We start from the raw sequence: 56414 nt of genomic DNA, 5'->3' as shown, positions 1-56414 counted from the left end.
CGCGCTCCTGCTGCAGATGGCGACGAACCTCCTGCACAACGCGATCGTCCACAACCTGCCCGACCACGGCGTCGTGTGGGTGACGACCAGCGCACACGCTGAGCGGGTGGTGCTCACGGTCGAGAACACCGGCGAGCGGCTCGCCCCGCAGCTGGTCGCCACGCTCGCCGAGCCGTTCCAGCGTGGCAGCAGCCGCGTGCGCAACGACCACGTCGGCCTCGGACTGGGCCTGGCCATCGTCAGGAGCATCGTCCAAGCCCACGACGGCACGCTCACCTTGAGCCCGCGGACCGGCGGCGGGCTCTCCGTCACGGTGCAGCTCCCCGCCTCGGCGGCACCGGGGCCAGATGGTCCGTCCCGGGCCGATGTCGCACCCGGGGCCGCCTGACCGGAGTCCCGCGAGCATCAGCGCTGCAGTGGACCCCATCGCCGGGTCCTCGAGGCTGGTGGTTCGACCGGTGGGGTTCACGGATGTGACGCGGGCGCGGTGAGCGCACGATGGCGGCATGCACATCGCAGTCATCGGCGGCCGAGGACGGCTCGGCGCCGCGGTCGTCACGGAGCTGGAGCGGCGGGGGCACACGCCTCGCGTCCTGAGCCGGTCCGCGTCCGAGCACCCGGTCGACCTGACGACCGGCGCGGGGCTCGACGGCGCGCTTGCGGGCGTCGAGGTCGTGGTGGACGCCGTCAACGAGACCTCGTCCAAGCACGGGCGCGCGGTGCTCGTCGCAGGGACGCGTCGCCTGCTCGCGGCGGAGGCGCGGGCGGGCGTGCGCCACCACGTCGAGCTGGGGATCGTCGGCGCGGAGCAGGTCCCCCTCGCGTACTACGCCGCGAAGGTCGAGCAGCTGGACGTGGTCCGCGGCGGCCCGGTGCCGTGGACGATCGTCCGCGCCACGCAGTTCCACGAGCTCCTCGCGTGGGGCTTCGCGTCAGCCGCGCGGTGGCGGGTGCTGCCAGGCGGCGCCGTCCCCGTGCAGCCTGTCGCCGCGGCCGACGTCGCTCAGGCCGTCGCCGAGGCCGCGCTGACCGAGCCGCGCCACGGCGTGGTGACCGTCGCGGGTCCGGCGATCGAGCCGCTCGGCGCGCTCGCGTCCGCGTGGAGCGCGGCGACGGGCACGCGTGCGGTGCGGATCCCGGTGCCGCCCGTCACGCGGGCGACCCGCGCGCTCCGCGCCGGTGCGCTCACCACCGACACGCCCGACCTGCGGGGCACGACCACGTTCTCGGCGTGGCTGAAGACGCACGTGTGACCGCCCGCTCACGGCGCCGTGCGCTTGCCAGGCGCGACCACACCGCACTCGTAGGCGAGGATCACGGCATGGATCCGGTCGCGTGCGCCGAGCTTGGTCAGCACGTTGCGCACGTGGCTCTTGACCGTCGTCTCCTCGACGGTCAGCGCGGCGGCGATCTCGCGGTTGGAGCGCCCTTGGGCGATGAGCAGGAAGACCTCGAGCTCGCGCGGCGTGAGGTCGGCGAGCCGGGGATCCGGGGACGAGCTCACGACCGGTTGCTCGACCACGCGCTCGATCACGCGTCGTGTCACCGCGGGTGAGAGCAGCGCGTCGCCGGAGGCGACGACGTGGATCGCGCGCAGCAGGTCCTCAGGGGTGCTGCGCTTGAGCAGGAAGCCGCTGGCGCCGGCGCGCAGCGCCCCGACGACGTACTCGTCCTCGCCGAACGTCGTGAGGATGACCACGCGCGCGTCGGGCACCCGAGCGATCAGCTCGCGGGTCGCGGTGATGCCGTCCATCTGCGGCATCCGCACGTCCATCAGCACGACGTCGGGGCGGTGGTGGGGCGCGCGGCGCAGCGCGATGTCGCCGTCCTCGGCCTCGGCGACGACCTCGAGCGCCGGGTCGCTGGAGAGGATCAGGCGCAGGCCGCGGCGGACGAGGTCGTCGTCGTCCACGAGCATCACGCGGATCGCGTCGCTCGCGTCGGTCACGGCGCCTGTCGGCCTCGGGGCAGCGTCGCGCGGACCTCGAAGCGGTCGCCGATCCGGCGGCCGTCCAGCGTGCCGCCGAGCAGCGCGGCGCGCTCGCGCATCCCGGTCAGGCCGTGGCCGCCCGTGGTCCGCGCGGTCGCGCCCTCGGCGACGGGGTTGGTCACCGTGAGCACCAGCGCACCGTCGCGGCACTCGAGCGTCAGCTCGGCGGCGCCGGTCCCGTGGCGCGCGGCGTTGGTCATCGCCTCCTGCGCGATGCGATAGGCGGCGCGATCGATCGGTGGCGGCAGGCGCAGCTCAGGGCCCGTGCGGTCGCGCAGCGAGAAGTCCAGGCCGGCGGCCCGGTGGCGCTCGACGAGCGCGCCGATGCCGTCGATGCCGGGCAGCGGCTCCAGGTCGGCCGGCGCGCCATCGCGCAGTCCGCCCAGGATCGCGTCGATGTCCTGCATGCTCTCGCGCGCGATCGCCTCGATGGTCGCGATCGCCTCGCGGCTGCGCTCCGGCTGGCTGTCCTGGACGAGCCGCGCCGCGCCGGCCTGGATGAGGATCGAGTTGATCGCATGGCCGACCGAGTCGTGCAGCTCGCGGGCGATCCGCGATCGCTCCTCGGCGACCGCGAGGCGCTGCTCGCCCACGGTGCGCTCCCGCTCCTGCGCCGCCCGCTGCCGTGCCAGGCGGCGGCGATCGCTGACGAGCCAGCCGCCCGCCCACAGCAGCGCGGTGATCGTGGACTCGCCCGGCTCGGGTTCGAAGCGCGACCAGGCCACGGCCACGTACGCCGCGAAGGCGGCGAGGCAGGCGATCAGGATGAAGAACGCGTCCTCTCTCCGGCGGTCGCGCTCGGCGAGCGCGGCGAGGACGATCGCCGGAGCGGGCGCGGTCAGGACGGCGTAGTCGAGCGCGACGGGCGCCACGGCGCCGGCGAGGACCACCACCAGCGCCGCTCGCGGCGCTCGGTGACGCGCCAGCAGCGGGAGCGCGGCGAGCAGGCAGACGGCCACGCCGACCAGGTCGGCTTCGCGCGCCTGGCCGGCCTCCGCGCCGAACGCCTGGCTGGCCATCTGCACGACCGAGAACCCGAACACCGCGGCCGTGAGCGCGACGTCGAGCGCGAGTTGGCGCGAGCCCGGCGCGGACCTGATCCTCGACACGAGGCCGAGCGTAACGGCACGCCCCCTGCCCGGGAACCTCCCGCGGCAGGAGGCGTCTCCTCCCGTGGGAGGAGGCGCAGGATCCGCCGAGCGGACGTTTCGCGCGGGCCGCGGCAGACCTAGCGTCGCCGGGCATGTCAACGACATCGATCTCCCCTCCGCCGATCGACCGCACCGGGCGCTGGCTCAAGAGCCTCACCCAGTGGGTGCTCGCCCACAAGCGCCTCGTCGCCGTGGCCTGGCTCGCGCTCACCCTGGTCGGGTTCTACGGCTCCGCGAAGGTCACCGACGCGCTCAACGAGAACTTCACCATGCCCGACAGCGCGAGCACCATCGCGAACGAGGAGATCGTCAGCCGCTTCGACACGGGCGGCGCGACCCCGCCGCTCGTCGCCGTCGTCACGCTGCCACCCGGGACGACGGCCCGCGCGCCGGCGGTCCGCGCCGACCTGCGGGCGCTCGAGCAGGACCTCGCGCGCGCCGTCCCCGGCGCGCGCATCGCGTCCTTCGGCTCCACCCCCGAGCCGGCGTACGTCTCAGACGACGGCCGCACCACGTTCGCGATCGTGCATCCACCGTCGGCCGTGGTCGAGGACGCCGGGCCGAGCGGGAACGAGATCAGCGACGTGACGCTGGCGCGCGCCGAGCAGGCCGCCGCGGACGCGCGCGTGGGCGGCGCCGAGGTCCGGCTCACCGGGAACGCGCTGCTGGCCCGCGAGGCGCCAGGCGAGGGCGGCGGTCCCGGCTTCCTGAACGAGACGCTCATCGCCGGCGTCGGGGCGCTGATCGTGCTGGTGTTCGTCTTCGCGTCCGCACTCGCCGTCGTGCCGGTGCTGATGTCGATCGTCGCGATCCCGGTCACGCTGCTGGCGGTCTGGGGGCTCACCGCGCTGACCGAGGTCAACCTGGTCGTCGTCTTCCTCGTCTCGCTGATCGGCCTCGGCGTCGCGATCGACTACGCGCTCCTGATCGTCATGCGCTGGCGTGAGGAACGAGACCGCGGTCAAGGCAACGAGCAGGCGATCGTGCACGCCGCCGGCACCGCCGGGCGCGCCGTGCTGTTCAGCGGCAGCACCGTGGCGATCGGACTGCTCTCGGCGCTCGTGCTGCCGGTGCCGTTCCTGCGCTCGATGGGCTACGGCGGCCTGCTCATCCCGCTGGTGTCCGTCGCCGTCGCGCTGACGCTGCTGCCGGTCGTGCTCGCGACGGTCGGCCCGCTCGCCGACGCGCGCCGGCTGCGCCGCACCGACCGCGCCGACCGGCACTGGGCCGGCTGGGCGCGCCTGGTCATCCGCCACCGCGTCGCCGCCGCAGTCGGCGGCACGGCCGTGCTCGTCGCGCTCTGCATCGTCGCCCAGGGCATGCTGCTCGGCAGCCCGGAAGCGAAGTCGCTCAACGGCACCGGCGACCCGAAGGCCGCGCTCGCGCAGCTCGATCGCTCCGGCATCGGCGCCGCGCCGCTCGCGCCCATCGAGGTCCTGACCCCGGCCGACCGCGCGGACGACACCGCCGCCCGCATGGCAGCCGTCGACGGCGTCCGCGCCGCCAGCGCCCCGCGCGACGCGTGGCGCGCCGACGACCGAGCCGTCGTCGAGGTCCTCCCGCGCAGCGACTCAAGCTCGCAGGCCGGACGGGACACGGTCGACGCCGTGCGCGATGCCGCCGCGGAGCTTCCGGCCACGACGGTCGGCGGGGGCACCGCGGAGACGATGGACTTCATCGACGGCGTCTACGGCTCCTTCCCGCTGATGCTCCTGCTGATCTCGGTCGTCACGTTCGTGCTGCTGGCACGCGCGTTCCGCTCGATCGTGCTGCCCGCGAAGGCGATCGCGATGAACCTGCTGTCGGTCTTCGCGACCTGGGGCGTGATGACGCTCGTCTGGCAGCACGGGGTCGGCACCGAGCTGCTGTTCGGCGTCGGACCCTCCGGAGCGGTCTTGTCGTGGGCGCCGGTGATCGTGTTCGCGTTCATCTACGGGCTCTCGATGGACTACGAGGTGTTCATCCTCGCCAGGATGCGCGAGGAGTACGACCGCACCGGCTCGACCGACGAGGCGGTCGTCCGCGGGATGGCCGGCACCGGGCGGCTCGTGACCAGCGCGGCGCTGATCGTCTTCCTCGCGTTCGCCTCGATGGCGACCGCCGGCGACGCGGACCTGCAGGTGCTCGCCACCGGACTCGCCGCGGGCGTCCTCATCGACGCGCTCGTCGTGCGCTCGCTGCTCGTCCCCGCCACCGTCTCGTGGCTCGGCCGCTGGAACTGGTGGATGCCCGAGCTCGGCCGGCGCCTGCTGCGTCTGCCCGCGCTCGTGCCTGCCGCCGAGGCGACGAGCACCGGCTCAGCGTCTCGGGGTGCTTGACTTCAAGCGCGCTTGAGGTGGTAGACCGGGGGTCGCCATGAACACGACACCCCTGATCGTCGGGCTCGGCGGGACCATGCGGTTCGGCTCGTCGAGCTCGCGCGCGCTGGAGATCGCGCTGGAGCACGCACGTGCGCTCGGTGCGCGCACCACCGCGATCGTCGGTCCCCAGCTGGATCTGCCGTCGTACGACGTCGGCGGGCCGCGCAGCGCGGCCGCCGAGCACCTGGTCGACGCGGTGCGCGAGGCGGACGGGCTGATCATCGCGTCGCCCAGCTACCACGGCGGCACGTCCGGGCTGATCAAGAACGCGCTCGACCACCTCGAGGAGCTCCGCGACGAGCGATGCCCGTACCTGGAAGGCCGCGCGGTCGGGCTCATCGCGACCGGCGACGGCTGGCAGGGCGCGAACGCGACGCTGCAGTCGCTGCGGCAGGTCGTGCACGCGCTGCGCGGCTGGCCGACGCCGCTCGGCGTCGCGCACAACGTCGCCGAGGAGGGCGTCGAGGCTGCGCGCGAGCGGCTGGAGGTCGTGGCCGCGCAGGTGGTCGAGCTCGCGGCGACGGTCAGCTGCCGGGAACGCGCGCGTGCTGGCGCGGGAGCCGCAGGCGCTTGAGGGCCACGGCGTTGAGCGCCACGATGATGCTCGAGCCCGCCATCGAGATCGCGCCGACCTCGGGGCGCAGCACGAACCCGAGGGGTTCGAAGACGCCCGCGGCGACCGGCAGGGCCAGGCTGTTGTAGCCGACGGCCCAGGCCAGGTTCTGGTGCATCTTGCGCTTCGTCCCGCGGCTGATCGTGATGGCGGTCGCGACGTCGAGCGGGTCGGAGCGCATCAGCACCACGTCCGCGGTCTCGACCGCGACGTCGGTGCCCGCGCCGATCGCGATGCCGACGTCGGCCTGCGCGAGCGCCGGTGCGTCGTTGACGCCGTCGCCGACCATCGCGACCTTGCGCCCCTCGGCCTGCAGCTCCTTGACCTTGGCGGCCTTGTCGGCCGGCAGGACCTCCGCGATGACCTCGTCGATGCCCAGCTCGGCGGCCACGCGCTCGGCGGTCGCCCGGCTGTCGCCGGAGAGCATGACCGTCCGGACGCCGAGGGCCTCGAGCGCGGCGATCGCCTCGCCGGCCGTCTCGCGTGGGGCGTCCGCGACGGCGATGACCGCGGCCGCACGGCCGTCGATCGCCACCTGCACGCTCGTGCGGCCCTCGCCGGCGAGCTCGTCGGAGCGGGCGGCCAGCCCGTCGCGCGAGATGCCCTCGCGCTCGAGCAGCCGCGGGTTGCCGACCGCCAGCCGGTGGCCGTCCACCGTGGCGAGCAGCCCGTGGCCCGGCACGGCCTCGAAGCCCTCCGCGCGCGGCACGGTCAGCCCACGCGATGACGCGGCGCTGACGATGGCCTGCGCGAGCGGGTGCTCCGAGTCGCCCTCGGCGGCGGCGACCAGGCGCAGGACCTCGTCCTCGTCGACGCCGTCGGCGGTCGCGACCGCCACGACCTCGGGCTCGCCGCGCGTGAGGGTGCCGGTCTTGTCGAGCACGACCGTGTCCAGCGTGGCCGCCTGCTCCAGCCCCATCGCGTGCTTGAACAGGATGCCGCGCTGGGCGCCCAGGCCGGTGCCGACCATCACGGCCGTCGGCGTCGCGAGGCCGAGCGCGTCCGGGCAGGTGATGACCACGACGGTGATGGCGAACAGCAGCGCCTCCTGGGCGTCGCGGCCGACGACGAAGTACCAGACCGCGAAGGTCAGGGCGCCGCCGATGAGCGCGACGAGCACCAGCCAGAACGCCGCGCGGTCGGCGAGCCGCTGGCCGGGCGCCTTGGAGCTCTGGGCCTCCTGGACGAGCTTGACGATCTGGGCGAGCGCGGTGTCGGCGCCGACCTTCGTCGCCCGGGCGCGCAGCGTCCCGTTCTTGTTGATCGTCGCGCCGATCAGCTCGTCGCCCGGCCCCTTCTTCACCGGCAGGCTCTCGCCGGTGACGGTCGACTCGTCGACCTGGCTCTCGCCCTCCTCGACGCGAGCGTCCACGGGCACCTTCGAACCGGGCCGGACGAGGAGGAGGTCGCCGACGACCACCTCGGCGGTCGGCACCTCGACCGGCTGGCCGTCGCGCAGGACGACCGCCATCGGAGGAGCGAGGTCGAGCAGCGCGCGGATGGCGTCGTTGGCGCCGCCGCGGGCGCGCATCTCGAACCAGTGCCCGAGCAGCACGAACGTCGCGAGCATGCCGGCGGCCTCGTAGAAGACCTCGCCCTCGATGAAGAACGTGGCCGCGACCGAGTACGCCCAGCCGACGCCGATCGCGACGGCGACCAGCACCATCATGTCCAGCGTCCTGCTGCGCAGCGCCGCGACGGCGCCGGTGAAGAAGATCGACGAGGCGTAGAGGACGACGGGCAGGCTCAGCAGCAGCTGCCACACCTCGCGGTCGATCCCGAACGGGGTCGCCAGCTCGGTGCCGAGCAGCTCGGTGCCGACCATCGACCACAGGACGATGGGGATCGTGAACGCGAGCGCGGCCAGGAAGCGGTTGCGCATGTCGCGTTCCATCTGCTCCATCGACATGCCGGCGTGGCCGCCGTGCCCGTGCCCGTGCGCCGCGTGGTCGTGCGCGGCGTGCTCGTGGGCGGCGTGCTCGTGCCCGGGCTCCGCCATCGGGTCGCAGATGTGCCCGGGGACGGACTGCCCGGCGCAGTGGTAGCCGCACTCCGTGACCCAGCGCGTGAGGTCCGCGACGGACGTCTCGGTCGCGTCGAAGGTCACGGTGGCGGTCTGCGCCACCGGGTTGGCCTCGACGGCGATCACCCCGGGGCGCGCCCCGAGCGCGTGCTCGACGCGGCCCTTCTCGCTGGCGTAGTGCAGCCCGCCGACGTGCAGGACCGCGGTCTCGTGCGTGGGGGCGGTGACCGTGCTCATGTCTTCCAGTATAATACCCCCGGGGGGTATGACAAGACCACATGAGGAAGAGCCGACGATGACGACCGAGAACCGCACGTACCTGACCTGGGCGGTGGCTGCAGGGGCCGCCGGATGCGGGCGATGTGCCATCGCGGCCTGACGGTCGTCCGACCGGCAGCGCGGCACCGCCCCGACACATCCCTCACGTTGAGCCGCGTGGTGCGGCTCGGAAAGGCAGTCCCTCATGCAGTCCGCAGATCCGCGGCGCTGGTCGGCCCTGGCCGTCATCGCGCTCGCGCAGTTCATGGTCATCATGGACACGTCGATCATCGGCGTGGCCCTGCCCGAGATCCAGGCGGATCTCGGCTTCACCCCCGAGACCCTGTCCTGGGTCTTCAACGCCTACGTCGTCGCGCTCGGCGGGCTGCTCCTGCTCGGCGGGCGGCTCTCGGACCTCTTCGGCGCAAAGCCGCTGTTCATGGCCGGCTGGGTCGTCCTGCTCGCCGGGTCGCTGGGCGCCGGCCTCGCCGACTCGGTCGGTGTGGAGATCGCGTCCCGGGCGGTCCAGGGGGCGGGTGCGGCGCTCATCGCGCCGTCCGCGCTCACGCTCCTGATGATGCTGTTCGCCGCCGACCCGAAGGAGCTGGTGAAGGCGTTCGCCATCTACGGCGCCGCCGCTCCGGCGGGCGGCACCGCGGGCGTGTTCCTCGGCGGCGTGATCACGGAGTGGATCAGCTGGCCGTGGGTCTTCTACGTCAACGTGCCGATCGCGCTCCTCGTCCTCGCCGTCACGCCGTCGCTCATGCCGAGCGCGCCGGCGCGACGGGGCTCGATCGACGTCGCGGGCGCTCTGGCCGCCACCGCCGGGCTCGCGCTGACGGTGTTCGCGATCGTCCGCGCGCCCGAGGTGGGCTGGGGCGCGACCGAGACGCTGCTCGGGCTCGCGGGAGGCGCCGCGCTCGTCGTCGCGTTCCTCGCGATCCAGGCTGCGCGACGCGCGCCCCTGATGCGCCTGAGCATCTTCCGCACGCCGAACCTCGCGGCCGCGAACCTGGCGCAGCTCCTGCTCGGCGCGGCCTGGATCCCGATGTGGTTCTTCCTGAACCTGTACCTGCAGCAGGTGCTCGGCTACGGCGCGTTCGAAGGCGGGGCCGCCCTGCTGCCGATGACGCTCGCGATCATGGCCCTCATGGTCGTCGTCGCGCCGCGCGTCATCGCGCGGTACGGGCCGAAGACCCCGGTCGTGGCCGGGATGCTGCTCCTGGCGGCCGGGATGGTCGCGCTGTCGTTCGTGCGGCCTGACGGCAGCTTCGCCACGGACGTCCTCCCGGCGTCGTTGATCGCGGCGGCCGGCATGTCGCTCGCGTTCATCCCGTCGCTCGGGACGGCGATCTCGTCGGCCAAGCCCGAAGAGGGCGGGCTGGCGTCCGGCATCGTCAACACGGCCTACCAGGTCGGCTCCGCGCTCGGCCTGGCAGCGATGACCGCGGTGGCGACGTCGCAGGGCGCCGACCGGCTCGGCGACGCCGCGGCGCTCACCGACGGCTACTCGGCGGCGTTCATCGGCGCGGCGGGGATCGCGCTGGTCGGCGCGGTCCTGGCCTCGGCGCTCCTCCGGGCGCCCGCGGCCGCGGACGCCGAAGCACGGGAGCCCGTCGCAGCCTGAGTGATGCGGGGCGCCGCGCTCGGCGCGGCGCCCCGCTGCTCGGTTCGAGGGGCGCGCCGGTGGGAGGACCGGGGTGTCCCCGGGCGCGACCTCTGCAGCGGGGCGGCATCGTCGCGGTTCTCGTGCCCACCATCGCGGAACCCGACTCCACCGCCCGGCCGGCGGCCGCCTGAGCCATGCACGCTGGGTGCGTCGCGGTGGTGACCGGAGCGCATCGGGGCTCGGCCCGTCCCTCGTCGCCGAGCTGCTGCGCCGGGGTGCACGGGTGCACGCGATGTCGCGGGCGCCGCAGCCCACGGCGCATCCCGGCGTGTGGATCTCCCGCCTCGACGTGACGGATCCGGAGTCCATCGCGCAGGCCGCCGCCCGCGCGAGCGACGCGACCCTGGTCGTCAACAACGAGCTGCTGTCGACGGGCGCGCGGCTCGTCGACGGCGACCTGCGGGAGGTCGACCTGGAGATGGAGACCACCTTCTTAGTCGGCGCGCGCCTCGTCCGACACGACGCCGTCGATCGTGTCGATGGCCGCGTCGACGATCGCGCGGGCGTCCATCGCCCGGAAGCGGTCGAGGTCCTCCGCGAGCGCCCAGTCGCGCAGCGGCTCGCCGAGCGCGAGCGGCACCGCGGCTCCGCCGCTGCCCACCACGACGCTCGGGAACAGGTCGGGGCGGGCCGCCGCGGCGAACAGCGCGGCCGACGTCCCGACGTCCGGGCCGACGACGTGCGGGCGGATGCCGAGCGCCTCGGCGAAGCGGACGAGGAACCCGCCCATCGCCTCGGACGCGAGGAGCTCGTCGCGGCCCTCGGAGCGGCCGAAGCCGGGCAGGTCGACGGCGACCACGCGGAAGCGCGCGCTGAGGGCCGGCCAGATCGGGGTGAAGGCGAGGATGCTCTCCGGCCAGGGGCTCGTGAGGAGCAGCGTCGGCCGGACCGTGCCGCCGGTGTCGGCGTACCGGATGCGGAGGTCGCCGATGCGGGCGATGCGGGTCTGCGCCGCGGGTGTCGGGGCGCTCGTGGTGATGTCCACCGAGGTCATTGCCGCATCCTCCGGCGGAGGGTGCGGCGGCGCGCCCGTGCGCACCCTGGGCTCGTTCACGGGTGCGATCGGTACGAGCCGGGGTGCTCGTCGATACCGTCGCGCGTCGTCAGATGCGGATGAGCGAGGACACGACGCGCGGCGACCTGGTCGGCCGCGGGCCGGAGCTGGACGCGGTGCGGCGGGCGCTGGCGCGCGGGCGCGAGCGCGGCGGTGCGCTGCTGGTGACGGGCGAGCCGGGCATCGGGAAGACCGCGGTCCTCGCGGAGGCGGTGCGCCTGGCGGACGAGGACGGCGCGCGCGTGCTCCGCGCGGCCGGCGTGCAGTCGGAGGCCCACGTCCCGTACGCCGGCCTGCACCTGCTGCTGGCCCCGGTCCTGCGCCGCAGCCCCGAGGCCAGGGCGACGCTCGTGACCGCGTTCGGCGCAGGCGACGCGCGCGAGCCGGGGCTCTTCCGCGTGGCGCTCGCGACGCTCGACCTGCTCGCCGACGTCGCAGAGGACGGGCCGGTGCTGCTCGTGGTCGACGACGCCCAGTGGCTCGACAGCGCCACGCTGGACGTGCTCGCGTTCGTCGCCCGGCGGCTGGAGGCCGACCCGATCGTGCTCGTGGCCGCCGCGCGCGACGGCGCCGCGGGGCCGCTGCACGAGGCGGGGCTCCCGGTGCTGGAGCTCGACCGGCTCGCTCCCGAGGCGGCGCAGCGCCTGCTCGACGCGCACGCCCCGGCGCTCCCCGAGGCGCGCCGCGCGGCGCTGCTGCAGGCGGCGGCGGGCAACCCGCTCGCGCTCGTCGAGCTCCCGCGCGCGGCGCCGGCCTCCGCGCCGTCGCCGCTGCCGCTCACCGACCGGCTGGAGCGCGCGTTCGCCGGGCGCGTCGGCGAGCTGCCCGAGCCCGTCCGCCGGCTGCTGCTCGTCGCGGCGGCGGACGACCGCGACGACGCGGCGGAGATCCTCGCGGCGGCAGGTCTCCTGGCGGGCGCGACGCTGACCGCCGACGACCTGGCGGCGGCGGTCGACGCGCACGTCGTCGACGTCGCCGGCGGGCGCGTCAGGTTCCGCCATCCGCTCGTGCGCTCCGCGCTCGTCCGGACGGCGCGACCCCGCGACCTGCGCGCGGCGCACGCGGCGCTCGTGGAGGTGCTGGCGGACCGGCCCGAGCGGCGCGTCTGGCACCGCGCCGCGGCCGCCGCCGGCGCCGACGAGGCCGTCGCGGAGGAGCTCGAGGCGGTGGCGCTCGACGCGGAGACGACGGGCGCCGTGGAGGTCGCGGTGACCGCCTACGAGCGTGCGGCTGCGCTGAGCGCCACGGACGCCGGACGCGGGCGCCGGCTCCTGCGCGCCGCGGAGCTCGCGCACGACCTGGGCCGGCAGGAGGAGGCGCAGCGGCTGGCCGCGGCGGCCGAGGAGCTGACCCTCGACCCGCTCGAGTCCGCGCGGCTGGCCTGGCTCGCGCAGCACCTCGCCGCCCACTACGCCGACGCGCGGCGCCTGCCGGCCTACCTCGACATCGTGCGGCGCCTGCAGGAGGGCGGGGACGTCGACCTCGCGCTGCACGGGCTGCACGCGGTCGGCACGCAGCTGTGGTGGGCGCCGGTGCCCGACGCGCTGCGCGCCCAGGTGATCGACGCCGCCGAGCGGCTGCCGCTCCCGCCCGATCACCCGCTCGTCCTGTCCGTCCTGGCGGCGGCCGCGCCGCACGACCGCGGCGGGGTGGTGGTCGACCGGCTCGCCCGGGCGGGGCACGAGCACGACACGGACCCGGTGAACGCCCAGCACCGCGCGGCTGCCGCGATGGCGGCCGGCGCGCTCGACGTCGCCGACGCCCAGCACCGGCGCGCGATCGACGGGCACCGCGCGAGCGGCCGGCTGAGCCGCCTCGCGCAGGTGCTGCTGGAGAACGGCTGGTGCGCGATCCACCTCGGGCGCGTGAAGGACGGGACGATCGCCGTCGCCGAAGGCGGCCGGCTGGCCGCGGAGACCGCCCAGCCGGTGTGGGTCGTGTCCGCGCAGCTGCAGGAGGCGACGCTCGCGGCCCAGGGCGGTGACGCGTCGCTGCTCGGCGGGATCGACGCGGCGGCCACGGCGGCGCCGCCGCCGCTCGTGGCCCTGTGCCGCGGGCTGGCGGCGCTGTCGCTCGGGCGGCCGGACGAGGCGTTCGAGCACCTGGCGGGCGTCTTCGCCGGCGACGGGCCGGCGGCGCACGCGGCGATGCGGACGTTCCTCGTGGCGGAGCTCGCGGAGGCGGCGGTCCGCGCGGGCCGCCACGCCGAGGCGCGTGGTCATCTCGAGCGGCTCGCGTCCGTGGCCGAGCGAACCAGGTCGCCGATCCTCGGCCACGGCCTCGCGTACGCGCGCGCGACGCTCGCTCCGTCGGCCGGCGCCGAGCCGGCCTTCCAGGCGATGCTCGACCGCGACCTCGCCGCCTGGCCGTCGCTGCACGCCCGGACGCTGCTGGCCTACGGCGCGTGGCTGCGGCGCGCCCGCCGGGTGGCCGAGTCGCGGGTGCCGCTGCGCACCGCGCACGCGATGTTCGCCGCGCTGGGCGACCGGCCGCGCGCCGAGCGGGCGGCGCAGGAGCTGCGCGCGTCGGGCGAGCGCGCGCGCAGCCGGGAGCCCGGCGCCTGGGACGAGCTGACGGCCCAGGAGCTGCAGATCGCCGAGCTGGCGGCGGCCGGCCTGACCAACCGCGAGATCGGGCAGCGGCTCTACATCTCCGCGCGGACGGTGAGCACGCACCTGTACCGCGCGTTCCCCAAGCTCGGCGTCACGGCGCGGAGCGAGCTGGCGGGCGCGCTGCGCCGCGACCGGTGACGTACGCCGCCCGAACGGGTGACGTACTCGAACCTGAACGTCCGCGCCTACGGTCGCGGACATGACCGACGCAGCGACGAGCCCGAGCACCATCGTCCTCATCCACGGGCTGTGGATGACACCCCGCAGCTGGGAGCACTGGAAGGCCCGCTACGAGAGCCGCGGCTACACCGTCCTCGCCCCGGCCTGGCCGGGGATGGAGGCCGAGGTGGAGGCGCTCAACGCCGACCCCGACCCGATCGCGCGGCTCGACGTGGAGACGATCGTCGCCCACTACGAGGAGATCATCCGCGGCCTCGACGCCCCGCCGATCATCATGGGCCACTCGTTCGGCGGGACGTTCACGCAGATCCTGCTCGACCGCGGCCTCGGCGCGGCCGGCGTCGGCGTCTCCTCCTCGACCGTGAAGGGCATCCTCGACCTGCCCCTGACGACGCTGCGCGCGGTCTCGCCGGTGCTCGCCAACCCGCTCAACCGCAACAACGCGGTGCCGCTGACGGCGAAGGAGTTCCACTACGCGTTCGCCAACACGCTCAGCCGCGAGGAGTCCGACGCGATCCACGCGCGCTACCACGTGCCGGGCGCGAGCCACGTGCTGCGGGAGGGGGCGTTCGCCAACCTGCACCGCCACGCGGCGACGGAGGTCGACTTCCACCGCGAGGGCCGCGCGCCGCTGCTGTTGATCGGGTTCGGCGAGGACCACGTCATCCCGGCGAAGGTCGCCCGCCACAACGCCGAGAAGTACGACGGCGAGGTCGAGTTCGTGGAGTTCCCCGGCCGGCCGCACTTCCCGGGCGCGCCCGGGTGGGAGGAGGTCGCCGACCACGCGCTCAGCTGGGCGACCGCGCACGCCGCGCCGGCGGCGGCGTGACCGCCGCGCACCACCATGGGTCGGCGCTGCCGACCGAGGGGCGGGCGCTCGACGCGCTCGCGCTGAACGCGACGCTCCACTGCCTCACCGGCTGCGCGATCGGCGAGGTCCTGGGCATGGTGATCGGCACGGCCCTCGGCTTCTCGGAGCTCGGGACCGTCGTGCTCGCCGTGGCGCTCGCGTTCCTGTTCGGCTACACGATCACGAGCCTGCCGCTGCTGCGCGGCGGGCTGCCGCTGAAGGTCGTCGTGCCGATCGCCCTCACCGCCGACACGCTGAGCATCACGGTGATGGAGATCGTCGACAACGCGGTGATGCTCCTCGTCCCCGGCGCGATGGACGGCGGCGTCGACACCGTGCTCTTCTGGGGCTCGCTGTCGTTCGCCTTCGCCGTCGCCGGGCTCGTCACGCTCCCGGTCAACCGCTGGCTGCTGCGCCGGGGGAAGGGCCACGCGGCGGTGCACGCCACCGGCATCCACGGAGGGCCGGACGTGCGCGTGGTCGGCGCCGTGTTCGTGGTCGCCGCGGTGTTCGGCAGCGCCGTGCTCCTCGCCGAGGCGCTCGGGTGAACGAGCGGGCGGCGCGCCCCGGGGGCGGCGCAGGCGTATAGCTTGCCCGCATGGACGCGGGCGTCGCCTACTTCCCCACCCACGACGGCCTGGGGCCGGCCGAGCTCGCGCGGCTCGTCGAGGAGCGCGGGCACCGGTGGCTGCTCTGGGCCGAGCACACGCACATCCCGGCGGCGCGCGAGACGCCGTGGGGCGGCACCGAGGGCGCGCCGCCGCTGCCGCGCAAGTACGCGCGCACGTACGACCCGTTCGTGGCGTCGGCGTACGCGCTCGCGGCGACGACGCGCCTGCGGGTCGGGACGGGCATCGCGCTGGTGGCGCAGCGCGATCCGATCGTCACCGCCAAGGAGGTCGCGTCGCTCGACCACCTCAGCGGCGGGCGGTTCGAGCTGGGCGTCGGGGCCGGGTGGAACCGCGAGGAGATGCGCAACCACGGCGTCGACCCCCGCACGCGGATGCGGCGGATGCGCGAGCACGTCCTGGCGATGAAGGCGATCTGGACGCAGCACGAGGCGTCGTTCGACGGCGAGTTCGTCTCGTTCGACCGCATCTGGAGCGACCCCAAGCCGCTGCAGAGGCCGCACCCGCCGATCCTCGTCGGCGGCGACGGCCCGACGGTGCTCGACCGCGTGCTCGAGTACGGCGACGCGTGGATGCCGAACCACGGGCGCGGGATCGCCGGGCGGATCGCGGAGCTGCGCGAGCGCGCCGACCGCCCGATCGAGGCCGTCGTGATGAACGTCCGGCCGGATGTGTCGCTGCTGGAGAAGTACGAGAAGGCCGGCGCCGACCGGGTCTTCTTCTGGCTGCCGTCCGGCAGGCGCGCGGTCGTGGAGGCGGAGCTCGAGCGGATCGAGCGCGCGATGTTCGAGCTGCACGACGCCGGCCTGGGATGAACGAGGCGGCGGCGTGGGACCGGCTCGCGGCCGCCCGCGTCGGGCGGCTCGCGACGACCGCGCCGCGCGTCGTCCCGGTCACGTTCGCGGTGGTCGGGACGACGATCGTCCACGCCGTCGACCACAAGCCGAAGGCGACCCGCGCGCTCGCGCGCCTGCGCGACGTCGAGCGCGACCCGCGCGTGTGCCTGCTCGTCGACCACTACGACGACGACTGGACGCAGCTGTGGTGGGTGCGCGCCGACGGGGCGGCCCGGGTGGTCGACGCGGCCGATGGCGCGGACGCGCTGGACGCGCTCGCCGCGAAGTACCCGCAGTACGCGGCGCGGCGTCCGGAGGGCCCGATCGTCGCCGTCGACGTCGAGCGCATCTCGGGCTGGGCGGCCCGATGACGCGGCACCGGGCATGGCTGGCGCTGATCGTCCTGGCCGTGACCGGCGCGCTCGGCGGCGGCGCCCACGCGGTCGCGGCGCGCCCGGCCGCCGGCCCGGCGAGCGGCGATCCGGCCGACGCGGCGATCCAGCGGTTCCTCGACGCGGCGCTGCCGCCCGGCGCGAGCGGCACGGTGGTCGCCGCCCGCCGCGGCGAGCTCGTGCACTGCCGCGGCTTCGGGCCGGCCGACCGCGAGGCCGGGATCGCGGCGACGTGCGACACGGTCTACGACGTCGGGTCGATCACCAAGCAGTTCACCGCCGCGGCGATCCTGAAGCTGGAGATGCAGGGCAGGCTCAGCGTGCGCGACCGGATCGGCGAGCACCTCGGCCGCGTGCCGGCCGGCAAGCGCGCGATCACCGTGCACCACCTGCTCACGCACACGTCGGGCCTGGTGGAGGGGCTCGGCGACGACTACGAGCCCGTGAGCCGCCGCGCGCTCGTCGACCGCGCGCTGCGGTCGCGCCTGCGGTCGCGGCCGGGCGCCGCGTACCGCTACTCGAACACCGGCTACAGCCTGCTGGCCGCGATCGTCGAGGAGGCGTCGGGCATGGGGTACGAGGCGTACCTCGCCCGGCACCTCTTCGCGCCGGCGGGCATGACGCAGACCGGCTACGTGCTGCCGCGGTGGGCGCGCGAGCAGGTCGCGGTCGAGTACGACCCGCGCGGCCGGCCGCAGGGCCGGCCGTTCGAGCACCCGTGGGCCGCGGACGGCCCGTACTGGAACCTGCGCGGCAACGGCGGGATGCTCTCGACCGCGCGCGACATGTTCCGCTGGCTCGGCGCCCTGCGCGGGACGAAGGTGCTCGACCGGCGCGCGAAGGCCAAGCTCTTCCGCGCCCACGTGCGCGAGGAGCCGGGCGGCGACACCTCCTACGGCTACGGGTGGGTGATCCAGCGCGGGGGCGCCGGCCGGGTCGCGTGGCACAACGGCGGCAACGGCTGGTCCTACGCCGAGGTGGTGCGCCTGCCCGGCCGCGGCGCGAGCGCGTTCTGGGTCACCAACCGCTACCGCGACCGCGCCGCGGGCTGGAACCTCGAGGAGCTCGGCCCGCGGCTGACGGAGGGCATCGTCGGCAGGGTGCTCGACGGCGGCTGACGCGGGACGGGCTACGTCCCGCGCGGCGCCGTGCCGGCGCGGACGGTGACGCTCCGCTCGCGCCCGTCGCGACGGACCACGACCTCGACGCGGTCGCCCGGCCGCAGCGCCGCGACCGCGCTCGCCACGGCGCCCTCGGACGTCGCGGCCCGCCGGCCCACGCGCACGAGCACGTCGCCCGCGCGGATGCCGGCGTCGCCCGCCGGCCCGTCCTCGGTCACCGACGTCACGCGCGTGCCGCGCTCGGTCACCTCGCCGAGGCCGACGCCGAGGAACGCCGCGCTGGCGCGGCCCTCGCGGATCAGCTGGGGGACGACGCGGCGGATCGTCGCGGCGCCGACCGCGAACGAGACGCCCGCGGCGCGGCCCTGCGTGTTGACGCCGAGCACCCGGCCCTCGGCGTCCACGAGCGGGCCGCCCGAGTTGCCGGGGTTGATCGCGGCGTCCGTCTGCACCGCGTCGGGGATCGTGCGGCCCGTCAGGCCGGTGATCTCCCGCCCGGTGGCCGAGACGATCCCGGCCGACGCGCTGCTCTGGAGCCGGTACGGGGTGCCGACCGCGAGCACGGGCTCGCCGACCTCGATCGAGCCCGGCTCCGCGACCGCGAGCGGCTGCACGCGATCGAGGTCCGCCGGGTCGACGCGCAGGACGGCGAGGTCCGTCGCGGCGTCGCGCCCGACGATCCGCGCGCTCACGCGGCGCGACGACCGCCCGAACCGGACGGTCGCCGACGACGCGCGCTCCACCACGTGGGCGTTCGTGACGAGGTGGCCGTCGTCGTCGATCAGGAACGCGGCGCCGGTGGCGACGCGGCGGCCGTTGTCGAACGGCGGCTGGTCGGGCGAGCGGCGCGCGTCCACGCGGGCGACGGCGCCGCCGACGCGGTCGTAGAGGTCGGCGAACGACGGCGGCGCGGCGGCGCGCTCGGCGGTCGTGGTGGTCGGCGCCGGGTCGTCGTCGTCCTCGGCGGGGCGGGCGACCGCGAAGGCCGCCAGGGCGAGCGCGACGATCCCGGGCGCCGCGATCGCGGCGGGGTGGCGCAGCGGGGACATGGCCCCACGGTGCACCACGCGCCTTTCGGCTCGATGAGCCGCGGCTAAGCGTGCTCCAACGCGCCGATCTCGAGCAGCGCCGGCGCCTCGCGGTGGTCGACCTGGAGTGTCGTGTGCTCGATGTGGAAGCGCTCGGCGAGCATCGCCTCGACCTGGCGGCGCCGGGCGTGGCAGTCGTCGTCGCGCTCGACGAGCATGTGCGCGCTGAGCGACGGGAAGCCGGATGTCACCTCCCACACGTGCAGGTCGTGCACCTCGACGATGCCCGGCTCGCGGCAGATCGCGGCGCCGATCTCGTCGGCGTTCATCCCCCGCGGCGTGCCCTCGAGCAGGATGCGGCCGGAGTCGCGGACGAGCCGCCACCCGGAGCGGAGCATCAGCAGCACGACGACGCTCGCCGCGATCGGGTCGGCCAGCCCCCAGCCGAACAGCACGACGACCACGCCGCTCACCACCGCGGCGACCGAGCCGAAGAGGTCCGCGAGGACGTGCTGCATCGCGCCCTCGACGTTGAGCGACTGGCGCTCGGCGCGGGCGAGCGCCCACGCGGCGCCGACGTTGGCCAGGCCGCCGATCACGCCGACGGCGATCACCAGGCCGCCCGAGACGTCGGGCGGATCGGCGAAGCGCTGGACGGCCTCGAAGCCGAGCACGGCGGCGAGCACCAGCAGGCTGGCGCCGTTGATCTGCGCGGAGAGGATCTCCGCGCGGCGCAGCCCGAACGTGAAACGGCCGGTGATCGGGCGCGCGGCGAGCCGGGCGGCGACCAGCGCGAGGGCGATCGCGCCGGCGTCGGTGAGCATGTGCGCCGCGTCGGTGAGCAGCGCGAGCGAGTTGGCGAGCAGGCCCGCCGCCACCTCGACGAACATGAAGCCGGCGATGATCGCCAGCGCGAGGGTGAGCTTCGCGCGATCCGCGTCGGGTGACGGCGCGTGCGAGTGCCCGTGACCGCCGTGGCCGTGGTCGTGCGCGTTCCCGTGATCGTGGTCAGGCATCGCAGCACTCACGCGTCGTCTCCGTCAGCTGGCAGCTCTCCATCTGCGGCGCGACGCGCGTGAGGAGCCCGTCGAGCGCGTCGAGCACCTCGGGCAGCCCGTCGACCAGCGCGTAGAAGACCTCGCGCCCGCGCTTCTCGCCCTCGACGAGCCCGCACCCGCGCAGGCACCGCAGGTGCTTGGACGCGTTCGGCTGCGACAGCCCGGTCAGCTCCACGATGTCGGCGACCCGCTGCTCACCCTCGCGGAGCGTGTCGAGGATGCGCTGGCGCGACGCGTCGGAGAGCCCGTGGATGAGCTCGGCGCGCAGCTCGGGCGTGAGGGCGACGGCGGTCGGCATGGGCGGAACCATAACCGGGACCGCATACGTTCCACCAGCCGGCCGTGACCAGACGCACAACACGTGTAACCAAAAGGTTGCACGTCTCGCGAAGATGTGTAACTGTTGGGTGACACGTTCAACGTCATCGCGAGGTGCGTCCCGATGGACACCGTCAGCCCGAACCCGCGCCGCTGGTGGGCGCTCGCGCTCCTGTGCGGAGCGTTCTTCATGGTCATCCTCGACGCGAACATCGTCATGGTCGCCCTGCCCTCGATCGAGGAGGAGCTGGGCTTCACCGAGCAGGGCTTGCAGTGGGTGGTGAGCGCCTACGCGGTCACGTTCGCCGGCCTGCTGCTGCTCGGCGGGCGGGCGGCCGACCTGCTCGGCCGAAGGCGCCTGTTCATGCTCGGGGTCGCGCTCTTCACGCTTGCCTCGCTCGTCTGCGGCCTGGCGTGGTCGCCCGGCGCGCTGATCGGCGCGCGGGCCGTGCAGGGCGTCGGCGCCGCGATCATGACGCCGACCGCGATGTCGATCATCGCGGCCACGTTCGAGGAGGGCGCCGAGCGCAACAAGGCGCTGGCCATCTGGGGCATGCTCGGCGCGTTCGGCGCGACCGCCGGCTACCTGATCGCCGGCCCGCTCGTGGACGGGCCCGGCTGGGAGTGGATCTTCCTCATCAACATCCCGATCGGCCTGCTCGCGCTGGCGCTCAGCCCGGTCCTCCTCCGCGAGAGCCGCGAGACGGCGGTCGCGCGCAGCTACGACCCGCTGGGCGCGCTGACGTGCACCGGGGCGCTCGTCCTGCTCGTGTACACGGTCGTCGAGGCGCCCGACGCGGGGTGGGGGAGCGCGCGGACGCTGCTGCTCGCCGCGGGCGTCGTCGCGCTGCTCGCGCTCTTCGTCGCGATCGAGGCGCGGCACCGCGCGCCGCTCGTGCCGCTACGCCTGCTGCGCACGCGGACGCCCGCCGGCGCGAACGCGGTGATGCTGCTCTTCGGGACGATGGCGTCGGGGATGCCGTTCCTCGCCACGCTGTACGCCCAGCAGGTCCTCGGGCACTCGGCGCTCGAGTTCGGCGCTGGCTTCGTCGTCCCGCCGGTCGCGGCGGCCGTCGGCATGATCGTCGCCCAGCGCGCGATCGCCCGCGTCGGCTTCCGGCCGGTCGCCGCCGTCGGCATGGCGCTCTGCGGCGCGGGCTGCCTGCTGCTGACGCAGGTCTCCGTCGGCGGCAGCTACTTCGAGGACATGTTCCTCGGGATCCTGGTCTTCGGGCTCGGCATCGGCCCGGTGTTCGCCACCGCCACGATCGCCGCGCTCACCGGGGTGCCCGAGCGCGACGCCGGCGTCGCGTCCGGGCTGAGCAACACCGCGTTCCAGCTCGGCGGCGCGCTCGGCGTGGCGATCCTGACCACCGTCGCGGTGACGCGGTCGGACGCCGTCCGGGCCTCCGACCCGGGCGCGGGCGAGCTCGTCGTCCTCACGGAGGGCTTCCAGTCCGCGTTCCTGGCCTGCGTCGTGCTCGCGGCGGCCGGGACGCTCCTCGCGCTGCTGCTCCTCGGGCCGGCGCGGGGCGCGCGCAGCTCGCGGGGGGTCGAGAGCGCCGCCGCCGCGACGTCAGGGTGAGCACCGGCGGCGTGACGCCGCCGCCACATGGACGTCAGAAGGACACGGATGGAACGCGACATCGCCACGACCAGGACCTCCCGGAAGGCTGCCGGCGTCGCACCGGTTTCAAGTCGAGCCCCCGGATGGCCGATAGCCGATGCGGTGTCCGAACGCGGCTCGACGACCTACGCCTTCGCGGATCCGCTCGGGAGCTCCGGCCCGGGCGGAACCCGCCTCCGCGTCCGGCGCGTCCACGCCGCGATGTACGGGCTGGCGGCGCTGCTGCTCGGCGCGTCGGCCGGGACGGAGTCGGCGCCGGCCGCCGAACGGGCGACCGTGCTGGCGATCGCCGCCGCCATGGTGCTGTTCGCGCTCGCGATGCTGTGGCGGCGGTTCCGCGCCCCGGACGTGCTCCTCGTCGCGGCCTTCCCGCTCGCGGCGTTGACGGTCACGGTCATCGCCGTCGTCGACCCGCCGCTCGCGCTCACGCCGATGTTCTACGTGTGGCCGCTGATGACGTCGGCCTACTTCCTCTCGCGCCGCGCGGCGGCCGCGGTGTACGCCACGGCGTGCGGGAGCTTCGCCGCGTGCGCGCCGCTGATCGAGCCCGTCCCTTCGGCCATCCAGGTGCTCACCGTCGCGCTCGTCGGTGCGCTCGTCCTGCTGCTCGTGCTCGCGCTGCGCGACGGGATGACCCGGCTCATCGTCCAGCTGTCGACGCTCGCCCGCGAGGACCCGCTCACCGGGACGCTCAACCGCCGCGCGCTGCTCGAGCAGGTCGACGCCGAGCTCGCCCGCGCGCGCCGCACGTCCACGCCGGTCGCGGTCGCGGTCGTCGACGTCGACCACTTCAAGCGCATCAACGACCACCACGGCCACGCCGCCGGCGACGACACGCTGCGGCGGCTGGTGGCGGCGATCGAAGGCCGGCTGCGCGCCGGCGACGTCCTCGGCCGGCTCGGCGGCGAGGAGTTCGCGGTCGTCCTCGCCGGCACCGACGCCGCGGGCGCGGCCGCCTACGCCGACGACCTGCGCGAGCACCTCGCGTGCCTGGGCCGCGACGGCGGCCTGCCGTTCACGGTGAGCATCGGCGTCGCCGCCTGCGAGCCGGCGCTCGAGCCGGCCGCCGCCGACCGGCTGCTCGCCGCCGCCGACGACGCGCTCTACCGCGCGAAGCACGCGGGCCGCAACGCCGTGCGCGTCGCGGCCGCCGCGTAGGGCTCCGCCCGCGCCCGCGTCCGCACTAGCGACGCTCACCGTCGGCCTCGCGCCCGGCGTCGCCCGCCACCGACGTCAGCGGCGCTGCCGGAACGCCGTCGGCGACGTGCCGAAGTGCGCCCGGAACCGGCGGGTGAAGTAGTTCGGGTCGCCGCAGCCGACCGCGGCGGCCACCGTCGCGACCGGCTCGTCGCCGCGCAGGAGCCGCGCCGCGGCGGCCTCCATCCGCAGCGCGGTGAGGTGCGCCATCGGCGGTCGCCCGACGGCCCGGTGGAACAGGCGCGTCAGGTGCGCCGGGCTGATGGCGACCGCGGACGCGAGCTCGTCCATCGTCCAGGGGCGGCTCAGGTCCTGCGTCAGGAGCCGCAGGGCGAGCGCCACGCCGCTCGGCGCCGTCGCGAGGCGCTCGGCCTGGGCGAGCTGCTCGGCATCGAGGTGGCGCGCGAGCTCGGACAGCAGCAGGAGCAGGTGCGCGAGCTGCCGCGGCGGCGACGCCTCCTCCGGGCGCGTGAGGTCGTCCAGCGACCGGGTGCACGCCGTCACCCCGGCGGGCGGCAGCCGCAGGCGGACGACGCCGTCGCCGGCCCCCGCGCCGGTCCAGAGCAGGAGCCGCAGGCGCGGGTCCTCGGTGAGCCAGAGCAGCTCGCGCTCGAGCAGCCGGCGCCGGAAGCAGCAGTTGACGACGTCCAGCCCGGCGCACGCCCGGTACGCGTGCCACGCGCCGGGGCGGACGACCAGCGCGTCGCCGCGCGCCAGGCGGTCGCGCCGGCGGACCGTCTCGTGCACGCCCGCGCCGCCGAGCACGACGACGACCTCCACGAAGTCGTGGTCGTGCGGGACGTGGCCGCCCTCGACCAGGTGCCGGTTGACGTCCACGTCGAGATCCGGCTGCGCCGCGAGCTCCGTCCAGTGCAGGTGACCGACCGCCACGGCGCCGACCGTACCGCTGCGAGCAGGATCGTGCTGGTCCCCGTTCGGCGCAGGCGGGGATCGTGCTGGGACGTGCGCGTTCTGGCCTGGTCGGCCGGGCGACCGCGGGTCTACGGTCCCGCGACCATGGCGCACCCTGCCCCGATCGACCTCCCCACGCGGCGCGAGACGCTGTTCGACCCGCCGTCCGCGCTCGGCCACCTGCGCGCGCACCACCCCCTGTGCCGGCTGCGCCACCGCAGCGGCGAGGTCGGGTGGCTCGTCACGAGCCTCGCGCTGGCGCGCGAGGTCCTGACCGACCGGCGCTTCGGGCTCGCGGAGCCGCGGCCGTTCCCGGTGCAGGACCCGGCCCGGCACGCCGCGATCGTGGAGACGCCGGCGCGCGTGGGTGCGACGGGCGGGGACCTGCTGGCGATGGACGCGCCGGACCACACCCGGCTGCGGCGCGTCCTCGCGGGCCAGTTCTCGATCCGCCGGGTGAGCGCGCTGCGGCCGCGCGTGACGCAGATCGTCGACGAGCGGCTCGACGCGATGGAGCAGGAGGGCCCGCCGGCGGACCTGGTCGCGTGCTTCGCCGAGCCGGTCGCCCTCGCGACGCACTGCGCGCTGCTCGGGGTGCCGATCGCGGACAGCGTCCACCTCGAGCGGCTCTCGCGCACCGCCGCCGACCCGGGCAGCACCCCGGACGCGATCGCGGCGGCGATCGTGCAGGTGCGCGACTACGTGCTCGAGCTCATCGCCCGCCGGCGGGTCGAGCCCGGCGACGACCTGGTCAGCCACCTGGTCGCCGGCGGCGAGCTCCGCGAGCACGAGATCGTCAGCCTGCTCATCCTGCTCTTCAACGCGGGCGTCGACACCGTCGCGATCATGCTCGCCACCGGGCCGTTCGCGCTGCTGTGCCACCCCGAGCAGCTCGCGGCCCTGCGCGCCGACCCGGCGCTCGTCGACGACGCCGTCGAGGAGCTGATGCGGTACCTGTCGATCTTCCACGTCGGCTCGCTCACCCGCACCGCCTACGAGGACGTGGAGCTCGCCGGCGTGCGCATCCGGGCCGGCGAGCGCCTCACGGTGTCGTTCGCGGCCGCCAACCGCGACCCCGACCGGTTCCCCGCGGCGGACCGCCTGGACGTGCGCCGCGCCGCCCGCGGCCACCTGGGCTTCGGGCACGGCGTCCACGTGTGCCTCGGGCAGCACCTGGCCCGGCTCGAGATGCAGGTCGGCCTCACCCGGCTGCTGGCGCGCTTTCCCGCGCTGGCGCTCGCGGTCGCTCCCGACGAGGTCCCGCTGTCGACCGAGGAGCACCTCATCTTCGGCGCGCGCGAGCTGCCGGTCACCTGGTAGCCGGGTCTGGGCGTCCGTCGAACAGTTCTATGGAAATCAGACCAGATTTGTCTAGAATGCCCGTCGCTCACCCCGAGCACCCGGACTACGAGGGCAAGGACGTACATGGATCCAGACTGGCCGGCACTGGCCACACTCGCCACGGTGGCGCTCGCCTGGGCGGGGATCTGGGGGCTGAACCGCCGCCAGGTCAACTTCAGCGTCGTCGCGCTGCTCGCGCTGGCGGTCGGCGTCCCGATCGGCCTCGTCGCCGAGGCGCACGTCAGCGCGATCGAGCCCATCGGACAGATCTACATCGGCGTGCTGCTCGCGACGGTCGCGCCGCTGGTGTTCGTCGCGATCGTCTCGTCGATCACGGCGCTGGGCAACCTCTCGAAGCTGCGCAGCATCGGGCTGCGCTCGATCTTCTGGCTGCTGCTGAGCAACGCCCTCGGCGTGATCCTCGCGCTGGGGCTGGGCCTCGCGTTCGCGCCCGGCCTGGGCGTCGGCAACCAGCTCGGCGCCGCGCCGACCGACGCCGTCCAGGGTCAGGTCCAGGAGTTCAGCAAGGTCGTCGTCGGGTTCTTCCCGGCGAACGTCGTCGAGGACTTCAGCTCGAACGCGATCATCCCGATCATCCTCGTCGCGGTCACGCTGGCGGTGGCCTACCTGTCGCTGGCCGAGACGGGCGTCGAGAAGGCGCGGCCGTTCCGCGACGGGGCCGAGGCGCTCAAGCTCGTCATCTTCAAGGCGGTCGGGTTCGTCATCCGGCTCACGCCCTACGCGATCGTCGCGCTGACCGCGCACATGGTCGGGACGAGCGCGAACCTCGGCGACAACTTCTGGTCGCTCGCCGGGCTGCTGGCGCTCGTGTGGGGCGCGTGCTTCCTCCACACCTGGGCCGTCAACGGCGTGCTGCTGAGCGCGTTCGCGCGCGTGCCGGTGATCGCGTTCTTCCGCAAGATCGTGCCCGCGCAGCTGACCGCGTTCACCACGCAGAGCAGCGTCGGCACGCTGCCGGTGACGACCGAGCGGCTGACCCGCGACGTCGGCGTGCACCCCGAGGTCGCGCACTTCACCGCGCCGCTCGGGACGACGATCGGCATGCCGGGCTGCGCGGGCATCTGGCCGGTGCTGATCGCGATCTGGGGCATCAACGCGTACGGGCTCACGTACACGGCCGGCGACTACGCCGTCCTGGCGCTGCTGGCGATCGTCGTCTCGGTCGGCACCGCCGGCGTCCCGGGCGCGGCGACCGTGGCGGCCGCGACGGTGCTCTCCGCCGCGGGGCTCCCGCTCGAGTTCGTGGCGGTGACGATCCCGATCTCGATCATCGCCGACATGGCGCGCACGATGACGAACGTGAGCGCCGCGGCGGTCAGCGCCACGGTGGTGGCGCGGCAGACCGGGCTGCTCGACGACGCGATCTTCGCCGGGCGGAAGGTCTTCACGGAGGAGACCGACGCGCCGAAGCCGCGCGCGGTCGCGCCGCCGGCGCCGGTCCCGCAGGTGCCCGCCCCGGTCCCGCAGGCCGCGGCCCCGGTGCCGCAGACGCCCGCGCTCGCGCCGCCCCCTGCGCCCGCGCCGGCTCCGCCCGCGCCCGTGTACCCGGCCCCGGCGTACCCGGCGCCCGCGTACGCCGGCGCGATCCCGGGCGCCATCTACTACGTGCCGGTCCAGCAGCTCGCGGCCGCGGTGCCGCTCGTCCCCGCGCCCGCGCCCGCGCCGCAGGCCGGTCCGCCGGCGGTCACGCGCCGCGAGACCTACGCCGCCGGCAGCACCGAGCGCATCCCGACCTACACCCCCGCATGACCACCCAGACAGAGAGGCAAGGACGCACCACCGTGGACGCTCCGACCCGCATCCGCTCGACCGTCGCGTGCGCCGCCGCGGTCCTGCTCGGGCTCGCGCCCGCCGCATCCGCCGCGCCCGTCACGAACCCCGCCGAGCACCCGTACCCGGTCACGGTCACCGTCGACGGCCAGACGTACACCGACGGCGAGGACACGCTCCCCGGCTACGACGACCAGGCGTGCACGCCCATCCCCGGCGTGCAGTACGACTTCGCCGCCAACGAGATCCAGTACTACGACGGCGGCGAGCTCGTCGCGACCGCCAAGTGGACCGAGTGGTCGCGCATCAGCTCGTACGAGACGTGGGTCAAGCAGCAGCAGGGCGGCTCCGGCACGGGCTCGGGATCCGGTTCCGGGTCGGGCTCGGGCACCGGGACGCCGTCGAGCGGTGGAGGCGGTGGGGGCGGCGGCACGCCCACGCCGACGGCCGGGACGCCGGCGCCGACGCAGACGACGCAGGCCGCCACGACGACCACGACCGCGACGACCACGACGAAGGCGCGCACGACCAAGACGACATCGAAGCGGTCGACGACGACCTCGTCCGGCACGAAGAGGCAGGGCTCCTCGGGCGGCTCCACGTCGAGCGGCGGGAAGTCCACCGCGAAGGCGAAGGGCACCACCGGCACGTCCGCCGCCGGCAGCGGCACCACGGCCGCGGCGGCCACGCCCGCGGCGAGCGGCGGCGGCGACGCGAAGTCCCCCGCGGCGAAGGGCTCGACGTCCGGCGCGAAGGACGACGGGGACGCCAAGGGCGCGACCGGCGCCAAGGCCGGCGACGCGGCCACACCGGCAGCCGCCGGGGCGGAGACGCCAGTGGCCGCCGGCACGACGACGACCGCCGCCGGCGCAGCGCCCGGCGCAGCCGCCGCCACGGCACCGGCCGGCGGCGAGCAGGCCCAGCCCGAGGCCGTCGTGCCGCTGAAGAACGCGTCGGCCACCGCCCCCGCGCAGGCCGACACCCGCGCCGCGGGCATCGGGATCCTCGCCGCGCTCGCCGCGGCCGGCATCGCCCTCTTCCTCGTCGGCGTCGCCCGGCGCCCCCGCGTCCGGCTCTGAGCCGGCGCACCGCATCGCTCCTCTCACCACAGAACAAGGAAGCTCCCGTGAAGTCCCTCTCCCGATGGACGCGAGTCGTCGTCGCCCTCGTGGCGCTCGTCGCGCTCGCGCTGAGCGCGGCGGCGACCGCCGCCGCGGCGCCCAAGCGCACCGCCGACACCACCACGTACACCAGCGCGTCCTACCTCCAGCACGCGCTCGGCCTGCCCGCCAAGAGCAAGCACGTCATCGAGTCGGTCACGTACGACCGCTTCCAGTGGCTGCTCCAGCAGCCCGGCTCGTTCGCCTTCCTGATCGGCGACCCGGCCACCGACCCGAGCTTCTCCGCGCGCGCCCAGGACGTGGAGGCCGCGGCGGCCGAGGCCGGCGTCAAGCAGGTCTACTGGTTCAACCCGAACCTCTCCGGCAACGCGAAGCTCGGCACGCTCACCGTCCCGAACCTCGACATCCGCCAGCCGGCCGGCATCACGACGATCGGCCCGAGCACCCGCGCGGTCTACGGCACGGCGTGGCTCAACCTCGTCGGGCAGTACCTGGGCAACGGCATCAAGGCCAACCCGACCGACCAGAACACGGGCAGCGCGAAGGTCTCGACGACGCCGGACCCGAGCGTCGTCAACGACTACGGCGTCAACGACGGCTACAGCACCGAGGTGGGCGACGCCGACGGCGGCGCGCTCTACGAGTACGCCGGCGGCGCGGCGCCCGCGGACGTCGCGGACAGCTTCTTCTTCCTCTACGACAAGGCGCGCACCGTCACGCCGTCGGGCTCCACGACGCCGCAGCCGGCGAAGATCGTCGCCTGGACGAACCTGACCGACCAGGCGAGCTCCGCCGCGGCCAAGACCGCCGTCGCGTCGGCCATCGCGACCCGCGGCGCGGCCGCGATCACGGCGATCGACGAGTTCAGCTGGTGGAAGTCGTCCAACAACGCCAAGCAGGTCGCCCAGTCGCCGAACGAGTACCAGGGCGCGAACGTCCCGAACCTGACCGACGCCGACGGGTCCGCGGCCAACGGCGGCTGGCGCGTGCACCAGATCACGTACCCCGAGCTCGTCCACCTGCTCCAGACCGAGAACGCCAAGGAGGCGGTGATCCTCTTCGGCGGCACCTGGTGCCCGAACACCCGCCCGGTCCTGCCGGCGATCAACGCCCGCGCGCAGGAGCACGACGTCACCGTCTTCAACTTCGACACGATCCTCGACGGCGGCGTGGTCGGCGGCGGCAACACCGGGACCAACCCGCTGCAGATCCGCAACGCCGCGGCGAACTCGGGCGTCGACAACGCCAACCCGAGCTACCTCTACGGCGAGCTCGTCACCCGCTACCTGAGCAACCTCAAGACGCAGTACACGCCGACCCAGTCGAACAAGATCACCTACTACCCGGGCGGCGACACGACCCAGCCGCTCGCCTCCCAGCCGCGGCTGCAGGTGCCGTACCTGTTCGGCTACCAGGGCAAGGAGGGCGACGAGCCCTTCGGCGGCGTCAAGCGCCAGTGGATCCACGACAAGGGCGACGGCACGTACACCGAGTACATGTCCGTCTGGTGGTTCACGAACCCCCAGCCGAACCAGCTCGGCGTCGCGCCGGCCACGCTCCCGCGTGAGGCGCCGATCTGGAACACGATCAACAGCCAGCTCGCGTCGTTCACCTGGCAGACCGACCCGGAGACGCTCAAGGTCAACACCGCGGTCACGAGCGACGCCGCGCAGTACCTGCTCGCCACCGATCGCGCGACGGTGACGTTCACCGCCCCGTCGACGCTGACGGTCGTGAGCAGCACCGACCCGGCCGCGACGAACATCGGCCCGGCCGCGCTGTCGGCGGCCCTGTCGTCGCTCGGCGCGTCGGCCCCGGCGAACTACGTCGCGGCGCGCGCCGCGCTGATCGAGGCCAAGACGGCCTCCTCGCCGAACCCGGCGCTGATCGCCGACCTGGAGACCGTGGTCGGGGCCTGGGGCATCCTCCAGGCGCGCAAGAACACGGTCAACGGCCTGTGGGGGAACGCGGCCACGCCGGGGAGCATCGCCGGCGGCGCCGCCGCGCTCCGCGCCGCGGAGGTCTTCTTCGCGGGCCTCCCGGATCGGCCCGGCACCGGCGGCGATGGGGAGCCGCAGCCGCCGCAGCCCCAGCCGGAGCAGCCGCAGCCGGGTCCGACCCCGCCGGTGGCCGTGACGCCGGCCCCGAAGCCGGGCGTCCCGACGGCCGCCAAGCTCAAGGTCCGCAAGATCGCCGGGTCGGTCGTCAAGGCCCCGACGAGCCGGCGCGGCGGCCGCTTCACCGTCAAGGTCACGGCGCCCAGCGGCGGCGCCAAGGCCACCGGCAAGGTCACCGTGAAGCTGAAGCTCGGCAAGCGGACCCGGACCGTCACCGGCACGCTGAAGAACGGCGTCGTCACCGTCGCGCTGCCGAAGCTCGCCAAGGGCACGTGGAAGGTCACGATCACCTGGCGCGGCGACACGCGGTACCAGGCCGCGTCGGCCACCGGGACGCTCAAGGTCACGCGCTAGGTGGCCATCGCCCCGATCTCCCCCGCGCGCGCCGAGGGCGCGCGCGGGGCGGGCGCGCCGCTGCTGCCCGTCCTCGGCGCGGACCTCGACGTCCCGCTGCTGGACGGCACGCGCGTGCGGTACGCCGGCCTGGACTACGCCGCGACCGCGCCCGCCCTGGCCGCCGTCGCCGAGCGGGTCGCGGCCGTGCTGCCGTACGCCGGCAGCGTCCACCGCGGCGCCGGCCTGCCCGCGCGCGCGGCCAGCGCGCTGTACGACCGGACGCGTGAGCGCGTCGCCGCTCACCTCGGCGCGCGTGCCGACGACCACGTCGTCTTCACCCGCAACACGACCGACGCGACGAACCTGCTCGCCGCGTGCGTCCCGGCGGCCGCCGGCGACGTCGTGACGCTCGACGTCGAGCACCACGCGAACCTGCTGCCCTGGCGCCGCGCGGCCGCCGGCACCCGCGTCGTCGCGCACGCGCCGACGGTCGCCGAGACGCTGCGGCGGCTGGACGCGGCGCTGGCGGAGCGACCCGCCGCGCTGCTCGCGGTCACCGGCGCCACGAACGTCACGGGCGAGCTCCTGCCGCTCGAGGAGGTCGTCGCGCTCGCCCGCCGCCACGGTGCGCGCACGTTCGTCGACGCCGCGCAGCTCGTGCCGCACCGTGCCATCGACCTCGCCGCGCTGGACGTCGACTACCTCGCCCTCTCCGGGCACAAGGCGTACGCGCCCTACGGCGCCGGCGTGCTCGCCGGGCGCCGCGACTGGCTCGACGCGGCCCCGCCGTACCTCGCCGGCGGCGGCGCGGTGCGCGAGGTCACGACGACCGGCGTCGCGTGGCACACCGGCCCGCGCCGCCACGAGGCGGGGACGCCCAACCTCGCGGGCGCGGTGGCGATCGCGACCGCGCTCGACGTCCTCGCCGACCTGGTCGACGCGGACGGGGTGGACGCGCGCGTGGCCCACGAGCGCGCGCTCAGGGACCATCTCGTGGACGGCCTGAGCGCGCTCGACGGCGTCCGCGTCCTGCGCATCTGGGACGACGCGCCGGACGCGATCGGCGTCGTCGCGTTCGCGGTCGACGGCCACCCGCCGGGCCTCGTCGGCACGTACCTCTCCAACGAGCACGGCCTCGGCGTCCGCGCGGGGCGCTTCTGCGCGCACCCGCTGCTGGCGCGGTTCGGGCTCCCAGACGGCGCGCTGCGGGCGAGCTTCGGCGTGGGCTCGCGGCTGGACGACGTGGAGCGGCTCGTCGCGGGCGTCGCGCGGTTCCTCCAGCGGGGCCCGCGCTTCGAGTACGCGCTGGACGCGGAGGGCTGGGGACCGCGCGACGACACCCGCGACGTGACCGGGTGGCCCGGCCTCGATCCCCAGGGATGAGCAGATCGCGACCTGAGGATGAGGGAGGCGCGCCTATCTTGGGCTGATGCTGGACCGCGGGCACGCCTGGCTCCACCGCCACCCGGGCGCGGCGGACGCCCTGCTGGCCGCGGCGGTCCTCGCGCTCGCGCTCACCTCGTTGACCGGCGAGGCGTACGAGGGCACCGCGGCCGAGGCCGTCGCGACGGTCCTGCTCGTCGCGCCGCTCGCGCTCCGCCGGCGGACGCCGGTCGGCAGCTTCGCAGCCGTGATGGTCGCGTGCGGCGTCCAGCTCCTGCTCGTCGACGTGTTCCTCCCGGCGAACGGTGCCGCGCTCGTCGCGCTCTACACGCTCGTCGCGTACGCGCCGCGGCCGGTGGCGGCGGCTGGGTTCGCGGTCGCGCTCGCGGGGACCGTGCCGTTCGCGCTGCACTTCGACGACATCGGCGAGGAGGGGCGCGTGCTCGGAGCGTTCGTGCTCGCGGTCCACCTCACGCTCGCGGCGATGCTCGGCGATCGCCGCAGGGAGGCGCTGCGCGAGCGGGCGGTGGTGGAGGAACGCGCCGCCCTGCTGGCCGCCGAGCTCGAGCACGAGGCGGCGCTGGCCACCGCGGCCGAGCGGGAGCGGATCGCACGCGAGCTGCACGACGTCGTCGGGCACGCGCTCGCGGTGGTCGTCTCGCAGGCCGACGGCGGCCGGTACGGCGCCCGCTCGGACCCGGCCGCGGCAACCGCCGCGCTCGACACGATCGGCGCGACGGCCCGCGACGCGCTCGACGAGATGCGGCGCGCGGTCGGCGCGCTGCACGACGGCGGCGAGCCGCTGCGCCCGCGGGACGGCACCGACGACCTGACGGCGCTCGTCGACCGCGCCCGCGCCGCGGGCGTGGACGTCGAGCTCGACGAGGAGGGAACGCCGCTGCCGTTGACGGCCGGCGCGAGCCTCACGATCTACCGCGTCGTGCAGGAGGCGCTGACGAACGTGCTCAAGCACGCGGGCCGGCGGGCGCGTGCGACGGTCGCGCTGCGCTGGCGGGCGGACGCGGTCACCGTCGTCGTGCGCGACCACGGCGGCGGCGCCCCGACCCCTCCGAGCGGCGCGAGCGGCCGCGGCCTCGCGGGCATGCGCGCGCGGGTCGAGGCGCGCGGCGGCACCGTGGCTGCTGGGCCGCACCCGCAGCGCGGCTTCGAGGTCCGCGCCACGATCCCGGTGGGAGGCGCCGAGTGATCCGCGTCGTGCTGGTCGACGACCAGGCGCTCGTCCGCGCCGGTCTGAAGCTCATCATCGACTCGCAGGACGACATGGAGGTCGTCGGCGAGGCCGGAGACGGCCGGGCCGCGCTCGACCTGCTGGCCGTGACGACGGCCGACGTCGTGCTGATGGACGTGCGCATGCCGGTCCTCGACGGCGTCGCGGCGACCGAGGCGCTCCTCGCGCGCGACGGCGCCCGTGCGCCGCGCGTCGTCGTCCTCACGACGTTCGACCTCGACGAGCACGCCTTCGCGGCGCTGCGCGCGGGCGCGAGCGGGTTCCTGCTCAAGGGCGCGCAGCCGGAGGACCTGCTGAGCGCCATCCGCGCGGTCGCCGCCGGCGACGCCGTCGTGGCCCCGAGCGCGACCCGCCGCCTGCTCGCGCACGTCGCCCGGCAGCTGCCCGGCGCCCGCGAGCCGGACCCGCGGCTGACCGGCCTGACCGAGCGCGAGCACGCGGTGCTGCTCGCCGTCGCGGGCGGGGCGTCGAACGCTGAGATCGCCGGCCAGCTCCACCTCGCCGAGGCGACGGTCAAGACCCACGTCGGCCGGCTGCTGGCGAAGCTCGGCGCGCGCGACCGCGTCCAGCTCGTGGTCTTCGCGTACGAGCACGGCGTCGTCCGCGCGGGCGCCTGAACGCGCGACCTGGGTCGCGCCCCGTCGCGACCTGAGGCCGATGTGGACGAGGCGCCGGCGCGACAGGCTCGGGACCATGAGCACCGTCTCCTCCTCCATCCCGCTGCGGCCCCGCCGCGACGCCCGCGCCCCGGCGCGCTGGGCGGTCGTCGCCGCGCACCTCGTCCCGCTGACCACGCTCCCGTCCGGGCTGTGGCGCCTCGGCATCGTCTTCGGTGGGTCGATGGGCGCCATCGTCGACGGCCAGCCGCTGTCCGCGAGCGGGTGGGAGCTGCCGTACATCGTGGCGCTCTCCGTCGTCGCCGAGCTGACCGCGCTGCTCACCATCGGCCTCGTCCGGCCGTGGGGCGAGCGCGCCCCGCGGTGGATCCCGCTGATCGGCGGGCGGCCCGTGTCGCGCGGCGCCGTCGTGGCCGTGGCCACGACGGGCGCCGCGGTGCTGTTCCTCATCTGGGGCGGCGCGTTCCTGGGGTACTCCGAGAGCGGGCTCGGCGACGGGTTCACCTCGCCCGGCTGGGAGGCGCTGTTCATCGCGTGCTACGCGCCGCTCCTGCTCTGGGCGCCGCTGGTCTGGGCCGTGACGTTCGACTACTGGCGCCGGCGCCGGTAGCGGCCCGGAGCTCAGCCGACCAGGTCGCTCACCGCCCGGTGGGCCTCGTTGATCGCAGCGTGCGTGTAGCCGAACGCCGCCGCGTCCGAGTTGGCGATCGCGATGTTGCCGCGCGTGCGGCGCGCCTTCGCGAACGGCTGCTCGTCGAGCGGCCGGAAGATCGCCGGGTCCTGGAGCGAGTTGTACTCGTACGCGTAGCCGTGGGCCCAGCGGTTGATCGTCACCGCCTTGACGTCGCGCGCGGGGTCGAAGCCGCTGGCGCCGACGGTGCGCGCGAGGACGTCGCGGATCTCCCGCTCGTACGCGCGGAAGTCCATCCCCATCATCTTCCCGCGGCCCGCCCGGTGCTGGGCGTGCGTGAGGCCCGCCGCCGGGTCGTTCGGCGTCGTGCTGAGCGACAGCACGATCGGCTGGTCGGGCGTGCGCGGCGTCTCGTAGCGGCCGAACGTCGTCGGGCTCATCAGGCTCACGCGGTCGAAGTAGCGGTCGAACAGCTGCACCGACCGCACGCCGGCCTTCGCGAACGCCTGCCAGTTGTCGATCGCCACGCGCGCGTAGACGAGCGGCACCTTGGGCGCGTAGTTGAGCGCCTTGCGCTGGCTCTGCGGGAGCCCGTCGACGATGCGCGCGGCGACGCTGCTCCAGCACGCCATCACCGCGTGCCGGCCGCGGACGCGGAACGCCTGGCCGTCGCGCAGGTACGTGACCTCGACCGGGCCGCTGCCGCCGCGCGCGTGGCGCACGTCGACCGCCATGCTGCGCAGCCGGATGCGGACGCGCTGGCGGGGCCGGTCGAGGCGCGCGTACTTCGCCTTCGCCAGCGTGATGCCGAACATGTCCTTCGCGGTGCCCTCGTATGCGCCGGGGACGAGCCGGTCGACGAGCAGGCGCGAGACGGTCGCGCCGCCGTCGGGGAACGTCCAGCTCTGGTGCTCGCCGGACAGGATCATCCGCGGCGTCTTGCCGATGCCGTTGTACGGCTTGGGCTCGAGCTTCAGCCCTTCGAAGCCCAGCTCGCCCGCGCCCCACGCGTCGCCGGCCGGGACCGCCTCCGCGCCGACGCCCCACAGCCCGTGCGTGCTGCGCTGGACCCACTTGATGGCCTCGTCGCCGAGGCCGACGTGCTTCTGCAGGTACTCGCGGTAGGAGATGCGGGCCAGGTAGGCCTTCTTCTGCGCGTCCGTCTGGCCGGCGAGGAAGTCCTCCTTCGTGGTTTCGAGCTTGACGATCTGCGCCTGCGCCTCGGGCGAGAACGGCGTGCGCGCGAGGAGCGCCGGGAGCTGCTCGTCCGCCTTGCCGACGACGAACGCGTCGGCGCCCCACGCCTCCTGCGGGAAGAAGTAGCCCGCCTGGAGGCCGAGCTTGGCGTACGGGTTCGGGTCCTCGCGCTTCTCCAGCGCCTCGAGGTCGATGCCGAGGTCGTCCATGAGGTCGAGCTCGGGCTTCTCCCACGTGCCCCACGAGTCGAGGTTCACCATGCCGCCGTTGGACAGCAGCGTCCGGCCGCGGACGGTGAACTCGTTGCGGTGCTGGTGGCCGCCGAAGTCGGCCAGCGCCTCCAGCACGAGGATGCGGGCCTTCGGGTTCGCCTGGCGGTAGAAGTACGCGGCCGCGAGGCCCGAGACGCCGCCGCCCACGACGACGAGGTCGTACTCCTCGTCGAGCGTGCGGACGCGGCCGGTGCGGACCTCGCCGTCGCGCACGGCGTGGCCGACCCGCATCGCCGCGTCGGTCTGGCCGGCGATGCCGTGGACGGTCGGCGGGTACTTCGGGCCGCTGCCGCCGGTCTGCGCGATGGCGGTCGCCGCCCCGCCCAGGCCGCTGAGCGCGGCCGCGGCGCCCGCGGCGCCGACGGCGAGACCGTCGATGAAGTCCCGGCGCGTGATCGGCCGATCGAGCCCCAGCTCGTCGTCGCTGAACTGCGTCACGTCTCTCCCCCTCCAACTTCCTCTAGCACTGCTAGGCAAACGATGGCGCGGCATGTTGGCACGGACGCCGCGGCCCGGCAAGCGGTGGGCGGGAGCTAGCGCGCGAGCTCTGCGTGCAGCGCGGCGACGACCGCGTCGAGCCCGAACTCGAACGCACGGTCGAGCGCCGGGTCGTCGGCGACCATGCGGCGGACCCCGGCGACGTGCGGCAGGTCGCCGGTGAGGTCCGGCGCCGGCGCGAACGGCGGGGCGGAGGCCTCCAGCGCGCCGGCCAGCACGAGGTTCTCCAGCGCGAGCATCACCTGCCACGCGGCCGGCAGCGTGTAGCCGGCCTCGACGAGCCGCGAGAGGAGCAGCTCGTAGCCCTCGAGCGTGGTGCGGCCGGTCACCGGCCTGAGCGCCAGGTGCTCGACCACATGGGGGTGACGGCTGAACGCGGCCAGCGCGCCGTGCGCGTACGCGCGGACGAACGCCTCGATCGAGCCGTCGTCGAGCGCGTCCACCCGCTCCCGCACCGACGCCCAGATCTCCGCCGACAGGTGGTGCGCGACGGCCTCGAGCAGCTTCTCCTTGCTGGAGAAGTAGTGGTAGAGCGTCGGCCCGCTGATCCCGAGGTGCTCGGCCAGCCGGCGCGTCGACAGCCGCTCGAGCCCGTCGCGGTCGATCAGCTCCAGCGCCGCCGCCACGATCTTCGGCCGGGTCTGGTCGGCGAGGTTCGGGCGCGCCATGCGCCCCCGATCATCGCACCGGCCGGCGGCGCGTCGTCAGGAGCGCGGCGAGCGCCGGCACCAGGACGCTCGACACGACGAGCGCGGCGAGCAGGATGCCGACCGCGAGCGCGAGGCCGATCTCGCGCGAGCCGCGGTCGGAGGCCAGCAGGAGCGTGGCGAACGAGCTGGCCAGCACGAGCCCGGCGGCGGCGATCGCGGGCGTGCCGTGGCGGACGGCCTCCGCGATCGCGCGGCGGATCGGTGCGCCCGTGCGCAGCTCCTCCCGCAGCCGGGCGGTCATGAGGATGTTGTAGTCCGTCCCGACGGCCACGACGAAGAGGAAGACGACGAGCGGCAGCGTGAAGGCGATGCCGCTCGCGCCGCCGACCAGCTGGACGACGAGCACGGACGCGCCGAGCGTCGCGACGAACTCCAGCGCCACCGCCGCCAGCAGGTACGCCGGGGCGACCGCGCTGCGCAGCGTCACGACGAGGATGAGGAAGATCAGCGCGGCGGCGACCGGGAAGATGAGCTTGAGGTCGTGGTCGACCGAGTCGCTGACGTCGGCGAACACCGCGGCCGTGCCGCCGACGAGCACGGTCGTGCCCTCCGGCGCCGCGTCGCGTGCGGCCGTGCGCACCGGCCCGCGCACCGCGTCCATCGCCGCCTGCGTCGCGGCGTCGGCGTCCAGGGCAAGGTCGAGCTGCGCGGCGCGGGCCCCGTCGGCGAGCACCGGCTCCGCGACGTCGCCGACGCCGGGCGCGGCGGCGAGCGCGGCGCGCAGCGGCTCCAGCCGCGCGGCCGTCAGCGGGGCGCCGTCGTCGGCGCGCACGTAGACCGGCTGCGGATCGGCGGCGCCCCGCGGCAGCGTCGCGGCGATCTCGTCGGCGGTCCGCGCGGCCGGCGTGTCGCTCCCACCCGAGGTCAGGTCGTAGGTCGTCTTCGTCGCGAGCGCGAACGCCCCGAGCACGACGAGCACCGCGCCGGCGGACAGCGCCGCACGGGCCGGACGGCCGGCGACCCACGCGCCGAGGCGCGCCGCGGGGCCGTCCGTGCGCTCGGTCCGCCACGCGCGCGAGGGCCAGAAGAGCCTGGGGCCGCTCACCGCGGCGATGGCGGGCATGAGCGTGACGCCGGCGACGAGCATCACCAGGACGGAGATCGCGATCGACGGGCCGAGGACGCGGAACTGGCCGAACTCCGCGAGCGCCAGCGTCGCGAACGCCGCGATCACGACGAGCGCCGCCGAGGCGATCACCGGGCCGACGCTCGCGGCCGCGGACGCCGCCGCGACGCGCGGCGCCTCGCCCGTGCGCAGGCGCTCCCGCAGCCGGAAGAGCAGGAAGAGGAAGTAGTCCACGCCGACACCGACGAGCACGACCGAGATGAGCTGCGTCGTGCCGACGTCGAGCTTGAAGCCGAACACGGCGGCGGCGGCCACGACCAGGCCGCCCGCGGCGCCCGCGACGAGCGTGATGGTGAGGAGCGGGACGATCGCGGCCAGCACGCCGCGCAGGAAGAGCGCGCTCAGCAGGATCACCGCGCCGAACAGCGCCAGCCCCTGGAGCATCGCGCGGGTCTCGTCGGCCTCGGTCTGGTCGCTCAGCGACGCGACCCCGCCGGTGAAGCCGACGGCCAGCCCGCGTGCGGCGGCCTGCTCGGCCACCCGGTCGCGCAGCTGCCGGTACCCCGCCTGCGCGACGGGGTCGGTGGCGTTCGCCCGCCAGCGCAGCGCGACGAGCTGGAAGCGCCCGCCGTCGGCGACCGGGCCGGCCACGGCGGCGTCGATCCGGCCCGCGCGGCCGTCGAGGTCGATCACCTCGTCCTCGACGTCCAGGTCGTCGGTGTCGGGCCGCCACCGGCCGAGCGCGACGGCCAGCTCGCGCACGGCCGTCTCGTCCGTGGCCGTCAGCGCGGCGCCGTCGGCGCGCTTGACGAGCGCGGTCACGGTCGCGGTCCCTTCCTCGACCCCGAACGCGTCCCGGGCGAACGCGACCGCCCGCGCGGACTCCGAGCCGCTCGGCAGGAAGCGCGCGGTGTCGTCGGTGGTGACCGAGTAGCTGGCGAGCCCACCGAGCACGGTCAGCGGCAGCGCGACGGCCAGCCAGACGAGGATGGTCCACCAGGGGCGGCGGGTCGAGGTGCGGACGGCTGCGGCGATCATGGCCTCGATGCTGGGCGCCCGGACGCCCGCGGACATCGGGGCTTGGGTGGAGGCCGGGCTCCACCTTTCGGAGGAGGTGGAAGGCGCGGCGCCGACGTACGCTGCGGCCGTGCCGACGATGCGCCCGCCCATCGACGCCCGGCTCCTCGTCGCCGGCACGCTCGCCGTCCTCGCGACCGCCGTGCCGACGGCGCTGCTGGTCGAGCCGGCCGGCGGGCTGACGACCGTCGACGGTCACACCGGCGCGCGGGTCGCGCTGCTCGTGCTGGCCACGCTCCCGCTGCTCGCCGTGCGGGAGGCGCCGGGCGCCGTGCTCGCCGTGCTCACCGCCGCGAACGTCGCGTCGGCGGCGTGCGGCTGGTCGACCGGCACCGTCGGGTTCGCGCTCGTCGTCGCGCTGGCGGCGACCGCCTACGCGCACGGGCGGCGGACGGCGCTCGCCTGCGGGCTCGCCGGGATCGCGGTGGTCCTGAGCGCGGCGCTGGGGCTCAGCGGGCCCGAGCAGGACGTGACCGGCGAGGGCCTCGTGATCAGCCTCACCGCGGTCGTGCTGCCGCTCGTCACCGGGGTCGTGCTGCGCGGGCACCGCGAGGCGCTCGACCGGCTGGAGGAGCTGCGCGACGTGGAGACCCGCGAGGCGGTCGCGACCGACCGCGTCCGGATCGCGCGCGAGCTGCACGACGTCGTCGGCCACGCGCTGGCGGCGATCACGCTCCAGGCGCGCGCCGGGCAGCGCGAGCTGCGGCGCGACGTGGACGCCGCCGCCGCGACGTTCGGCCACATCGAGTCGGTGGCCAGCGAGGCGCTGGAGGAGACGCGCGAGGTCGTCGGCGTCCTGCGCTCCGGCGGCGAGCGCGGGCTGCGCGACCTGCCGCGGCTCGCCGACGCGGTCGCCACGCCGGACGTGCGGGTCGAGCTCGACGTGCGCGCGGGCGGGGACGTGCCGGTCGCGGTGCAGGCGGCGGCCTACCGGATCGTCCAGGAGTCGCTCGCGAACGTCGTCAAGCACGCGGGCGCCGCGACCGCGACGGTGCGCGTCGCGCGCGAGGACGGCGCGCTGCGCGTGCGGGTCGACGACGACGGCACCGCCGCTCCGCCCCCTTCCGCACCCGGCGGCGGCCTCGGCGTCGACGGGATGCGCGCGCGGGCCACCCGGCTCGGCGGCGAGCTGCACGCCGGGCCCACGGCAGGCGGCGGCTGGCGGGTCGACGCGCGGCTGCCGCTGGGGGACGCGCCGTGATCCGCGTCCTCATCGCCGACGACCAGCCGCTCGTCCGCTCCGGCCTGCGCACGATCCTCGAGGACGAGCCGGACCTCGAGGTCGTGGGGGAGGCGGTCGACGGGCTCGACGCGGTGCAGCTCGCGCGCCGCCGCGCCGCCGACGTCGTGCTGATGGACATCCACATGCCGCGGCTGGACGGCATCGAGGCCACCCGGCGACTCGCCGGCCCCGGCGTCGAGGACCCGGTCGACGTCCTCGCGCTCACCACCTTCGACCTCGACGAGTACGTCTTCGGCGCGCTGCGCGCCGGCGCGTCGGGCTTCCTCCTCAAGGACGCGCCGCCCGACGAGCTGGTCCGCGCGATCCGCACCGTCGCCGCCGGCCAGGGCATCGTCGCGCCGCAGGTCACGCGCCGCCTCATCGCGCGCTTCGCGCAGGTGTCGCCCGCCGACGAGCGCGCGGCCGCGCTGGCCGAGCTGACCCCGCGCGAGGACGAGGTGCTGCGCCAGATGGCCCGCGGGCGCTCGAACGCCCAGATCGCGCAGGCGCTCGGCCTCGAGGAGTCGACGGTGAAGAGCCACGTGTCGCGGCTGCTCGAGAAGCTCGGCCTCACCAGCCGCGTGCAGGCGGTGATCCTCGCCTACGAGGTCGGCCACGTCACGCCCGGCATGGCCGACCTGCCGCCGCTCGGCGACGGCTGACGCACCGCCGCCGGGGGCCGCGTCGTCAGCCCGCCGCGGCCGCCTGCGGCTGCGGCTTCGCCACCGGCGTGTACGTCGACGCGTCGGTGGTGAACTCGGGCGTGCCGTAGCTCGCCAGGCGCTGCTTGAGCACCTCGGTGACGACCTTGTCGGTGATGCCGCCGACGATCGGGAGCCGCGAGGCGTTGCGCGCGGTGAGGAACGTGCCGAAGACGAGCGGCGCCGTGAGCGCGACGCGCGCGTAGTCCTCCAGGCCGAGGTCGACGCCCATCTCCGCCGCCCGCTCGCCGTTGCCGTTGAGGAACGTGCGGGTGAAGAAGAGCTTGCTGTAGCTCTTCTCGACGGCGTCGGCCACGCGGTCGGGGAGCGAGCGGCTCGGCTTGAGGTACGTCGACATCGTCGCGCGCACGAGCTCGCCGCAGATCTCGTCGTCGAAGCCGTCGCGCAGCGTGCCGGCGCGCGCGTGCATGACGTGGACGAGCGCCTCCGGGGTCGCGGGCAGCAGCTCCTCGGGCAGGCCGAGCAGGAAGCAGCGGTAGCGGCAGAACTCGACGATCGCCCGCTCGCGCGCGTTGAACTCCGAGCGGCCGGACGCCAGCGCCTGGCGGGCGAGCAGGTAGACGTTGATGAGCCCGGCGGGCATCTGGTCCACCTGCGGGATCGGGATGCCGTAGACGTCGAGGTCCCACCGCTCCGAGCGCTTGAGCGCGTTGTAGCGGACCATCGAGTGCATCAGCCGGACCATCGCGGCGGCCTCGAAGCCGTGTCCGAACCGGTCGAGCGCGCCCGGCATCGTCGTCACCGCGAAGAAGCTCGCGGTCTCGTTGACGCGCCGCGCGGCCTTGCGCCCGCCGAGCGCGCCGGTGAGCGCCATCGGGAGCGCCGCGTACGTGTTGAGGAACGTCGCGGTGAACGCGCCGCGGATGACGTACGGCGCGATCAGCGCCTGGGGGACGCGCTCGTGCCGCGCGCCCTCCTCGACCAGCTCCAGGTCGAGCCAGTCGGGCTCGTGCTCCATCGCGGCGATGAACCGCTCCAGCTCCGGCGGCGCCTCGGGCACCGCGTCGATCCCCTCCCGGCACGCGCGCTGGAGCAGGTCGATCAGGCTCCGGAAGCTCTGGTGCTCCATCAGCGCCGCGTACGGGTCGGCCACGACGTCGCCGAGCATCGTCGCGGTGCGCATAAGCTCGACCGTCCGCTCGTCGGCCAGCAGCTCGTCGCGGTCGGCGACCCAGCTCGGCAGCGACGTCTCGTCGTCGGGGTCGAGCGCCAGGCGGTACGGCTGCGCCGCGAAGTCGACGTCGCCGTAGAGGCTCGGCGTGCCCTCGCGCTGGCTGTGGACGCGCTCGGCGAGCTGGGGGAAGTGGACGGCGCTCATGTTCCTCCGGGTCCGGAACGGAACTTACGGCGTGTAAGATACACGCCGATCGGCATGGCGAGCGCGGACCTCCCAGCCCGGCGGCGGATGCGGGCCATCGACCGCCGCGAGCAGATCCTCGACATCGCCCACGCGATCGTCGACGCCGAGAGCTTCCACGCCGCGACGGTCAGCCGCATCGCCGCCGAGGCGGGCGTGACGCGCCCCGTCGTCTACCAGCAGTTCGGCGACCTGACCGGGCTCTTCATCGCGCTCGTCGACCGCGAGGCGGCGCGCGCCTACCGGCAGTTCGCGGACGCGGTCGCGCGCGCGGGCCGGGAGGGTGAGGACGTCATCGTCGAGAGCTTCGCCGGCGTGCTGCGCGCGGCCGATGCGCACCCCGCGACGTGGCGGCTGTTCCTCGTCCCGCCGCAGGGCGCGCCGCCCGAGCTGCACGAGCGCCTGGCCGCCGCGCAGGCGCTCGTCCGGGCGTACATCGAGGACGTCGTGCTGGCGATCGCGCCCGACCTGCCGGACCCGGAGTACACCGCGCGCATGCTCAACGCGGCCGGCGACGAGCTGCTGCGCCTGCGGCTCGCCAACCCCGAGGAGGCCACGACCGAGCGGCTCCTCGGGCACGCCGCGCGGCTGACGCACGCGCTCCGCGCCGGCGATGGAGGGGCGGCCGCTGCGCCCGGTTGGGTCAACCGGGACACCGAGGTGCCGATCACCGACCCGTAAAGCGATCGAGGATGGGTCCTGTGCGGGTGTCGTTGCCGGGTGGTATGCGGGTGAAGTTGCTGGCCGGGTTCGGCCTCGTGGCGGTCGTGCTGACCGCCGTCGTGTTCGTCGGCCTGTCGGCCGTCGGGAAGGTGTCGGACAAGGCGACGGGCGTGGTCGAGCTCGACCTCCCCGCCACCGGGTCGCTCGGTCGCGTCTCGACCAACGAGAGCAACTACCGGCTCGTGCAGACGATGCTCGTCGGCGCGGGCGACAACGCGGAGGCGCGCAAGCAGCTCCTCGGCTTCCTCGACACGATGCCCGCGGGCATCGACAGGGAGTTCGCGACGCTCGAGAAGCTGACGGCGGACGCGCCCGAGCAGACGCAGGCCGCCATCGCCAAGCTCAAGGGCGAGTGGACCGCGTTCCGCACGGCGTCCGAGCCGCTCGACGCGGCGCTCCAGGAGGGCGACCTCGCGGCCGCCGCCGCCGGGCTCGCCGCGAGCGAGGAGACCTTCACCCCGCTGGTGACCAACATCGGCGCGGTCCTGCGGTCGAGCGAGAAGACCTCCGCCGCCACCGCCAAGGAGCTCGACGAGACCGTCACGTCGGCCCGCACGCTGCTGATCGTGCTCGGCATCGCCGCGATCCTCGTCGCGATCGCCGCCGCGCTCTTCATCTCCCGTTTCGTCGTCCGCGGCCTGCAGCAGCTCGTGCGCGCCGCCGACAGCCTCGCCGAGGGCGACGTCGAGCAGACGGTCGCGGTCGACTCCAAGGACGAGCTCGGCCAGCTCGGCGCCTCGTTCCGCCGCCTGATCGACTACCTCAAGGGCCTCTCCGACGACGCCGGCCGCATGGCCCGCGGCGACCTCTCCGTCCCGGTCCAGCCGAGGTCCGAGCGCGACGCGCTCGGCGTCGCCTTCCGCGACATGCAGGGCAGCCTGACCGACGTCATCGGCGCGGTCACCGCGTCGGCCGAGACGCTCAGCTCCGCCTCGCAGCAGATGGCGTCGACCTCCGAGGAGGCCGGGCGCGCGGTCGGCGAGATCGCGTCCGCCGTGTCCGACGTCGCGCAGGGCGCCGAGCGCCAGGTCCGGTCGGTCGAGGAGGCGCGCCACGCGACGGCGGAGGTCTCGCACGCGACCGAGGCGTCCGCGCAGTCGGCGTCCGAGACCGCGCAGGCCGCCGCCGAGGCGCGCCGTGTCGCCGCCGAGGGCGAGGCCGCCGTCGCCAAGGCCACCGAGGCCATGCGCGAGGTCCGCGAGTCGTCCGCGCAGGTCACCGACGCGATGCGGCAGCTCGGCGCGAAGTCCGAGCAGATCGGCGGCATCGTCGAGACGATCACCGGCATCTCCGAGCAGACGAACCTCCTCGCCCTCAACGCGGCGATCGAGGCCGCCCGTGCCGGTGAGCAGGGCCGCGGGTTCGCGGTCGTGGCCGAGGAGGTCCGCAAGCTCGCCGAGGAGTCGCAGTCCGCGGCCGCGACGATCGCGACGCTGGTCGAGGAGATCCAGGGCGAGACGACGCAGGCCGTCGCGGTGGTCGAGGAGACCAACGAGCGCACCGAGCAGGGCGCCGCGACCGTGGAGGAGGCGCGCGACGCCTTCGCCCGCATCGGCGTGTCGGTCGACGACATGACCGGCCGCGTCGACGCGATCGCCGCCGCGGTGCAGCAGATCGCCGCCTCCGCGCAGAAGGTGCAGAGCGACATGACCGAGGTCGCCGCGGTGGCCGAGGAGTCGAGCGCGTCGTCCGAGCAGGTCTCGGCCTCGACGCAGGAGACCAGCGCCTCCGCGCAGGAGATCGCCGACAGCGCCCAGCAGCTCGCGAGGACCGCCGAGGACCTCCAGCACCTCGTCGGGCGCTTCACGCTCGTCTGACCCGGCGGCCGTCGTAGCCTGGGCGCCGATGGCGCGCGTCCTCGTCACCGGCTCGGCCGATGGTCTCGGCCGAGCCGCCGCCGCGGCGCTGCTCGACGACGGGCACGAGGTGGTCGTCCACACGCGCAGCGAGGAGCGGCTGCCCGCGGTGCGCGAGCTCGTGGACCGCGGCGCCGCGGCCGTCGTGGGGGACCTGGCGGACGTCGGCCAGACGCGGGCGCTGGCCGAGCAGGTCGATGCGCTCGGGCGGCTCGACGCGGTGATCCACAACGCCGGCGTGATGACCGGGCGGCACGTGCTCACGGTCAACGTCGTCGCGCCGTACCTGCTGACCGCGCTCGTCGGCCGGCCCGAGCGGCTGGTCTACCTCAGCAGCGGCATGCACCGCGGCGGGCGCGCCGACGTCGCCGGGATGGACTGGTCGGGCGCGCGGGCGACGGGCTCGTACTCCGACAGCAAGCTCTTCGTGACGGCGCTGGCCGCGGCGGTCGCACGCCGGTGGCCGGACGTCCTCAGCAACGCGGTCGACCCCGGCTGGGTCCCGACGCGGATGGGCGGCCCCAATGCGCCCGACGACCTGCGCCTCGGCCACGTGACGCAGACGTGGCTGGCGACCAGCGACGACCCCGCCGCGCGGACCTCAGGCGGCTACTGGCACCACCAGCGCCGGCGCGAGCCGCACCCGGCGGTCGGCGACGAGCGCTTCCAGGACGCGCTCCTCGACGCGCTCGCCGCGTTCACCGGCACGCCGCTCGGCTGACTTACCGCGCAGGGTGAACGTCTCAACATCCGTTGAGGTGTTGTAGGGTCCCGCCATGGCCACGGATCGCTGTGACCTGCTCTGCCTCGACCTGCCCAAGGCGGAGGCGCTTCGGGAGCGCCGGCTCGCCCCGGACGCCGCGCGCGAGCTGGCCGACCGCGCGAAGGCGGTCGCCGACCCGACCCGCCTGACGCTCGCCGCCGCCCTCGCCGCGACCGACGAGCTGTGCGTGTGCGACCTCGCATGGATCGCCGAGCGGCCCGAGAACCTCGTCTCGCACCACCTGCGCACGCTGCGCGGGGCCGGGCTGGTGACGAGCCGCCGCGAGGGCAAGATGGTCATGTACGCGGTGACCGACGCGGGCCGTGCGCTGCTCGCCGCCGTCGGCGCCGCCCCGGAGGCGGTCGTGTGAGCGCCGGGCCGCTCCGCGTCGTCGCGCACCCGGCGTCCGCGCCGGTCGACCGCGTGACGTACGAGCGGCTCGCCCGTCGCGTGCGGGCGCTCTCCTGGTTCAGCCTCGCCTACATGGCGATGGAGGGCGGCATCGCGATCCTCGCGGGCGTCCTGGCCGGGTCGGTCGCGCTGATCGGCTTCGGCATCGACTCGGCCATCGAGGGCTTCGCGAGCGGGATCATCGTGTGGCGCTTCACCGGCGCGCGGATGTTCTCGCACGCCGCGGAGGAGCGCGCGCAGAAGCTCGTCGCGGTGCAGTTCTTCGTCCTCGCGCCGTACGTCGGCTACGAGTCGGTGACCGCGCTGGTCGACGGCCACCGGCCCGACGCGAGCTGATTGGGGATCGCGCTCAGCGCGTCCAGCCTCGTCGTCATGCCGTACCTCGGGCTCGCCAAGCAGCGCATCGCCGAGCGGATCGGCTCCGCCGCGACGAAGGGCGAGGGGCGCCAGAACCTGCTGTGCGCCTACCTGGCCGGCGCGCTGCTCCTCGGCCTGCTCGGCAACGCGGTGGTGGACGCGTGGTGGCTCGACCCGATCGTCGGCCTGCTGATCGCCGGTGTCGCGGTCAAGGAGGGGCGGGAGGCGTGGCGCGGCGAGGGGTGCTGCGTGAGCGGCGGCTGCGCGATGCCCTGAACGCCGTGCTATTCATGAACGTATGTTCATGGGCGGGAGCCGGCGGTGCGGGCCGCTGGCCGATCGCACGTACCGGAGGCTGTTCGCCGCCCAGGTGATCTCGCTGGCGGGGACCGGCGTGACGACCGTCGCGCTCGGCCTGCTCGCCTACGACCTGGCGGAGTCGAACGCGGGCGCGGTGCTCGGCGGGGCGCTCGCGCTGAAGATGGTCGCCTACGTCGCGCTCGCGCCGGTGATCGCGGCGTTCGCGGGCCGCTTCCCGCGGCGGCGGCTGCTCGTGGCGCTTGCGCTCGCGCAGGGCGCCGTCGTGCTCGGGATGCTCTTCGCCAGCGAGGTCTGGCACGTCTACGCGCTGATCTTCGCGCTGCACGCCGCGGCGGCCGGCTTCACGCCCGCGTTCCAGGCCGCGATCCCCGAGGTGCTGCCGGACGAGCGCACGTACACGCGCGCGCTCTCGCTCTCGCGCCTGGCCTACGACCTGGGCGAGCTGCTCAGCCCCGCGCTCGCCGCCGTGCTCCTGCTGCTGCTCGACTTCCACGTGCTGTTCGCCCTCGACGGCGCGACGTTCCTGGCCGCCGCCGCGTTGATCGCGACCTCCGGCCTGGCGCCGTCCGCCCGCGGCGTGGCCGACCCGGGGAACCGCCCGCCCCTCACCGCCGGCATCCGCCGCTACCTCGCGACGCCCCGGCTGCGCGGCCTGCTCGCGCTGAACGTCGCGGTGGCGTCGGCGAGCGCGATGACGATCGTCAACACCGTCGTGCTCGTGCGCGACGAGCTCGGCGGCGGCGACAGCGCGGTGGCGCTCGCGCTGGGGGCCGCGGGCGCGGGCTCGATGGTCACCGCGCTCGCGCTCCCCCGCGTCCTCGACCGCGTGCCCGACCGGCCCGTGATGCTCGCCGGCGGCGCGCTGCTGCCGCTCGGCCTGGTCGCGACCGCGCTCGTGCCGAGCTACGCGGCGCTGCTGCTCGCGTGGTTCGCCCTCGGCGTCGGCCTGTCGCTCGTCCAGACCCCGGCGGGCCGGCTGATCCAGCGCTCGGCGGGCGAACGGGAGCGGCCCGCGCTCTTCGCCGCGCAGTTCTCGCTCTCCCACGCGTGCTGGCTGGCGACGTACCCGATCGCGGGCGTGCTCGGCGCGGCGATCGGCATCGGCACCGTCGCCTGGGTGCTGGCCGCGGTCGCGGCGGTCGCGACGCTCGCGGCGGCCCGGCTGTGGCCCGGGAGCGCGCCGGCCGCCGCGGTACGGTGGCGGGCGCGATGCCGCATCCGTCCGAGCACCGTCCGGTCGGCCGTCCGCTCGAGCCGGGGGAGGCCGACGCCCTCGCGGCCTCGATGAAGGCGTTCGGGACCGGCAGCCGCATCCGCCTCCTGTGGGCGCTGCTGGAGGGCGAGCGGACGGTCGAGCAGCTCGAGGCGGCGACCGGGCTCGAGCAGAGCCTCGTCTCGCACCAGCTGCGCGTGCTGCGGGAGCTGCGGTTCGTCGTCGCGCGCCGCGACGGGCGCAACCAGCTCTACCGGCTGTCCGACCACCACGTGCCGGAGCTGCTGGCGGCGATCCGCAACCACCAGGAGCACCTCGACGCGCAGCCCCCGCCTACGGCTGCCCCGCGTCGAACTCCCGCGCGGCCTCGCGCAGCGCGTCGATGACGTGGCGCCCGTGCGGGTGGTGCTCGCCCGGCGGCAGCAGCGCGTAGACGTCGCGGTGGCGCGTCGGGCCGTCGGTCGCGCGGACGACGACGCCGGGGTGCTCGCCGGCGAGCAGGCTCGGGATGAACCCGACGCCGAGCCCGCGGGCGATCATCCCGCGCGTCCCGCCGGTGGACAGCGCCACGATGTGCGGCTCGAACCCCGCCTCGCGGCAGGCGTCGATCAGGAAGCCCTCCGTCGACGGCAGGATCCAGTCGTCGTCGGCGAGGTCGGCGAGCGCGATCGGCCCCGGCGCCGAGGCGAGGCGGTGGCCGGGCGGGAGGCTGAGCAGGAACGTCTCGCGCAGGAGGTCGATCCGCTGGACGTCGCGCAGCTCGCGGCGCGGGAGCGTGGCGTCCTGGTAGGCGAGTGCCAGGTCGAGCTCGCCGCTGAGCAGTCGCTCCTCGAGCGAACTCGCGGTCACCTCGCTGAGCAGGACGCGCACGTCGCCGTGCGTGGCGCGCAGCCGCTCGATCGCGGCGGGGACGAGGCCGGCCATCGACGTCGGGAAGCAGCCGACGCGGATCTGGTCGCGCCGCGCGCTCGCGAGCGCGGCCAGCTGCGTCTCCGCCAGCTCCAGCCGCCACGCGACGTGGTCCGCGTGCTCGAGCAGCACCTCGCCCGCCCGCGTCAGGCGCAGCCCGCCGCGTCCGCCGCGGCCGCGGTCGAGCAGCCGCACGCCGATCTCCCGCTCCAGCAATGCGACCTGGCTCGACACCGACGGCTGGGAGAGCGAGAGCCGCTGCGCGGCGCGGGAGAACGAGCGCTCGTGCGCGACGGTGCGGAAGGTGAGGAGCCGTCGCGGATCCATAGGCTCCGACTATCGCAGGCGAAGAACCTGTATTTGAAGCTCTGGCTCCGGCGGCCCACCCTGGGGTGCATGCTTGCCACGCTCATGTACGCCGCGGGCGACGTCCGCGTCGAGGACGTCCCCGACTCCACCATCGCCGAGCCCACCGACGCGATCGTCCGCGTCACCAGCGCCTGCATCTGCGGCAGCGACCTGTGGCCGTACGGCGACCTCGAGGCCCGGGAGGTCGGCCGCCCGATGGGCCACGAGGCGATCGGCGTCGTCGAGGACGTCGGCGCCGAGGTACGGACGGTCAAGCGCGGCGACCTCGTCGTGATGCCGTTCGCGTTCTCTGACGGCACGTGCGCCTTCTGCCACGAGGGGCTGCACACCGCGTGCGTCCAGGGCGGCTTCTTCGACGCGCTGAAGACCGGCGCCGCGCAGGCCGAGGCGGTCCGCGTCCCGCTCGCCGACGGCACGCTCTACAAGCTCCCGGTCGCCGAGGACGACGCGCTCATGCCGTCGCTGCTCACGCTGTCCGACGTGCTCGGCACCGGCCACCACGCGGCGGTCGTCGCGGGCGTCAAGCCGGGCGACGCGGTGGCCGTCGTGGGCGACGGTGCGGTCGGCCTGTGCGGCGTGATCGCGGCCAAGCGCCTGGGCGCGGAGCAGATCATCATCATGGGCCGCCATCAGGACCGCACGGACCTCGCGCGCGAGCTGGGCGCCACCGACGTCGTGGCCGAGCGCGGCGAGGCGGCGGTCGAGCGGATCATGGGGTTGACCGGCGGCGTCGGCGTCCACGGCGTCCTGGAGTGCGTCGGCACCGAGGCGGCGACCGAGACGTCGGTCGCGATCGCGCGGCCGGGCGGCGCGGTCGGCCGCGTGGGCGTCCCGCACTACCCGGCGATCCCGCTCGCGCAGCCGATGTTCTTCAAGAACGTCACGGTCGGCGGCGGCCCGGCGCCCGTCCGCGCCTACATCGACGAGCTGCTCCCCGACATCCTCGACGGGAAGATCGAGCCGGGTCGCGTGTTCGACCGCACGGTCGGCCTGGACGGGGTGCCTGACGGCTACCGCGCCATGGCCGACCGGACGTCGATCAAGGTGCTCATCCGGCCGTAGCCCCGCGTCAGGCCGCGGGGGGGATGTTGTGCGCGCCGCGGAACACGTTCTCCGGGTCGTGGTCGCGCTTGATGCGGGCGAGCCGCTCGTACGTCGCGTCCGGGTAGGCCTCGCGGATGCGGGCCGCGCCGTCGGTGCCGAGGTAGTTGACGTACGCGCCGCTGCCCAGGACGCCGAGCGCCGACGCCGTGCCCTCGGCGCGCGCCTCGAGCGTCGCGACGTCCTCGCCGCCGATGCCCGGAGCGCCGACGATGACGAGCGTGTCGCGGTCGCGGTGGGCGAACGCGGTGGCGTCGGCCGGGACGCGCGACACCGCGCCGCCGAGCACGCGGAGCTGGACGGCGAGCGGGGCGGGGGCGACGGCACGGACCTGGTCCAGGATCGTCTCCGCCTCGGCCACGCCGAGCTGCCCGGCGAAGCCGTTGCGCACCGCGACCGCGCCGCGCGGCGGGCCGTCTTCGAGCAGCTCGGCGTACGGCATCGGCCGCACGAGGTCGGCGAGCGGCGTGCCGAGCGCGCGCATCCGGGCGACGATCCGCTCGCCCTCGTCGAGGTCGCCGCTCCAGGCGAGCAGCCCGAACACGACGAGCTGCCCGTGGAGCTCGGCCGGCACGAACGGCGCCGGCGGCGCGAGCCCCACGTGCGCGATCGTGGTCAGCTCGTCCGGCGCCTCGGCGGCGATCTCGAGGAAGCCCGCGAGCACGGCCGGCTCGGGCGGCAGCAGGAGCATCCCGCCGAGGACGGTCGGGGCCTCCCGAAGGCGGTAGCGCAGGCTCGTCACGACGCCGAAGTTCCCGCCGCCGCCGCGCAGCGCCCAGAACAGGTCGGGCTCGCGCTCGGCGTCGACCTCGACGAGCCCGCCGTCGGCGGTCACGAGGTCGAACCCGAGCACCGAGTCGATCGTCAGGCCGTCCCGGCGCGCGAGCCAGCCGATGCCGCCGCCGAGCGTGATGCCCGCGACGCCGACGGTGCCGGTGTCGCCGAAGCCGGTCGCCAGCCCGTGCGCGGTGGTCGCGGCGGTGTACTCGCCGGCGCGCAGGCCGGCGCCGGCGCGGGCCTCGCGCCGCTCGGGGTCGATCGTGAGGTCGCGCAGCGCGGAGGTGTCGATGACGACGCCGCCGTCCGCGATCGCGTGGCCGGCGAAGCCGTGGCCGCCGCCGCGCACGGAGAGCGGGAGGCCGCGCTCGCGGGCGAAGGTCACGGCGCGGGCGACGTCGCCCGCGCCCGCCGCGCGCACGACGACGGCGGGGAGGCGGTCGATGGCGGCGTTGAAGATCGCGCGCACCTCGTCGTACGCGGGGTCGCCGGGGAGGAGGGCCGCGCCGTCGAGGCGCGTGCGCAGGTCGTCGAGCCCGTCGGGGGCCTCGGGGGTGTGGAGATCCGTGGTCATGGTGTCGCGGACGACCCTACGTCTTCAACCACGGTTGAAGTCAAGGACTTCGAACGATCTCGAAGCGTCCGCCGCGTCAGTCGCCGAACGGGGCCTCGCCCGTGGCGACCGGCCGCGCGTCGTCGGCCGACCACGCCGACCACGAGCCGGGGTACAGCGCCGCGGGCGGCAGGCCGGCCCGTTCGAGCGCCAGCAGGTCGTGGCACGCGGTGACGCCCGAGCCGCAGTAGACGATGACCTCGTCGCGCTCCGCCGCGCCGAGCTGCGCGAACCGCTCCCGCAGCTGGTCCGCCGGGAGGAACGTCCCGTCGGGTGCGAGGTTGCCGCCCCACGGGGCGCTCACGGCGCCGGGCACGTGGCCGGTCCGCGTCTCGCTCGGCAGTGCCTCGACGCCGGTGTACCGCCCGGGCGCGCGGGCGTCGAGCACGAGCGCCTCCGGTGACGCGGCGGCCGCGGCGACCTCGTCGGCGGTGCGCAGGAGGTCCGCGGGCCAGGGGCGCGGGAGGCGCGTGACTGGCGGCCGGGTCGTCGCGCCGGTCTCCAGCGGGCCGGGCCACGCGGCGAGCCCGCCGTCGAGCAGGACAGCGGGCTGGCCGATCCGCCGCAGCATCCACACCAGCCGCGCCGCGAACCCGCCGCCCTGGTCGTCGTACGCGACCACGACGTCGTCGTCGCCGATGCCGCGCGCGCCGAGCCGCGCGGCGAACGCCTCGGGCGTGGGGAGCGGATGGCGCCCGCCCGCCGTGCTCGGCGGCGCGGACAGGTCGGTGTCCACGTCGACCCACACCGCGCCCGGCACGTGGCCCTCCTCGTACGCCGCCTCGCCCGGCCGCCCGTCGAGGTACCAGCGCACGTCGGCGAGCACCAGGCGGTCGCGGTGGGCGGCGACCCAGGCGGCGTCGACGACGGGTGGGAGGGGCTCGGTCATGCCCGAAGGATTCACCACGGCGCGGCGCGGCGGCGAGACGCGGGGCGTCCGGCGGTGAGAGCTGTCCGCCGACCGCGACGGGTGGGAGGACGCGCCGCGCCCGCGCAGGTCGGGCACCCGCCGACGCGCCACCGGTCACATCCGCGGGCTCCATCTCGTCCTTGGGGGCGTGAGGACGAAAGGAGACCGATGAGCCCGCCCACCGACCCCGCGACGAGCGCCGGCGACGTGATCACCGGCGCCGCCGGCTGGCTGACCGCGCTGGGCGTGGTCACGATGGTGCTGTTCCCGTTCGCGCTGCCCGGCATCGTGCTGACCGTGGCGCTCGTCGCGCCGGTGCTCGTGCTCGGGCTGGCGGCCGGGCTCGTGGGCGCCGTGGTCGCGGCGCCGGTCCTCGTCGTGCGGCGGCTGCGGCGGTCGGCGTGAGCGAGCCGGCGGCCGGCGCCGCGTACGAGGAGCTGCGCGCGAAGGCGTTCGGGGTCGCGTACCGGATGCTGGGGCGCGTCACCGAGGCCGAGGACCTCGTGCAGGAGGCGTTCCTGCGGCTGCACCGCGAGCTGGACGCGGGCACGCGGATCGCCTCGCCCGAGGGGTTCCTGGTGACGGTCGTGACGCGGCTGGGGATCGACGAGCTGCGCTCCGCGCGGGCGCGCCGCGAGACGTCGGTCGGCGGGTGGCTGCCCGAGCCGCTGCTGACCACCGACCACGACGACCCGACCCGCCACGCGGAGATCGCCGAGTCGCTGTCGGTCGCGCTGCTGGTGGTGCTGGAGCGGCTGTCGCCCGAGCAGCGCGCGGTCTTCCTCCTGCGCGAGGTGTTCGACTACCCGTACGAGCGGATCGCGACGGTGCTCGGCAAGAGCACGGACGCGGTGCGTCAGCTGGGGTCGCGGGCCCGACGCCAGGTCGAGCTCGAGCAGCCGCGCTTCGAGACCTCGCGCGAGCAGCGCGACCGGCTCGCCGACCGCTTCTTCGCCGCGTTCGAGGACGGCGACCTCGAAGGGCTCGAGGCCCTGCTCGCCGAGGACGCGACGATCCGCGGCGACGGCGGGCTGCCCCGCGCGCGGCGGCGCCGGACGGCGGTCCAGGGGCGCGTGCGCTGCGCCCGCGCCATCCGGGCTGGCCGCGGCCTGCTGGAGCGCATGGGCACGAGCGTCCGCCGCGCCGAGGTCAACGGCGAGCCCGGCCTCCTCGTCCTGGACCCCGAGGGCCGGCTGGTCGGCGTCGTCACGGTCGACGTCGCGGACGGCCACGTGCGGGCCGTCAACTCGATCTTCAACCCCGACAAGCTCGGCCACCTCGGGCCGGTCGCGGACCACGCGGCGCTGTTCGAGGCGGTCCGCACGCGCCCCCGGGGCGGCCGCCCCGGCGCCGGCCCCGCAGACGACCAGGAGGCAGCACGATGAGCACCGACGCATCCCGCGACCCGCAGCGCTGGCGCATCCTGGCGGTGATCGCCCTGGCCCAGCTCATGGTGGTGCTCGACGTCACCGTGGTGAACATCGCGCTGCCGTCCGCGCAGGCCGACCTCGGGTTCAGCGACGAGTCGCGCCAGTGGGTCATCACCGCGTACGCGCTGGCGTTCGGCTCGCTGCTCCTGCTCGGCGGGCGGATCGGCGACCTGGTCGGGCGCAAGTGGACGTTCGTCGCGGGTCTGAGCGGCTTCGCCGGCGCGTCGGCGGTCGGCGGCGCCGCCCCCAGCCTGGAGGTGCTCGTCGCCGCGCGGGCGGTGCAGGGCGTGTTCGCTGCGCTCCTCGCACCGGCGGCGCTCTCGATCGTGACGACCACGTTCACCGACCCCGGCGAGCGGGCGAAGGCGTTCGGCGTGTACGGCGCGATCGGCGGCTCGGGCGCGGCGGTCGGGCTGCTGCTCGGTGGCGCGCTCACCGAGGTCCTGACCTGGCGCTGGACGATGTACGTGAACCTCGCGTTCGCCCTCCCCGCGGCGCTCGCCGCGGTCCGGCTGCTGGTGAACGGGCGTCCGGCGCGCCGCCCGCGGATCGACGTGCCCGGGGTGGTCGTCGCCACGAGCGGCCTGCTCGCGCTCGTCTACGGCTTCGCCAACGCGGAGATGGACGCGTGGGACGCGCCGCTGACCGTCGGCCTGCTCGCGTTCGGCGTCGTGGCGCTGGGCGCCTTCGTGGCGCTGGAAGCGCGGGTCGCGAGCCCGCTCCTGCCGCTGGGCGTCGTCCGCGACCGCAACCGCGGTGCGGCGTTCCTGGCGATCGTGGTCACCGGCCTGGCGACGTTCGCGACGTTCCTGTTCCTGACCTACTACCTGCAGACGGTGCTGGGCTTCTCGCCGATCGAGACCGGCCTGGCCTTCCTGCCGATGGTGATCACGGTCATGGCCGCCGCGACGGTCGCGTCCACGCGCCTGCTCCCGCGCGTCGGACCGCGGCCGCTGGTGCCGGCGGGCCTCATGTCCGCCGCGCTCGGGGTGACCCTCCTGACCGGGATCGAGGTCGGGGCGTCGTACGCGGCGGCGGTGCTGCCGGGCATCCTGCTCGCCGGCTTCGGGTTCGGCCTGGTCATGGCGCCGTCGTACGCCACCGCCACCCAGGGCGTGGAGCCCGGCGACGCCGGGGTCGCCTCGGCGCTGGTCAACACGTCGCAGCAGGTCGGCGGGTCGCTCGGCGTGGCGCTGCTCTCGACGGTCTTCGCGAGCGCGGTCAGCGACCACGCGGCGGCCGCCGGCACCCCCGTCGCGGTCGCGCAGGCCGAGGCGGTCGTGCACGGCTCGACCGTCGTGTTCTGGTGGGGTGCGGCCATCCTGGCCGTGGGCGCGCTCGCGACGGCGCTGCTGTTCGAGCGGGCCGGCGCGCGCGCCCGCGGGCACGGCGAGCTCAGCCCCGCCGCGCCGTGACCGGTTCAGCGGGCGCCGAAGTCGTGCGTGTAGGTCGCGCCTGAGGCGCCGCTCGGCGTCCCGAGCGCGACCCCGACGCCCGCCTCGGCGAACGTGGCGCGGAGGATGTTCGCGCGGTGGCCGGGGGAGCCCATCCAGCCGGTGACGATGCTCGCCGCGGTCGCGCGCGTGCCCGAGCCCCACGCGATGTTCTCGCCGTACGTGCGCCACGGGACGTAGCCGGCGGCCTCGATGCGGTCGACGACCTCGCGGCCGTCCGCGCTGGTGTGGCTGAAGTAGCGCTGGGCCACCATGTCGCGCGAGTGGGCGACGGCGGCGCTCTGCAGCGCGGCGTGGTGGGCGAGCGGCGGCAGGCCCGCGCGGGCGCGCTCGGCGTCGACGAGGCAGACGACCGCGGCGCGGACGCGGTCGAGGGTCTCGGCGGTCGGGACGGTCTGGGTGTCGGAGCAGGTCGCGGGGGCGGGCTGCGGTGTCGGCGCGGGCTGCGGCGCCGGGGCGGGTGACGGCGTGGGAGCGGGTGCCGGTGCCGGCGCGGGTGATGGCGTGGGCGCCGGTGCGGGCGGCTCGACCGCGGGCGCGGTCGGCGCCGCGGCCGCCGGCGTGGGGCCGGACGCGGCAGGCGCCGGCGGAGCGGGGGCGGGCGCGGGCGCGGGCACCGGCG

51 protein-coding genes (1 of these 51 running past the window's edge) are annotated in these 56414 nt (G+C 75.3%); 35 read left to right on the top strand and 16 right to left on the bottom strand.

Annotated elements, in window-relative coordinates; all coding sequences use genetic code 11:
* Both AC1UE5_RS27375 and AC1UE5_RS27370 read left to right on the top strand, forming a co-directional pair.
* A protein-coding gene (locus tag AC1UE5_RS27375) for a sensor histidine kinase (RefSeq protein ID WP_482929159.1) crosses the window boundary here: on the top strand, window positions 1-388 show its final stretch. Its footprint begins 773 nt before the window's first position; 388 of the gene's 1161 nt are visible here — the last part of the coding sequence; its start codon lies beyond the left edge, outside the window; it ends in the stop codon at window positions 386-388.
* A 118-nt stretch (window positions 389-506) separates the two neighbouring features.
* Window positions 507-1253 (top strand): SDR family oxidoreductase, encoded by a 747-nt coding sequence (locus tag AC1UE5_RS27370; RefSeq protein ID WP_482929123.1) that lies wholly within the window; start codon window positions 507-509, stop codon window positions 1251-1253.
* Between the two features lie 8 nt (window positions 1254-1261).
* On the opposite strand, the gene AC1UE5_RS27365 is transcribed toward AC1UE5_RS27370, so the two are convergent.
* Together AC1UE5_RS27365 and AC1UE5_RS27360 are read right to left on the bottom strand one after the other, a co-directional pair.
* Complete coding sequence (locus AC1UE5_RS27365) at window positions 1262-1948, bottom strand: response regulator (protein WP_482929122.1); 687 nt, start codon at window positions 1946-1948, stop codon at window positions 1262-1264.
* Entirely contained in the window at window positions 1945-3099 is a 1155-nt protein-coding gene (locus tag AC1UE5_RS27360) for a sensor histidine kinase (RefSeq protein WP_482929121.1), read from the bottom strand. Before AC1UE5_RS27360 ends, AC1UE5_RS27365 begins: the two co-directional genes overlap by 4 nt.
* Window positions 3100-3233: 134 nt before the next feature.
* On the opposite strand from AC1UE5_RS27360, the gene AC1UE5_RS27355 reads away from it, so the two are divergent.
* Both AC1UE5_RS27355 and AC1UE5_RS27350 read left to right on the top strand, forming a co-directional pair.
* Window positions 3234-5459: an MMPL family transporter gene (locus tag AC1UE5_RS27355; RefSeq protein ID WP_482929120.1), complete on the top strand. Its 2226-nt coding sequence runs from the start codon at window positions 3234-3236 to the stop codon at window positions 5457-5459.
* Between the two features lie 37 nt (window positions 5460-5496).
* Window positions 5497-6075 (top strand): NADPH-dependent FMN reductase, encoded by a 579-nt coding sequence (locus AC1UE5_RS27350; protein ID WP_482929119.1) that lies wholly within the window; start codon window positions 5497-5499, stop codon window positions 6073-6075.
* Here the strand turns inward: AC1UE5_RS27350 and AC1UE5_RS27345 are convergent.
* Complete coding sequence (locus AC1UE5_RS27345; RefSeq protein ID WP_482929118.1) at window positions 6026-8374, bottom strand: heavy metal translocating P-type ATPase; 2349 nt, start codon at window positions 8372-8374, stop codon at window positions 6026-6028. The genes AC1UE5_RS27350 and AC1UE5_RS27345 overlap by 50 nt on opposite strands.
* 226 nt (window positions 8375-8600) lie before the next feature.
* Between AC1UE5_RS27345 and AC1UE5_RS27340 the strand changes: the two genes are divergently transcribed.
* The gene (locus AC1UE5_RS27340) at window positions 8601-10022 is read left to right on the top strand and encodes an MFS transporter (RefSeq protein ID WP_482929117.1); all 1422 of its coding nucleotides are present in this window, start codon (window positions 8601-8603) and stop codon (window positions 10020-10022) included.
* Window positions 10023-10497: 475 nt separating this feature from the next.
* On the opposite strand, the gene AC1UE5_RS27335 is transcribed toward AC1UE5_RS27340, so the two are convergent.
* A complete protein-coding gene (locus AC1UE5_RS27335) occupies window positions 10498-11058 on the bottom strand; it encodes an alpha/beta fold hydrolase (protein WP_482929116.1) in 561 nt (186 codons plus the stop codon).
* A gap of 83 nt (window positions 11059-11141) precedes the next feature.
* Here AC1UE5_RS27335 and AC1UE5_RS27330 point away from each other — a divergent pair, with 83 nt between their 5' ends.
* From AC1UE5_RS27330 to AC1UE5_RS27305, 6 genes are all read left to right on the top strand, one after another.
* A complete protein-coding gene (locus AC1UE5_RS27330) occupies window positions 11142-13868 on the top strand; it encodes an ATP-binding protein (protein WP_482929115.1) in 2727 nt (908 codons plus the stop codon).
* Between the two features lie 61 nt (window positions 13869-13929).
* On the top strand, window positions 13930-14739 hold the full coding sequence (locus tag AC1UE5_RS27325; protein ID WP_482929114.1) for an alpha/beta hydrolase: 810 nt from the start codon (window positions 13930-13932) through the stop codon (window positions 14737-14739).
* Entirely contained in the window at window positions 14736-15308 is a 573-nt protein-coding gene (locus AC1UE5_RS27320) for a DUF4396 domain-containing protein (RefSeq protein ID WP_482929113.1), read from the top strand. The genes AC1UE5_RS27325 and AC1UE5_RS27320 overlap by 4 nt, the downstream gene beginning before the upstream one ends.
* Window positions 15309-15358: 50 nt before the next feature.
* Window positions 15359-16204: an LLM class F420-dependent oxidoreductase gene (locus AC1UE5_RS27315; protein WP_482929112.1), complete on the top strand. Its 846-nt coding sequence runs from the start codon at window positions 15359-15361 to the stop codon at window positions 16202-16204.
* Window positions 16201-16596, top strand: coding sequence for a TIGR03668 family PPOX class F420-dependent oxidoreductase (locus tag AC1UE5_RS27310; RefSeq protein ID WP_482929111.1), 396 nt, complete (start codon window positions 16201-16203; stop codon window positions 16594-16596). Before AC1UE5_RS27315 ends, AC1UE5_RS27310 begins: the two co-directional genes overlap by 4 nt.
* Complete coding sequence (locus tag AC1UE5_RS27305) at window positions 16593-17735, top strand: serine hydrolase domain-containing protein (RefSeq protein ID WP_482929110.1); 1143 nt, start codon at window positions 16593-16595, stop codon at window positions 17733-17735. Before AC1UE5_RS27310 ends, AC1UE5_RS27305 begins: the two co-directional genes overlap by 4 nt.
* Window positions 17736-17746: 11 nt before the next feature.
* Here AC1UE5_RS27305 and AC1UE5_RS27300 read toward each other — a convergent pair whose 3' ends face one another.
* The 3 genes from AC1UE5_RS27300 to AC1UE5_RS27290 are packed head-to-tail and all read right to left on the bottom strand — an operon-like array spanning window position 17747 to window position 20122.
* On the bottom strand, window positions 17747-18787 hold the full coding sequence (locus tag AC1UE5_RS27300) for a S1C family serine protease (RefSeq protein WP_482929109.1): 1041 nt from the start codon (window positions 18785-18787) through the stop codon (window positions 17747-17749).
* A 44-nt stretch (window positions 18788-18831) separates the two neighbouring features.
* Window positions 18832-19782: a cation diffusion facilitator family transporter gene (locus AC1UE5_RS27295; protein ID WP_482929108.1), complete on the bottom strand. Its 951-nt coding sequence runs from the start codon at window positions 19780-19782 to the stop codon at window positions 18832-18834.
* Window positions 19775-20122, bottom strand: coding sequence for an ArsR/SmtB family transcription factor (locus AC1UE5_RS27290; protein ID WP_482929107.1), 348 nt, complete (start codon window positions 20120-20122; stop codon window positions 19775-19777). Before AC1UE5_RS27290 ends, AC1UE5_RS27295 begins: the two co-directional genes overlap by 8 nt.
* A gap of 105 nt (window positions 20123-20227) precedes the next feature.
* Here AC1UE5_RS27290 and AC1UE5_RS27285 point away from each other — a divergent pair, with 105 nt between their 5' ends.
* On the top strand, window positions 20228-21727 hold the full coding sequence (locus AC1UE5_RS27285; protein WP_482929106.1) for an MFS transporter: 1500 nt from the start codon (window positions 20228-20230) through the stop codon (window positions 21725-21727).
* 144 nt (window positions 21728-21871) lie between these two features.
* Window positions 21872-22927 carry a GGDEF domain-containing protein gene (locus AC1UE5_RS27280; protein WP_482929105.1) on the top strand — a complete coding sequence of 352 codons (1056 nt, stop codon included), beginning with the start codon at window positions 21872-21874 and terminating at the stop codon, window positions 22925-22927.
* A 75-nt stretch (window positions 22928-23002) separates the two neighbouring features.
* Here the strand turns inward: AC1UE5_RS27280 and AC1UE5_RS27275 are convergent, their stop codons facing one another.
* A complete protein-coding gene (locus AC1UE5_RS27275; protein WP_482929104.1) occupies window positions 23003-23857 on the bottom strand; it encodes a helix-turn-helix transcriptional regulator in 855 nt (284 codons plus the stop codon).
* A 126-nt stretch (window positions 23858-23983) separates the two neighbouring features.
* On the opposite strand from AC1UE5_RS27275, the gene AC1UE5_RS27270 reads away from it, so the two are divergent.
* The 8 genes from AC1UE5_RS27270 (at window position 23984) to AC1UE5_RS27235 (ending at window position 34443) form a co-directional block, all read left to right on the top strand.
* Window positions 23984-25198, top strand: a complete 1215-nt coding sequence (locus AC1UE5_RS27270; protein ID WP_482929103.1) for a cytochrome P450 — start codon at window positions 23984-23986, stop codon at window positions 25196-25198.
* A 144-nt stretch (window positions 25199-25342) separates the two neighbouring features.
* Window positions 25343-26989, top strand: a complete 1647-nt coding sequence (locus AC1UE5_RS27265; RefSeq protein ID WP_482929102.1) for a dicarboxylate/amino acid:cation symporter — start codon at window positions 25343-25345, stop codon at window positions 26987-26989.
* Between the two features lie 32 nt (window positions 26990-27021).
* Complete coding sequence (locus AC1UE5_RS27260) at window positions 27022-28089, top strand: hypothetical protein (protein WP_482929101.1); 1068 nt, start codon at window positions 27022-27024, stop codon at window positions 28087-28089.
* Window positions 28090-28136: 47 nt separating this feature from the next.
* A complete protein-coding gene (locus tag AC1UE5_RS27255; protein WP_482929100.1) occupies window positions 28137-30602 on the top strand; it encodes an Ig-like domain-containing protein in 2466 nt (821 codons plus the stop codon).
* On the top strand, window positions 30603-31967 hold the full coding sequence (locus AC1UE5_RS27250; RefSeq protein ID WP_482929099.1) for an aminotransferase class V-fold PLP-dependent enzyme: 1365 nt from the start codon (window positions 30603-30605) through the stop codon (window positions 31965-31967).
* A gap of 46 nt (window positions 31968-32013) precedes the next feature.
* Window positions 32014-33174: a sensor histidine kinase gene (locus AC1UE5_RS27245; RefSeq protein ID WP_482929098.1), complete on the top strand. Its 1161-nt coding sequence runs from the start codon at window positions 32014-32016 to the stop codon at window positions 33172-33174.
* Window positions 33171-33833, top strand: coding sequence for a response regulator (locus AC1UE5_RS27240; protein WP_482929097.1), 663 nt, complete (start codon window positions 33171-33173; stop codon window positions 33831-33833). Before AC1UE5_RS27245 ends, AC1UE5_RS27240 begins: the two co-directional genes overlap by 4 nt.
* 76 nt (window positions 33834-33909) lie before the next feature.
* Entirely contained in the window at window positions 33910-34443 is a 534-nt protein-coding gene (locus AC1UE5_RS27235; RefSeq protein WP_482929096.1) for a hypothetical protein, read from the top strand.
* Between the two features lie 11 nt (window positions 34444-34454).
* On the opposite strand, the gene AC1UE5_RS27230 is transcribed toward AC1UE5_RS27235, so the two are convergent.
* The 3 genes from AC1UE5_RS27230 to AC1UE5_RS27220 all read right to left on the bottom strand — a co-directional run bounded on the left by AC1UE5_RS27230 (window position 34455) and on the right by AC1UE5_RS27220 (window position 39245).
* The gene (locus AC1UE5_RS27230; protein WP_482929095.1) at window positions 34455-36371 is read right to left on the bottom strand and encodes an NAD(P)-binding protein; all 1917 of its coding nucleotides are present in this window, start codon (window positions 36369-36371) and stop codon (window positions 34455-34457) included.
* Between the two features lie 95 nt (window positions 36372-36466).
* Entirely contained in the window at window positions 36467-37099 is a 633-nt protein-coding gene (locus AC1UE5_RS27225) for a TetR/AcrR family transcriptional regulator (protein WP_482929094.1), read from the bottom strand.
* 10 nt (window positions 37100-37109) lie between these two features.
* Window positions 37110-39245 carry an MMPL family transporter gene (locus AC1UE5_RS27220; RefSeq protein ID WP_482929093.1) on the bottom strand — a complete coding sequence of 712 codons (2136 nt, stop codon included), beginning with the start codon at window positions 39243-39245 and terminating at the stop codon, window positions 37110-37112.
* A 118-nt stretch (window positions 39246-39363) separates the two neighbouring features.
* Here AC1UE5_RS27220 and AC1UE5_RS27215 point away from each other — a divergent pair, with 118 nt between their 5' ends.
* Together AC1UE5_RS27215 and AC1UE5_RS27210 are read left to right on the top strand one after the other, a co-directional pair.
* Window positions 39364-40485, top strand: a complete 1122-nt coding sequence (locus AC1UE5_RS27215; RefSeq protein ID WP_482929158.1) for a sensor histidine kinase — start codon at window positions 39364-39366, stop codon at window positions 40483-40485.
* On the top strand, window positions 40482-41168 hold the full coding sequence (locus AC1UE5_RS27210; RefSeq protein ID WP_482929092.1) for a response regulator: 687 nt from the start codon (window positions 40482-40484) through the stop codon (window positions 41166-41168). Before AC1UE5_RS27215 ends, AC1UE5_RS27210 begins: the two co-directional genes overlap by 4 nt.
* A gap of 25 nt (window positions 41169-41193) precedes the next feature.
* On the opposite strand, the gene AC1UE5_RS27205 is transcribed toward AC1UE5_RS27210, so the two are convergent.
* The gene (locus AC1UE5_RS27205) at window positions 41194-42546 is read right to left on the bottom strand and encodes an oxygenase MpaB family protein (protein ID WP_482929091.1); all 1353 of its coding nucleotides are present in this window, start codon (window positions 42544-42546) and stop codon (window positions 41194-41196) included.
* A gap of 54 nt (window positions 42547-42600) precedes the next feature.
* On the opposite strand from AC1UE5_RS27205, the gene AC1UE5_RS27200 reads away from it, so the two are divergent.
* From AC1UE5_RS27200 to AC1UE5_RS27165, 8 genes are read left to right on the top strand one after another with little or no spacing between them, the layout of a single operon-like run.
* Entirely contained in the window at window positions 42601-43266 is a 666-nt protein-coding gene (locus AC1UE5_RS27200; protein ID WP_482929090.1) for a TetR/AcrR family transcriptional regulator, read from the top strand.
* Window positions 43267-43316: 50 nt separating this feature from the next.
* Window positions 43317-45125 (top strand): methyl-accepting chemotaxis protein, encoded by a 1809-nt coding sequence (locus AC1UE5_RS27195; RefSeq protein WP_482929089.1) that lies wholly within the window; start codon window positions 43317-43319, stop codon window positions 45123-45125.
* Window positions 45126-45153: 28 nt separating this feature from the next.
* Window positions 45154-45885 carry an SDR family NAD(P)-dependent oxidoreductase gene (locus tag AC1UE5_RS27190; RefSeq protein ID WP_482929088.1) on the top strand — a complete coding sequence of 244 codons (732 nt, stop codon included), beginning with the start codon at window positions 45154-45156 and terminating at the stop codon, window positions 45883-45885.
* A 55-nt stretch (window positions 45886-45940) separates the two neighbouring features.
* The gene (locus tag AC1UE5_RS27185) at window positions 45941-46297 is read left to right on the top strand and encodes a helix-turn-helix domain-containing protein (protein WP_482929087.1); all 357 of its coding nucleotides are present in this window, start codon (window positions 45941-45943) and stop codon (window positions 46295-46297) included.
* A complete protein-coding gene (locus AC1UE5_RS27180; RefSeq protein ID WP_482929086.1) occupies window positions 46294-46674 on the top strand; it encodes a hypothetical protein in 381 nt (126 codons plus the stop codon). The genes AC1UE5_RS27185 and AC1UE5_RS27180 overlap by 4 nt, the downstream gene beginning before the upstream one ends.
* On the top strand, window positions 46675-46971 hold the full coding sequence (locus AC1UE5_RS27175; protein WP_482929085.1) for a cation efflux transmembrane domain-containing protein: 297 nt from the start codon (window positions 46675-46677) through the stop codon (window positions 46969-46971). It abuts the gene before it with no gap.
* A gap of 28 nt (window positions 46972-46999) precedes the next feature.
* A complete protein-coding gene (locus tag AC1UE5_RS27170) occupies window positions 47000-48304 on the top strand; it encodes an MFS transporter (protein ID WP_482929084.1) in 1305 nt (434 codons plus the stop codon).
* Entirely contained in the window at window positions 48226-48615 is a 390-nt protein-coding gene (locus AC1UE5_RS27165) for an ArsR/SmtB family transcription factor (RefSeq protein ID WP_482929083.1), read from the top strand. Before AC1UE5_RS27170 ends, AC1UE5_RS27165 begins: the two co-directional genes overlap by 79 nt.
* Here the strand turns inward: AC1UE5_RS27165 and AC1UE5_RS27160 are convergent.
* Window positions 48563-49465 (bottom strand): LysR substrate-binding domain-containing protein, encoded by a 903-nt coding sequence (locus tag AC1UE5_RS27160; protein WP_482929082.1) that lies wholly within the window; start codon window positions 49463-49465, stop codon window positions 48563-48565. The genes AC1UE5_RS27165 and AC1UE5_RS27160 overlap by 53 nt on opposite strands.
* 69 nt (window positions 49466-49534) lie before the next feature.
* On the opposite strand from AC1UE5_RS27160, the gene AC1UE5_RS27155 reads away from it, so the two are divergent.
* Entirely contained in the window at window positions 49535-50569 is a 1035-nt protein-coding gene (locus AC1UE5_RS27155) for a zinc-dependent alcohol dehydrogenase family protein (protein WP_482929081.1), read from the top strand.
* Window positions 50570-50576: 7 nt separating this feature from the next.
* On the opposite strand, the gene AC1UE5_RS27150 is transcribed toward AC1UE5_RS27155, so the two are convergent.
* On the bottom strand, window positions 50577-51959 hold the full coding sequence (locus tag AC1UE5_RS27150) for an FAD-binding oxidoreductase (protein ID WP_482929080.1): 1383 nt from the start codon (window positions 51957-51959) through the stop codon (window positions 50577-50579).
* Between the two features lie 76 nt (window positions 51960-52035).
* Window positions 52036-52887, bottom strand: a complete 852-nt coding sequence (locus AC1UE5_RS27145; protein ID WP_482929079.1) for a sulfurtransferase — start codon at window positions 52885-52887, stop codon at window positions 52036-52038.
* A gap of 189 nt (window positions 52888-53076) precedes the next feature.
* Between AC1UE5_RS27145 and AC1UE5_RS27140 the strand changes: the two genes are divergently transcribed.
* The 3 genes from AC1UE5_RS27140 to AC1UE5_RS27130 are packed head-to-tail and all read left to right on the top strand — an operon-like array spanning window position 53077 to window position 55753.
* Window positions 53077-53313 (top strand): hypothetical protein, encoded by a 237-nt coding sequence (locus tag AC1UE5_RS27140; protein ID WP_482929078.1) that lies wholly within the window; start codon window positions 53077-53079, stop codon window positions 53311-53313.
* On the top strand, window positions 53310-54293 hold the full coding sequence (sigJ, locus tag AC1UE5_RS27135; RefSeq protein ID WP_482929077.1) for an RNA polymerase sigma factor SigJ: 984 nt from the start codon (window positions 53310-53312) through the stop codon (window positions 54291-54293). Before AC1UE5_RS27140 ends, sigJ begins: the two co-directional genes overlap by 4 nt.
* Complete coding sequence (locus AC1UE5_RS27130) at window positions 54290-55753, top strand: MFS transporter (RefSeq protein WP_482929076.1); 1464 nt, start codon at window positions 54290-54292, stop codon at window positions 55751-55753. The genes sigJ and AC1UE5_RS27130 overlap by 4 nt, the downstream gene beginning before the upstream one ends.
* A gap of 5 nt (window positions 55754-55758) precedes the next feature.
* Here the strand turns inward: AC1UE5_RS27130 and AC1UE5_RS27125 are convergent.
* On the bottom strand, window positions 55759-56414 hold a 656-nt coding region (locus AC1UE5_RS27125; RefSeq protein ID WP_482929075.1), incomplete at its 5' end, for a CAP domain-containing protein.

This window comes from Parviterribacter multiflagellatus, assembly GCF_056863265.1.
This window is presented reverse-complemented; position numbering and strand designations above follow the sequence as displayed.

Excerpts from the sequence above, each read along its gene's own strand:
- AC1UE5_RS27140 (WP_482929078.1), top strand. The coding sequence starts at position 53,077 with ATGAGCCCGCCCACCGACCCCGCGACGAGCGCCGGCGACGTGATCACC.
- AC1UE5_RS27355 (WP_482929120.1), top strand. The coding sequence starts at position 3,234 with ATGTCAACGACATCGATCTCCCCTCCGCCGATCGACCGCACCGGGCGC.
- AC1UE5_RS27145 (WP_482929079.1), bottom strand. The coding sequence starts at position 52,887 with ATGACCGAGCCCCTCCCACCCGTCGTCGACGCCGCCTGGGTCGCCGCC.
- AC1UE5_RS27370 (WP_482929123.1), top strand. The coding sequence starts at position 507 with ATGCACATCGCAGTCATCGGCGGCCGAGGACGGCTCGGCGCCGCGGTC.
- AC1UE5_RS27205 (WP_482929091.1), bottom strand. The coding sequence starts at position 42,546 with ATGAGCGCCGTCCACTTCCCCCAGCTCGCCGAGCGCGTCCACAGCCAG.
- AC1UE5_RS27190 (WP_482929088.1), top strand. The coding sequence starts at position 45,154 with ATGGCGCGCGTCCTCGTCACCGGCTCGGCCGATGGTCTCGGCCGAGCC.
- AC1UE5_RS27170 (WP_482929084.1), top strand. The coding sequence starts at position 47,000 with ATGGGCGGGAGCCGGCGGTGCGGGCCGCTGGCCGATCGCACGTACCGG.
- AC1UE5_RS27200 (WP_482929090.1), top strand. The coding sequence starts at position 42,601 with ATGGCGAGCGCGGACCTCCCAGCCCGGCGGCGGATGCGGGCCATCGAC.
- AC1UE5_RS27340 (WP_482929117.1), top strand. The coding sequence starts at position 8,601 with ATGCAGTCCGCAGATCCGCGGCGCTGGTCGGCCCTGGCCGTCATCGCG.
- AC1UE5_RS27345 (WP_482929118.1), bottom strand. The coding sequence starts at position 8,374 with ATGAGCACGGTCACCGCCCCCACGCACGAGACCGCGGTCCTGCACGTC.
- AC1UE5_RS27295 (WP_482929108.1), bottom strand. The coding sequence starts at position 19,782 with ATGCCTGACCACGATCACGGGAACGCGCACGACCACGGCCACGGCGGT.
- AC1UE5_RS27325 (WP_482929114.1), top strand. The coding sequence starts at position 13,930 with ATGACCGACGCAGCGACGAGCCCGAGCACCATCGTCCTCATCCACGGG.
- AC1UE5_RS27160 (WP_482929082.1), bottom strand. The coding sequence starts at position 49,465 with ATGGATCCGCGACGGCTCCTCACCTTCCGCACCGTCGCGCACGAGCGC.
- AC1UE5_RS27335 (WP_482929116.1), bottom strand. The coding sequence starts at position 11,058 with ATGACCTCGGTGGACATCACCACGAGCGCCCCGACACCCGCGGCGCAG.
- AC1UE5_RS27220 (WP_482929093.1), bottom strand. The coding sequence starts at position 39,245 with ATGATCGCCGCAGCCGTCCGCACCTCGACCCGCCGCCCCTGGTGGACC.
- AC1UE5_RS27185 (WP_482929087.1), top strand. The coding sequence starts at position 45,941 with ATGGCCACGGATCGCTGTGACCTGCTCTGCCTCGACCTGCCCAAGGCG.
- AC1UE5_RS27350 (WP_482929119.1), top strand. The coding sequence starts at position 5,497 with ATGAACACGACACCCCTGATCGTCGGGCTCGGCGGGACCATGCGGTTC.
- AC1UE5_RS27310 (WP_482929111.1), top strand. The coding sequence starts at position 16,201 with ATGAACGAGGCGGCGGCGTGGGACCGGCTCGCGGCCGCCCGCGTCGGG.
- AC1UE5_RS27165 (WP_482929083.1), top strand. The coding sequence starts at position 48,226 with ATGCCGCATCCGTCCGAGCACCGTCCGGTCGGCCGTCCGCTCGAGCCG.
- AC1UE5_RS27155 (WP_482929081.1), top strand. The coding sequence starts at position 49,535 with ATGCTTGCCACGCTCATGTACGCCGCGGGCGACGTCCGCGTCGAGGAC.
- AC1UE5_RS27290 (WP_482929107.1), bottom strand. The coding sequence starts at position 20,122 with ATGCCGACCGCCGTCGCCCTCACGCCCGAGCTGCGCGCCGAGCTCATC.
- AC1UE5_RS27270 (WP_482929103.1), top strand. The coding sequence starts at position 23,984 with ATGGCGCACCCTGCCCCGATCGACCTCCCCACGCGGCGCGAGACGCTG.
- AC1UE5_RS27225 (WP_482929094.1), bottom strand. The coding sequence starts at position 37,099 with ATGGCGCGCCCGAACCTCGCCGACCAGACCCGGCCGAAGATCGTGGCG.
- AC1UE5_RS27300 (WP_482929109.1), bottom strand. The coding sequence starts at position 18,787 with ATGTCCCCGCTGCGCCACCCCGCCGCGATCGCGGCGCCCGGGATCGTC.
- AC1UE5_RS27245 (WP_482929098.1), top strand. The coding sequence starts at position 32,014 with ATGCTGGACCGCGGGCACGCCTGGCTCCACCGCCACCCGGGCGCGGCG.
- AC1UE5_RS27315 (WP_482929112.1), top strand. The coding sequence starts at position 15,359 with ATGGACGCGGGCGTCGCCTACTTCCCCACCCACGACGGCCTGGGGCCG.
- AC1UE5_RS27215 (WP_482929158.1), top strand. The coding sequence starts at position 39,364 with ATGCGCCCGCCCATCGACGCCCGGCTCCTCGTCGCCGGCACGCTCGCC.
- AC1UE5_RS27130 (WP_482929076.1), top strand. The coding sequence starts at position 54,290 with ATGAGCACCGACGCATCCCGCGACCCGCAGCGCTGGCGCATCCTGGCG.
- AC1UE5_RS27305 (WP_482929110.1), top strand. The coding sequence starts at position 16,593 with ATGACGCGGCACCGGGCATGGCTGGCGCTGATCGTCCTGGCCGTGACC.
- AC1UE5_RS27150 (WP_482929080.1), bottom strand. The coding sequence starts at position 51,959 with ATGACCACGGATCTCCACACCCCCGAGGCCCCCGACGGGCTCGACGAC.
- AC1UE5_RS27235 (WP_482929096.1), top strand. The coding sequence starts at position 33,910 with ATGAGCACCGTCTCCTCCTCCATCCCGCTGCGGCCCCGCCGCGACGCC.